General features: G+C 48.4%; 44 protein-coding genes and 1 other annotated feature (1 of these 45 cut by a window edge). Of the genes, 27 read left to right on the top strand and 17 right to left on the bottom strand.

Annotated elements, in window-relative coordinates; all coding sequences use genetic code 11:
* The 4 genes from BCT27_RS20180 to BCT27_RS20165 form a co-directional block, all read left to right on the top strand.
* Positions 1–113: the final stretch of a Gfo/Idh/MocA family protein gene (locus tag BCT27_RS20180; RefSeq protein WP_102396582.1), read on the top strand. It extends 1,057 nt beyond the left edge of the window; only the last 113 of its 1,170 coding nucleotides appear in the window; its start codon lies off the left edge, out of view; the stop codon is at positions 111–113.
* A gap of 256 nt (positions 114–369) precedes the next feature.
* Positions 370–741: a hypothetical protein gene (locus tag BCT27_RS20175; protein WP_102396581.1), complete on the top strand. Its 372-nt coding sequence runs from the start codon at positions 370–372 to the stop codon at positions 739–741.
* 41 nt (positions 742–782) lie between these two features.
* Entirely contained in the window at positions 783–980 is a 198-nt protein-coding gene (locus tag BCT27_RS20170) for a CPXCG motif-containing cysteine-rich protein (RefSeq protein ID WP_102396580.1), read from the top strand.
* Positions 981–1,028: 48 nt separating this feature from the next.
* On the top strand, positions 1,029–1,361 hold the full coding sequence (locus BCT27_RS20165) for a thioredoxin family protein (protein ID WP_102390927.1): 333 nt from the start codon (positions 1,029–1,031) through the stop codon (positions 1,359–1,361).
* A 144-nt stretch (positions 1,362–1,505) separates the two neighbouring features.
* Here BCT27_RS20165 and BCT27_RS20160 read toward each other — a convergent pair whose 3' ends face one another.
* On the bottom strand, positions 1,506–3,377 hold the full coding sequence (locus tag BCT27_RS20160) for an RCC1 domain-containing protein (protein ID WP_102396579.1): 1,872 nt from the start codon (positions 3,375–3,377) through the stop codon (positions 1,506–1,508).
* A 258-nt stretch (positions 3,378–3,635) separates the two neighbouring features.
* Between BCT27_RS20160 and BCT27_RS20155 the strand changes: the two genes are divergently transcribed.
* Positions 3,636–4,256, top strand: a complete 621-nt coding sequence (locus tag BCT27_RS20155) for a LysE family translocator (protein WP_026024896.1) — start codon at positions 3,636–3,638, stop codon at positions 4,254–4,256.
* Here the strand turns inward: BCT27_RS20155 and BCT27_RS20150 are convergent.
* From BCT27_RS20150 to cobA, 5 genes are all read right to left on the bottom strand, one after another.
* Entirely contained in the window at positions 4,253–6,052 is a 1,800-nt protein-coding gene (locus tag BCT27_RS20150) for a bifunctional protein-serine/threonine kinase/phosphatase (RefSeq protein WP_102396578.1), read from the bottom strand. The two genes, BCT27_RS20155 and BCT27_RS20150, sit on opposite strands and share 4 nt — an antisense overlap.
* Before the next feature lie 2 nt (positions 6,053–6,054).
* On the bottom strand, positions 6,055–7,530 hold the full coding sequence (locus tag BCT27_RS20145) for a NarK family nitrate/nitrite MFS transporter (RefSeq protein ID WP_102396854.1): 1,476 nt from the start codon (positions 7,528–7,530) through the stop codon (positions 6,055–6,057).
* A 266-nt stretch (positions 7,531–7,796) separates the two neighbouring features.
* Positions 7,797–8,135 carry a nitrite reductase small subunit NirD gene (gene nirD / locus BCT27_RS20140; RefSeq protein ID WP_102396577.1) on the bottom strand — a complete coding sequence of 113 codons (339 nt, stop codon included), beginning with the start codon at positions 8,133–8,135 and terminating at the stop codon, positions 7,797–7,799.
* Between the two features lie 10 nt (positions 8,136–8,145).
* Complete coding sequence (gene nirB, locus BCT27_RS20135; protein ID WP_102396576.1) at positions 8,146–10,737, bottom strand: nitrite reductase large subunit NirB; 2,592 nt, start codon at positions 10,735–10,737, stop codon at positions 8,146–8,148.
* Positions 10,738–10,747: 10 nt separating this feature from the next.
* Positions 10,748–11,665 carry a uroporphyrinogen-III C-methyltransferase gene (gene cobA, locus BCT27_RS20130; RefSeq protein WP_422386143.1) on the bottom strand — a complete coding sequence of 306 codons (918 nt, stop codon included), beginning with the start codon at positions 11,663–11,665 and terminating at the stop codon, positions 10,748–10,750.
* 498 nt (positions 11,666–12,163) lie between these two features.
* On the opposite strand from cobA, the gene BCT27_RS20125 reads away from it, so the two are divergent.
* Positions 12,164–14,884 (top strand): nitrate reductase, encoded by a 2,721-nt coding sequence (locus BCT27_RS20125; RefSeq protein WP_102396574.1) that lies wholly within the window; start codon positions 12,164–12,166, stop codon positions 14,882–14,884.
* A gap of 154 nt (positions 14,885–15,038) precedes the next feature.
* On the opposite strand, the gene topA is transcribed toward BCT27_RS20125, so the two are convergent.
* Positions 15,039–17,660 carry a type I DNA topoisomerase gene (gene topA, locus BCT27_RS20120; RefSeq protein ID WP_102317171.1) on the bottom strand — a complete coding sequence of 874 codons (2,622 nt, stop codon included), beginning with the start codon at positions 17,658–17,660 and terminating at the stop codon, positions 15,039–15,041.
* A 397-nt stretch (positions 17,661–18,057) separates the two neighbouring features.
* Here topA and BCT27_RS20115 point away from each other — a divergent pair, with 397 nt between their 5' ends.
* Complete coding sequence (locus BCT27_RS20115) at positions 18,058–18,303, top strand: YciN family protein (protein ID WP_181955903.1); 246 nt, start codon at positions 18,058–18,060, stop codon at positions 18,301–18,303.
* 66 nt (positions 18,304–18,369) lie between these two features.
* Here BCT27_RS20115 and BCT27_RS20110 read toward each other — a convergent pair whose 3' ends face one another.
* Complete coding sequence (locus BCT27_RS20110; protein ID WP_102390919.1) at positions 18,370–18,783, bottom strand: DUF805 domain-containing protein; 414 nt, start codon at positions 18,781–18,783, stop codon at positions 18,370–18,372.
* An 8-nt stretch (positions 18,784–18,791) separates the two neighbouring features.
* Positions 18,792–19,850, bottom strand: a complete 1,059-nt coding sequence (gene sohB / locus BCT27_RS20105) for a protease SohB (protein WP_102390918.1) — start codon at positions 19,848–19,850, stop codon at positions 18,792–18,794.
* A gap of 238 nt (positions 19,851–20,088) precedes the next feature.
* Here sohB and BCT27_RS20100 point away from each other — a divergent pair, with 238 nt between their 5' ends.
* On the top strand, positions 20,089–20,832 hold the full coding sequence (locus BCT27_RS20100) for a YciK family oxidoreductase (RefSeq protein WP_102396573.1): 744 nt from the start codon (positions 20,089–20,091) through the stop codon (positions 20,830–20,832).
* Between the two features lie 122 nt (positions 20,833–20,954).
* Here the strand turns inward: BCT27_RS20100 and rluB are convergent, their stop codons facing one another.
* The 3 genes from rluB to rnm form a co-directional block, all read right to left on the bottom strand.
* Complete coding sequence (gene rluB / locus BCT27_RS20095) at positions 20,955–22,034, bottom strand: 23S rRNA pseudouridine(2605) synthase RluB (protein WP_102391822.1); 1,080 nt, start codon at positions 22,032–22,034, stop codon at positions 20,955–20,957.
* A gap of 133 nt (positions 22,035–22,167) precedes the next feature.
* Positions 22,168–22,788: an L-threonylcarbamoyladenylate synthase gene (locus BCT27_RS20090; protein WP_017011377.1), complete on the bottom strand. Its 621-nt coding sequence runs from the start codon at positions 22,786–22,788 to the stop codon at positions 22,168–22,170.
* On the bottom strand, positions 22,785–23,660 hold the full coding sequence (gene rnm / locus BCT27_RS20085) for an RNase RNM (protein WP_102317177.1): 876 nt from the start codon (positions 23,658–23,660) through the stop codon (positions 22,785–22,787). The genes BCT27_RS20090 and rnm overlap by 4 nt, the downstream gene beginning before the upstream one ends.
* Positions 23,661–23,782: 122 nt before the next feature.
* Positions 23,783–23,877 (top strand) — a sequence feature (Trp leader region).
* Between the two features lie 71 nt (positions 23,878–23,948).
* Between rnm and aroF the strand changes: the two genes are divergently transcribed.
* The 11 genes from aroF to gspS2 all read left to right on the top strand — a co-directional run bounded on the left by aroF (position 23,949) and on the right by gspS2 (position 33,629).
* Positions 23,949–24,962 carry a 3-deoxy-7-phosphoheptulonate synthase gene (gene aroF, locus BCT27_RS20080; protein WP_102396572.1) on the top strand — a complete coding sequence of 338 codons (1,014 nt, stop codon included), beginning with the start codon at positions 23,949–23,951 and terminating at the stop codon, positions 24,960–24,962.
* Entirely contained in the window at positions 24,959–26,542 is a 1,584-nt protein-coding gene (locus BCT27_RS20075) for an anthranilate synthase component 1 (RefSeq protein WP_102317179.1), read from the top strand. The genes aroF and BCT27_RS20075 overlap by 4 nt, the downstream gene beginning before the upstream one ends.
* A complete protein-coding gene (locus BCT27_RS20070; RefSeq protein WP_102391819.1) occupies positions 26,539–27,138 on the top strand; it encodes an aminodeoxychorismate/anthranilate synthase component II in 600 nt (199 codons plus the stop codon). The genes BCT27_RS20075 and BCT27_RS20070 overlap by 4 nt, the downstream gene beginning before the upstream one ends.
* A 26-nt stretch (positions 27,139–27,164) precedes the next feature.
* Positions 27,165–28,166, top strand: a complete 1,002-nt coding sequence (trpD, locus tag BCT27_RS20065; protein WP_102396571.1) for an anthranilate phosphoribosyltransferase — start codon at positions 27,165–27,167, stop codon at positions 28,164–28,166.
* Positions 28,166–29,533 carry a bifunctional indole-3-glycerol-phosphate synthase TrpC/phosphoribosylanthranilate isomerase TrpF gene (gene trpCF / locus BCT27_RS20060; protein WP_102391817.1) on the top strand — a complete coding sequence of 456 codons (1,368 nt, stop codon included), beginning with the start codon at positions 28,166–28,168 and terminating at the stop codon, positions 29,531–29,533. The genes trpD and trpCF overlap by 1 nt, the downstream gene beginning before the upstream one ends.
* A gap of 9 nt (positions 29,534–29,542) precedes the next feature.
* Positions 29,543–30,733, top strand: a complete 1,191-nt coding sequence (gene trpB, locus BCT27_RS20055; protein ID WP_102317182.1) for a tryptophan synthase subunit beta — start codon at positions 29,543–29,545, stop codon at positions 30,731–30,733.
* A complete protein-coding gene (gene trpA, locus BCT27_RS20050; RefSeq protein ID WP_102317183.1) occupies positions 30,733–31,554 on the top strand; it encodes a tryptophan synthase subunit alpha in 822 nt (273 codons plus the stop codon). Before trpB ends, trpA begins: the two co-directional genes overlap by 1 nt.
* Positions 31,555–31,778: 224 nt before the next feature.
* Complete coding sequence (locus tag BCT27_RS20045) at positions 31,779–32,348, top strand: septation protein A (protein ID WP_102396570.1); 570 nt, start codon at positions 31,779–31,781, stop codon at positions 32,346–32,348.
* Positions 32,349–32,411: 63 nt separating this feature from the next.
* Positions 32,412–32,810, top strand: coding sequence for an acyl-CoA thioester hydrolase YciA (gene yciA, locus BCT27_RS20040; protein WP_102317185.1), 399 nt, complete (start codon positions 32,412–32,414; stop codon positions 32,808–32,810).
* A 90-nt stretch (positions 32,811–32,900) separates the two neighbouring features.
* The gene (locus BCT27_RS20035; protein ID WP_017011388.1) at positions 32,901–33,203 is read left to right on the top strand and encodes a YciI family protein; all 303 of its coding nucleotides are present in this window, start codon (positions 32,901–32,903) and stop codon (positions 33,201–33,203) included.
* A 30-nt stretch (positions 33,204–33,233) separates the two neighbouring features.
* The gene (gene gspS2, locus BCT27_RS20030) at positions 33,234–33,629 is read left to right on the top strand and encodes a type II secretion system pilot lipoprotein GspS-beta (RefSeq protein ID WP_102317186.1); all 396 of its coding nucleotides are present in this window, start codon (positions 33,234–33,236) and stop codon (positions 33,627–33,629) included.
* Positions 33,630–33,707: 78 nt separating this feature from the next.
* On the opposite strand, the gene BCT27_RS20025 is transcribed toward gspS2, so the two are convergent.
* The 5 genes from BCT27_RS20025 to BCT27_RS20005 form a co-directional block, all read right to left on the bottom strand.
* On the bottom strand, positions 33,708–33,956 hold the full coding sequence (locus BCT27_RS20025; RefSeq protein ID WP_102317187.1) for a hypothetical protein: 249 nt from the start codon (positions 33,954–33,956) through the stop codon (positions 33,708–33,710).
* A gap of 40 nt (positions 33,957–33,996) precedes the next feature.
* The gene (locus tag BCT27_RS20020; protein WP_102396569.1) at positions 33,997–34,947 is read right to left on the bottom strand and encodes a class I SAM-dependent methyltransferase; all 951 of its coding nucleotides are present in this window, start codon (positions 34,945–34,947) and stop codon (positions 33,997–33,999) included.
* Positions 34,944–35,159 (bottom strand): hypothetical protein, encoded by a 216-nt coding sequence (locus tag BCT27_RS20015; RefSeq protein ID WP_017011392.1) that lies wholly within the window; start codon positions 35,157–35,159, stop codon positions 34,944–34,946. Before BCT27_RS20015 ends, BCT27_RS20020 begins: the two co-directional genes overlap by 4 nt.
* 63 nt (positions 35,160–35,222) lie before the next feature.
* A complete protein-coding gene (locus BCT27_RS20010) occupies positions 35,223–35,903 on the bottom strand; it encodes a TIGR01621 family pseudouridine synthase (protein ID WP_102396568.1) in 681 nt (226 codons plus the stop codon).
* A 145-nt stretch (positions 35,904–36,048) separates the two neighbouring features.
* Complete coding sequence (locus BCT27_RS20005; protein WP_102317190.1) at positions 36,049–37,395, bottom strand: sodium-dependent transporter; 1,347 nt, start codon at positions 37,393–37,395, stop codon at positions 36,049–36,051.
* 445 nt (positions 37,396–37,840) lie between these two features.
* On the opposite strand from BCT27_RS20005, the gene cls reads away from it, so the two are divergent.
* The 8 genes from cls to BCT27_RS19965 all read left to right on the top strand — a co-directional run bounded on the left by cls (position 37,841) and on the right by BCT27_RS19965 (position 57,263).
* Positions 37,841–39,301, top strand: coding sequence for a cardiolipin synthase (gene cls, locus BCT27_RS20000; protein WP_102317191.1), 1,461 nt, complete (start codon positions 37,841–37,843; stop codon positions 39,299–39,301).
* A gap of 341 nt (positions 39,302–39,642) precedes the next feature.
* Positions 39,643–40,074 (top strand): MarR family winged helix-turn-helix transcriptional regulator, encoded by a 432-nt coding sequence (locus BCT27_RS19995; protein ID WP_102317192.1) that lies wholly within the window; start codon positions 39,643–39,645, stop codon positions 40,072–40,074.
* 283 nt (positions 40,075–40,357) lie between these two features.
* Positions 40,358–40,660 carry a hypothetical protein gene (locus tag BCT27_RS19990; RefSeq protein WP_102317193.1) on the top strand — a complete coding sequence of 101 codons (303 nt, stop codon included), beginning with the start codon at positions 40,358–40,360 and terminating at the stop codon, positions 40,658–40,660.
* A 275-nt stretch (positions 40,661–40,935) separates the two neighbouring features.
* Positions 40,936–41,862: a LysR family transcriptional regulator gene (locus tag BCT27_RS19985; protein ID WP_102317194.1), complete on the top strand. Its 927-nt coding sequence runs from the start codon at positions 40,936–40,938 to the stop codon at positions 41,860–41,862.
* Between the two features lie 136 nt (positions 41,863–41,998).
* The gene (locus tag BCT27_RS19980) at positions 41,999–42,550 is read left to right on the top strand and encodes a porin family protein (RefSeq protein WP_102396567.1); all 552 of its coding nucleotides are present in this window, start codon (positions 41,999–42,001) and stop codon (positions 42,548–42,550) included.
* Positions 42,551–42,575: 25 nt separating this feature from the next.
* On the top strand, positions 42,576–43,067 hold the full coding sequence (locus BCT27_RS19975; protein WP_102396566.1) for a hypothetical protein: 492 nt from the start codon (positions 42,576–42,578) through the stop codon (positions 43,065–43,067).
* 144 nt (positions 43,068–43,211) lie between these two features.
* Complete coding sequence (locus tag BCT27_RS19970) at positions 43,212–44,132, top strand: manganese-dependent inorganic pyrophosphatase (protein ID WP_102396565.1); 921 nt, start codon at positions 43,212–43,214, stop codon at positions 44,130–44,132.
* A 633-nt stretch (positions 44,133–44,765) separates the two neighbouring features.
* Entirely contained in the window at positions 44,766–57,263 is a 12,498-nt protein-coding gene (locus tag BCT27_RS19965; protein WP_102396564.1) for an immunoglobulin-like domain-containing protein, read from the top strand.
* Positions 57,264–57,671 lie beyond the last annotated feature (408 nt).

Here is a 57,671-nt window from a genome sequence, read left to right as displayed (position 1 = left end):
GCCTGTGGAACCCTACCGTGGAAGAAGGCGCGTATGGGATGGCATTTGTTTATGCTGCTGTGCGCTCGTCAGACAACGATGGAAAGTGGGAACCTCTGAAAGATCTCACCTAACAGCAAACGCTCAACGCCCCAACGTTTGCTATTGAAAAACGGTTTACGTTTGCGAGCAGATAACCTGTCGTCGGCCTGCTCGCCTTTTTATTGCGCCCAATATACCCTTCACTCTCCTTCTTCTCTTTCTTCACACACAATTTCCATTCGGCAAATACCTCGTCGCAAATAGATAAACTAAGCTTAGAAATCAGACAACAATGACAAGCCGAATAGCGATACATTGAGGGCAGGAAAGCATTCCATTGGAGGATTTATGAGTGATAAAAAAGTCGCCCTTTTCGGCTGGCACCCTGACGTTGTTAACTACGATAAATGGCCGGGCATGAGCGCAGAAAAATTGCTGGCGGCATTAGAAGGCGACCGCGATAACTTGGTATCACTCGGTTATGACGTTGTGCTGCACTTTATTCGTGATGGTGACACAGCGTTTGAGACGGCGACCAAAGCACTCGAAGGGCAAGGTTATGATTGCGTGCTAATTGGTGCCGGTGTGCGCCGTGACGATGATCATTTTCTCGTCTTCGAACGTCTGGTCAATGCTGCGCACATGGCAGCGCCAGACGCGGCCATTTGTTTCAACACCAATCCGAGCGACACAGCGGAAGCTATCAAGCGCTGGATTTAATGCTGGCCTTGTTCTTAGGGTGATAAAAAAGGAAAAGGTAAATGACCGAGCTGGATGAAAGAGCCATTGATTGTCCGTATTGCGGTGAGTCGATTCAGGTGCTTATCAACAGTGAAGACAGCGGACAGCAATACATTGAAGATTGCCAAGTCTGTTGTCGGCCGATTACCTTTTTCGTTCAACAAGAGAACGATGGCTCTCTTTATGTCTCAGTGCATGACGAAAACGATGCATTTTGAACACACTAACACGCTCTTAACCCAATACGCTTCAAGGAAGAATACACGATGAAAGCATCAACAATCGGGTTCAAACCTGATTATGACGAAGACGCGCCCACCATCGAGGATGTCACGCATCTAAAAGGTCTTGCAGTGATCGAATTTGGCGCACCTTGGTGTCCGCATTGCCAAGGCGCGCAAGACGCAATCAAAGAGGTACTTGAGCCTACCCCGATGCTTCATATCAAGGTGTTTGATGGCAAAGGTAAAGCGCTTGGGCGCCACTTTAAGGTGAAGCTCTGGCCAACAGTCATTTTGCTAAAAGACGGCGTAGAAGTGTCGCGTGTTGTTCGCCCAACAGAGACGCATGAAGTGCAAGCCATCATGGAAGAGGCTTGAATACGCGTCAGCCTGTATGTAGAAAAAAAGAAGGTGGCTAAGCCACCTTCTTTCGTTTCCCGTATCGAATGTTTGTCTCGATTTACTCGGGTGTCCGCTAGCCAACGGAATCGCTTATGATGCGTGTTGCTTCGCTCAATGCATTTACTTCAATTCAGCGCTCGCTGGCACAAGAGACAAGGCCACTGGTGTGTAACAAACACTGGTTGACGCCGCTTCACCGTAAGCGTCTGCGTTCACTTCAGCACAGTAATCTTCGACCACTCCGAGTTTACCGTCAGCCGCTGAACCCCACACCCATACCTTGCCGTTGTCATCAACCGCAAAATGGCTTGATGTATTTGAACTCAGCGACAGCACGTTTACCTCGCTCAACGTTTCATTCTTCACAGGCTGAACCGCAATTTGGCGCTCGATACCAAGATCATCCACCTCGTACCCATTGCCCATGTAGCCCGATCCCATGTCACCCCAAGAGTAAACATCGCCACCCAGTGTCAGCGCATGAGCGTTACGGCTACCACCCTGGAATTCAAAAATACGATCACCACCTAGGTTTTCAGGAAGCAAGTTTACAAGCACTTCTGGCGTTGGCAGTGACGTGATGTCTTCCACTTTGTAAAGCGTGCCTGCGCTGTTCGCCACGGGTGTACCTTGAGCGAGTGCACCATAGTCATTGCTGCCCCAGCCATACACTGTGCCTTCTGCATCCACCGCCAAGCCGTAATCTGCGCCGGTTTCTACTGCGATGATATTTTTCCCTTCCAGTATCTTCGCTGGCACGGAACGGTCTTCATTGACGGTGCCATCACCTAACTCGCCACCGCGGCCATTGTTACCCCATGAGTACACATCACCTTGCGCCGTCAGGGCAAAAACATGGTGGTCACGAATCGCAACAGACACAATAAATTCGTCCGCTGGAATGTCCACCAGCCCGAAGGTATTTTGGTCTGCATCTTTGTCGTCCACACGGCCTAGCTGCAAGTTACCGTTGTCACCCGCTGAATACACCTTGCCTGAGCGCGTAACAACATAGGCACTCGCGCTGCCGCTGGTCGCATACACCGCTAACTCGTCATCGGGCAATGTCACTTCCACTGGCGCATCGACGGTGTCTTCATGACCGAGACCTAATTGACCACGGTTGTTAGGGCCAAACACAAACAAGCGACCGTCTTCCGTCACCATGGTGCCATCAATTTGATCGGTAGAGATGGATTTGAACGTGACGCCATCCGTGTCAATCCACGCAGAGGTAGGGTTAGAAAGGCCGTAGAGACGCTGGTTCAACAAATCGACATAGCATTCGCCTTCCGCTTCTGTCAGGCCATCTCGTGGTTCCGTGACCAGTTCAGTGCCTTTTGGCAGATAAAGGTCGGATGCTCGGCCAAGCTTGGTGCGCATTTTCCCATCACAGTAGCGATTCGGATCCTCGCCATACGCGAAACCGCCATAGCTTTCGCCAAAGCTGAAAGGCTTACCTTCCGCGCTCAACCCGAGGGTGTGGTGGTTACCCGCCGCCATGGCAATGTGTGAGCCTGCTTGCTCCCATTTCACAAAGGCATACGCTTGAGCGTCACCGACATCACCCACAATGTTCTCGTACTGTTCATCTGAGAGCTTTTTGAAAGCGCGCTTCCGATTAGAGGAAATATCAGTATCGAGTGATAATCCGTTGTACATGTCGCCATCGCTGTCGAGTGCGATCAGCATTTTCACAAGGCGGATAGATTCTTGATTGCGCAAGTCATCTTCACGCACCAACGTGGCGAGTGAGACCGTTTCTTTTCCTTTCACTTTCTGAAATTTCACGCCATCAACGCTGAAACGCACTTTGTCACCAGCAAAGTAATAAAACGTGCCGTCTTCATCGGTGGTGCCTTTATAAAACGATGAGGCGTATTGCATTCCTTCAACGGGAATATCTAACTTTCCTTGTTTAAGCGCAGGGCACCCCGTCAGTATTGCCGCCGTCCCTATTACAACAAATGGCATCCATGTTCTACGATTCATCATTTCTCCAATACAATTATGCGTATGAGTTTGGTTTAGATTCTCATTTGTATTCAATGTAAAGGCAATATGCACAACTTCGATAAGACCACTAAATATGACGCGCAATCTTAATCAGTACTGTTGTCTCATTTGCTGACGCATAAAACACCTAACGTGGCTTTTCATTGCAAAGACAACGTGATGTTATGAAAGAAGTGTTGGTTGTTTTTCATACCGATAACAACGGCAAAATAATCTAGGAAGGATGGTGAAATGATGACGTTTGAAACTTGGCTCGCCTTTTTGTCGATCGCTTTTGTGACGGCGCTTTCACCAGGGCCCGCCATCTTATTGGTGATGACCCATACGCTTCGTTCCGGTTTGAAAAAAGCGTTGTTTACGATCGCAGGCAATGTGACAGGGCTTTTCTTAATGGCGTCGTTTTCAGTGTTAGGCCTCAGCGCATTAGTCCTCAGCTCCGCAACTGCATTTATGGCAATCAAAATACTCGGCGCGTGTTATCTCTTTTACCTAGGCATAAAAACATGGCGCAATGGGATGACCATTTCACTCGAGGATGCCCCTCAAACAGACAATACTCGAAGCTATTATCTGCAAGGCGTGCTGGTCGCCATCACCAACCCTAAAGCCATTATCTTCTCCACGGCCCTGTTCCCGCAGTTCATTGATATTAATACAGCTTTGCTTCCACAATTTTCTATCCTTGTCGTGACCTTAATGTGTTGCTCAATCACTTGCCTGTGCGGCTATGGCTACTGGGGCGTCAGAGCCTTTACGCGCTCAAAACGTCTCGCCAATTCGAAATGGTTGCCACGTACCTTTGGCGGCACATTCATGGGTGTGGGAGTCATGCTTGCGTTAACCGCGCAGCGCTAAGCCTGAACAAGTAGCGCTGTAAGCAACACCACCATCGAAAACAACACTACAGATAATCCTTTCCAAAAGCGCACGGGGTCTTTTTCGATCATCGCGCGCTGTTGGCTCACCTTTTCTAGCTCCCGATTAGGCGTCAGCAAATCTTGCTCAAACTCAGACAGCACGTCATAACGTGCAGATGGAATGGAATGGCACGCCTTTTTCAGCGCCGCATCGAACCAATCAGGCACATCAGGCCGAAACACCACCGCAGGGGTGTAAGTTTGTCGGTTTGATACTCGTGGATTTGACGCATTCACAGGTTTGTACGGTAAATGCCCCGTGAGCATTTCGTAGAAGGTCACACCGAGCGAAAATACGTCTGACGACAAGGTGGCCTTGTTGCCCTTCAAATACTCGGGCGCAGCATAATTCAAATCCCCAACGGGATAACTTTCTTCTATGTGCCCTGACAGCTCCTCTAAGCCTTGCGCTTGTGCTGTTCCGTAATCGATCAAGACCACGTTCATGTCTTTATCTACCATCAAGTTGTCAGGCTTGATATCACGATGCACTACGGCCATACGCTGTAAAACTCGCATCGAACGAATCGCGCCTTTGGCAAGCGTGCGGATTTGTGAAAGTGTTGGTGTTGGGTTATCCAGCATCCATTGTCTTAGCGTCATGCCATCCACGAAATCGCACACATGATAGAGAAAACGAGAGTGCCAAGTCTGCGGATGAATCTTCATCACGCCCCGCTTTCGTACTTGCTCGCCAATCCACCCTTCTCTAATGAATCCAGAAAGGTAAACCTCGTCGTCCGCGAAGTTCTGAGACGGCATTTTCAATACATATTGTTTGTCGTCCTTCATGCTTCTCGCCAAGTACAAATGGCTCCGGCTTCCACTGTAGATCACGCGTTTTATCTGAAAATGGTCTATCTGTTGTCCTTCAGACAACACGGGAGGGATCACCTGTTCCGCGCGGTATCTAAACGCCTCATCAAAAGCGGCTTTCGGCAACGCATCAATGGCAAGAAACAGGCAGGAGATATTGTCATCACTGCCCGCCGCCAACGCTTTGTCTACAAGCGCTGTCGCAACGGTTTCAAGGCTTTCTTCTTGGCTGCATACCTTGCCTTTCAGGAAGGTAAGTATGTCCTTTTCAGACAAGGCATCATGTATGCCGTCAGTGGTCATCAGTAATACATCACCGGCCTGCACCGCGGATAAGGTGTAATCGACTTCCAAATGGCTATCAATGCCAAGTGCACGCGTCAGGTGGTGCTGTGTTTTGCTGGTGTAGCGGCGATGATCTTGGGTTAACTGCGTCAGCGTTTTATCCCGAAGAAGATAAACCCGACAGTCACCCATGTGAAAGAGGTGTGCGGTGTTTGATTTAACGACAACGCCCGTAAACGCAGCGACCATGGCATTGGATTTCTCACCATCTTGTTTTGCGTGATGGAAAAGCCAATGGTTGATGGATTTAAGTACCGCCCCCGCAGACGACTTCACAGACCAGGTGTTCGGCGTATCCATGTAGTCATTGATGAATTCCGTCACACTGGTTTCGCTGGCCTTTTGGCTGACCTCGCTTGAGCTCACGCCATCAGCAATCGTCGCAACCACGCCCTTGTGTTTTAACTCACTCAGGTTGGTGGGGATTTTTACGGCAAAGGCATCCTGATTCGGGGGCTTTCGCCCCGCCACAGAGCACCCACCCGCACGAACGATGAGCCGAGAAGCAAGCTTCTCGGACTCTTTCGTGGCTTGAGACGCCATGTAAGGCGTCGACAAAACCTCGGGTTTCATAATTAGGCTTTCGCTACGTCAATCATGGTAATGGTGCCATCGTCATTCACTTCGGCAATTTGACCTGAAGGCTCTTCCATAAAGAGTAGCGTGATAAAACCAAGCACCGCGGTACCAGCAATGATTAAGAAGAAGGTGCTGTAATCCACCAGCGATAACACGGTGAGGTACACCACAGCACCGACGTTACCGTATGCGCCTGTCATGCCCGCAATTTGGCCTGTCATGCGGCGTTTAATCAGTGGCACAGCTGCAAACACCGCCCCTTCACCCGATTGCACGAAGAACGAACAGCCCATTGCTGCAACAACCGCCAACCAGACTGGCCAAGCGCCATCCACTTGTCCCATCACAAAGTAACCCACTGCCAATCCCGCCGTTAGGATAAGTAGTGTCGGTTTACGACCAAATTTGTCCGACAACCAACCGCCACCCGGGCGCGACATCAAGTTCATGAAGGCATATGCCGATGCCACCATACCTGCCACAACAGGGGTCAGTTCGAACGTGTCAGCAAAGAATAACGGCAACATCGAAACCACCGCCAACTCAGAACCAAAGGTCGCGAAGTAGAGTACGTTGAGCACTGCAACTTGCTTAAATTTGTACTGATGAATTTCAGGCACAGGTTCAACGAACACATGCTTGTTCACTTTCCACACTTGAGCTGCATCGAACGCATAAATCAGGGCAAGCACCGCATAAACAGCGGTTACCACTGAATCTGAGAACATACCAATGCCTGATGGCGACAGTTTCCACGCCAGTAACGCAAGCGCGCCGTACATGGGCACTTTCATCAAAAGTAGAAGAAAGAAATCACTCTTCGAGGTCACTTCCATTGCGCCGCCGTTTTTAGGCTTATAATAGGTCGCGCCCTTCGGCGTATCTGTCACGCTTCGGTAGAAAACAAAAGAAAACAACAGGCTCATCACGCCAGTGATCGCCATGGCATAACGCCAACCGTCTTCACCACCAAACATCACGGCAACCGTTGGAAGTGTGAATGCTGCCGCTGCGGAACCAAAGTTACCCCAACCGCCGTATATGCCTTCTGCCGTGCCCAACTCGTTATGTGGGAACCACTCAGACACCAAGCGAATGCCGATAACGAAACCTGCACCGATCAACCCGAGCGCAAAACGCGCAATGGCGGCTTGTACGAAATTGTCGGAGAGGGCGAACACGAAACAGGGAATGGAACAAATTGCGAGCAAGAGTGAATAAACAATGCGTGGCCCGTATTTGTCCGTGAGCATGCCAACCACGACCCGAGCGGGTATGGTGAAAGCGACGTTTAGAATAAGGAGTGTTTTAATTTCTGCGGTGGTTAATCCTAATGATTCCTTTACGGATTGCAGCAATGGAGCAAAGTTAAACCACACCACAAACGTAATAAAAAAGGCGAACCAACTTAAATGAAGTATTTTCATTTTCCCTGTAAAGGAGAATACGTTGAACTTCTCGCTACCTGACATCATTCCTGTCCTCGTTAATTAATAATCCTTTGAACTGCAACGTTTTAATTCTGCAGCTTTCATGTCTTTGGCTTTTCATTTTTCCCTTATTTTGGGCGCACTTGCCCCACCGTGGTTTGCGCTGAGAGCGTCAAAGCACGGGGTTTTAAAACAACTAGATAAGGAAAAGAAGACAGTGCGGTTACACCCTATTTCGCTGCGATGACGCACACTGTCTATTAACGCTCCATCGATGCCGCTTGCATTCACAGCGCGTGAGCATCGGTTTATTCGATATTCAGCGTACCTAATTGAACAGCACCTTCATGCTGTCGAACGGGATAGGTAATGACCGACACGGATTCGTCCTCAATGCACTCTCCACTGGTGAGGCAAAAGTGCTGTTTATACAGCGGAGAGGCAATCACGGTTTTTTCGCCAATTGACCCGAGAAGCCCGCGTGACAGCACGTTCGCTTTTCCAATCGGGTCAAAGTTATCGATGGCGAAGAGCGTGTCGGTTTTTCCGCAGAGAAAGATGGCGACTTGCTTGTCGTTGAACAGAGCACAAATACCCGTGTTCTCTACCAAATCTGTCTTATCGCAAATGGTTTGCCACTGATACATATCGCCTCTCCTACCCTTCAATCTCTACAACATCAATGCGTTTTTCTGGTTCTGCCGCGACCTTCGTCGGCTCTACAACTTGCACTGTAGGTGCGGGCACTCTCTGCCCACGCTCCGTGATGTATTTCAGCCCACTGTCGGCTTGGTCACTGTTAATGAAATGCTGGAAGCGTTTGAGCTTTTCTGGTGATTCAATGGTGGTTTTCCACTCACATTGGTACTGACCGAGGCTGGCTGCCATCTCTGCTTCCAACTCTTCACCAATGGCGAGCTTGTCTTCAATCACCACTTGCTTGAGATAGTCCAATCCACCGTCAAGGTTTTCCAGCCACACCGAGGTGCGCTGCAAACGGTCAGCGGTACGGATGTAGAACATCAAAACGCGGTCGATGTATTTGATCAGGGTTTCACGATCAAGGTCGGACGCGAACAAATCAGCATGACGCGGGCGCATGCCGCCGTTGCCACAGACATACAAGTTCCAGCCGTTTTCTGTTGCGATAATGCCAATGTCTTTCGATTGGGCTTCCGCACATTCGCGCGTACAGCCTGACACCGCAAATTTCAGTTTGTGGGGAGAGCGAAGCCCTTTGTAGCGATCTTCGATGTTGATAGCGAACCCCACGCTGTCATCCACGCCGTAGCGACACCATGTAGAACCCACACAAGATTTCACCGTTCGCACCGATTTCCCGTAGGCATGCCCGGTTTCAAACCCTGCATCAACGAGAATTTTCCAAATCTCTGGAAGCTCGTGAAGTTGAGCGCCGAACAAATCAATGCGCTGACCGCCCGTCACTTTGGTGTAGAGGTTGTAGTCTTTCGCGACTTGTCCCAGCACAATCAATTTGTCGGGGGTGATTTCGCCACCTGCAACACGCGGAACGACCGAATAGGTGCCGTCTTTTTGCATGTTACCGAGGTAAATGTCGTTGGTGTCTTGCAGTCCCATGTGCTCGTTTTTCAGCACATAATCGTTCCAGAAGGAGGCCAAGATCGACCCGACGCTCGGCTTACACACGTCACACCCCAGCCCCTTACCGTGGCTGTCCAACAATTCATCGAAGGTTTTAATTTTCTTGATGCGAACAATGTCCGCCAATTCTTGGCGCGTATATTCAAAGTGCTCACACAGGTTGTTATTTACCTCATGCCCAAGCGCGGCAAGCTCTGCATCCATCACTTGCTTGGTCAGCGCCGCACAGCCGCCACAACCCGTTGAGGCTTTGGTTTCAGCTTTCAGATCTGCCATGGTGGTGCAACCCGATGCCACTGCGGTTTTAATGCACCCTTTGGTCACGTCGTAACACGAACAAATCTGCGCTTCATCCGGCAACGTCGCTAACCCTGCCGATCCAGAATCACTGTCAGCCGCGTCATTAGACAGGAGCAACACCGACGGGAACTCTGGAAGAGGCAAGCCATTTAGCATGGTTTGTAATAGGTTCGGGTAGCTTTCAACATCCCCGACCAACACCGCACCCAGCAAGGTTTTCCCATCTTCTGAAACGATGATACGTTTGTAGACTTGCTCGATGCCATCCGAGAATGTGTAAGACTGTGCCCCCGGCGTTGATCCTTGCGCATCTCCGATACTGGCAACATCCACACCCAACAATTTGAGTTTGGTGCTCATGTCAGCCCCTTTGAACTCAGCCTCGGTGCCGCAAATTGATGCGACCGCGACTTTCGCCATTTGATAACCCGGCGCGACTAAGCCAAAGATCTTGCCTTCCCAAAGCGCACATTCACCAATGGCGTAAATGTCGCTATCGTTGGTTTGGCATTGATTGTTAATGACGATACCGCCACGCTCACCCAAGGTCAGGTCATGGGCTTTAGCGAGTTCGTCTTGAGGGCGGATACCCGCAGAGAACACCACCATGTCGGTCTCAAGTTCTGTGCCATCTGCAAAGGTAAGTTTGTAGCGACATGTATCGCCTTTCGTGATGCTTTGCGTGGCTTTTTCGGTGTGAACATTCACGCCTAATGCCGTAATTTTCTGTTTCAGCAGCTCGCCGCCACCTTCATCCAACTGCACCGCCATCAGACGTGGAGCAAACTCCACCACATGGGTTTCCAGCCCCATATTTTGAATGGCATTCGCCGCTTCCAAGCCCAACAAGCCACCGCCAATGACGACGCCAATTTTGCTGCTGTCGCCGGAAGCGCGAATGGCTTCTAAATCTTCGATGGTGCGATACACGTGGCAATGCGGCTGCTCGTTACCAGGAATGGGTGGGACAAACGGGTATGAGCCTGTGGCGAGCACCAAGCTGTCGTAAGCAATCTCGCGGCCTTGGTCTGTCACCACCAATTTATTCTCGCGCTGAATAGACACCACTTTCTCGTTCAAAAAATACGTGATGCCTTTCTCTTTGTATTCATTTTCACTGGTCAGCATAAGATCGTCAGCATCTTTGCCGCTAAAGAAGCTGCTGAGTTGAACGCGGTCATACGCTAAGCGCGGTTCTTCTGAAAAGGTCATGATCTCATACGGAGCATCGTCAAACTGAGCGTCGCTGTTTTTCTGGGACAGTTCGTCGATGAATCGATGCCCCACCATACCGTTACCAATAACGACAATACGTTTCTTTTCCATGCTCAAATCCTTATGCAGAAAGCTTTTCAAGTTGCTCTATGTCGAGATGTTCTGTGGTCTGCGTAATAAACCAATCCAATTCTTTTGCCAGCGAGACAACCTTGCCCACGACAATCAATGACGGCGACACCACCGCTTCGTGCTTGATGGCATCCTTGATCGTGGCAAGGTCACTGATAAATACGCGCTGGTCAGCGGTACACCCTTTTTCAATCACCGCGACAGGCGTTGTTAAAGACAAACCAGCTTGAGAGAGTTCTTCGCTGATGAGGGACAGCTTCGACAGCCCCATGTAGAACACCAAGGTATGATCCAATGCAGCGAGTGCTTGCCAGTTCACTGACAAATCTTTTTCGGCGTGCGCTGTCACCAAGGTACAGCCTTGTGATAAACCGCGGTGGGTAAGAGGAATGCCTGCATAGCTGGTGCAGCCGGAAGCGGCGGTGATCCCAGGAATGACTTCTACTTGAATGTCTTCCTGATGCAGGGTTTGCATTTCTTCGCCACCTCGACCAAACACAAAGGCGTCTCCTCCTTTTAATCGACAAACATCCTTCCCTCGCTGTGCCAGTTCAACCAACAATGCGTTGGTATCATTCTGAGGGACACTGTGTGCACCCTTGGCTTTGCCGACGTAGAAAATGTCTTTATCTGAAGGAATGAGCGAGAGAATCTCTGGGCTGACGAGTCGGTCATACACGACAACATCGGCCTGTTGAATGCAACGGAGTGCTTTAATGGTCAATAAATCTGGGTCACCTGGACCCGCACCAACCAGAAAGACAGTACCAACCTTGCGCTGGCTTTCTTCGGGTTTCGCTTTCTTGTTATTCACCCCATCAAAAACGCTTGATGAAATAGCGGCGACACGTGCTTGCCTTAATAACCCTTCACGACCTTCGACTATATAAGACTGTTTATTTGGCATAATTGAATATGTGCGATTTGCCATCCTGACCTCACCAGTACTTCCATGCGATAATTCACGTTAAAGAAATAAAAACGCTTCTATTTTCACGAATGCGTCTTTTATGAATTCATCGCTTTCTATTTTTTATCAATAGAGCAAGTAGAGTGCCAGCACAGCCAAACATGAGATTATATATTCATAACTACATGTTTTATATGTTATATTTATTTTATCAATCTCATCACAATCAATTAAAGCCGCTTTCAGTGATTCATTGAAGTGCACTTTTTACGTGCACCTTTTTATTGCATTGCACCAGAATGAACAGAAGCTATTAATAGTTTTCATTGTTCGCACCTTCTTGGCGCAGAGAGAAAAATTCAACCACATCATTCTTTTAACGTAAAAACCCCGAATTCATTCCAACTATGCCGCTATTATTTTTACCCATATTGAAAGTGGCGCGTTATTTGCTGTGTGTTACTCGCAAACAAATAAGAAATGAAACAGGGATAGGTGAGTGAAGTGACAAATATCCAAACCACATCAGAGAAAGACAAAAGCGAATGGATCAAGTCTACGTGTGCCTATTGTGGTGTCGGTTGCGGCATCGAAGCCAAGGTTAATGCATCCGGAAAACTCGACGTTAGAGGGGATGAATCCCACCCTGCTAACCTAGGCCGACTCTGCTCAAAAGGATTATCACTCGGTGACACCGTCACGACTGAAGGACGATTACTTACCCCTTCCATAGAGGGAGAAGCAACGACATGGAACACTGCGCTTAACCATGTTGCGACTTCTCTCAACGATATCATCGACGAACATGGCCCCGATGCCGTCGCATTCTATGTGTCCGGACAACTTCTGACCGAGGACTACTATGTCGTCAACAAGTTGATGAAAGGCTTCATTGGTTCAGCCAACATCGACACCAATTCTCGTCTCTGCATGGCCTCTGCTGTTGCTGGTCACAAACGCGCCTTTGGGGAAGATTGTGTACCCGGCACGTATGAAGATCTTGAGATTGCCGATCTCGTCGTTTTGGTGGGATCAAACCTCGCTTGGTGTCATCCCGTGCTGTATCAACGCTTAAAAGCCGCGAAAGAGGCACACGGAACCAAAGTTGTGGTCATCGATCCGCGTAGAACCAGTACCTGTGAAATCGCGGACTTGCACCTCCCACTGACGCCCGGCAGCGACATCGCGCTGTTTAATGGTTTGCTGGCCGATCTCGCCAAGCATGGACAACTGAATCAAAGTTACATTGCCAACCACACCACAGGGTTAGATGACGCACTTACACAAGCACAACGTTTTAATACAGTGACTGCTGTGGCTGGAGCGACCGGTTTGAAGCTGTCAGACATAGAGGCTTTTTACCGCCTGTTTCGCCAACATGTCAGAACCGTCACCATGTTCTCTCAAGGTGTAAATCAATCCACCAGCGGCACTGACAACGCCAACAGCATTTTGAATTGTCACATCGCCACTGGGCGCGTTGGACTCCCTGGCAGCACCCCCTTTTCCATCACGGGTCAACCCAATGCCATGGGTGGGCGCGAAGTTGGCGGGCTTGCCAACACGCTCGCAGCACACTTGGAATTTGGTAACGACACGCACGCGGCGTTGGTCAGTGATTTCTGGCAAACCGACAGATTGGCGACACAACAAGGCTTGAAAGCCATCGACATGTTCGACGCCATCGAAAGCGGGAAAATTAAAGCGTTGTGGGTGATGGCGACGAACCCTGCAGTCAGTCTGCCTGACAGTGATCGAATCGCGCAGATTTTGGAAAAATGCCCGCTGGTCATTGTGTCTGATTGTGTATCGACATCCGAAACCTTGGATTACGCCCACGTGAAACTGCCCGCGCAAGGGTGGAGTGAGAAATCCGGCACGGTCACCAATTCAGAACGCATGATTTCTCGTCAGCGTCGATTACTGCCGACACCAGGAGAAGGTAAACCCGATTGGTGGATCGTGAGTGAAGTAGGCAAAAGAATGGGGTTCCCCCAAGCCTTCGATTACCCGACGGAAGCGCACATTTTCCAAGAGTATGTCGCGATGACGATGATCGGGAACCAAGACGGTGATACGACAAAACGGAAGCTAAACCTCTCCGCGCTGAATGAATTATCCGTCGACGATTACAACGCGTTTCCGCCGACGCGCTGGCCCATCGTGAGCGATGACAACGCATCGGGGCGTCTTTTCACCCAAGGGGATTTTTCCACACCGGATGGAAAAGCGCGGTTTATTGCCGTTGAGCAAAAAGCGCCTGTAAGCCCAGTTACGCCACAATACAGCATGATCCTTAACTCAGGTCGAATTAGAGACCAATGGCACACTATGACGCGTACAGGGCTTTCTGCGGCACTGAATGCCCATACCATCGAACCCATTATCGAGATAAACCCGTTCGATGCGACAGACAGGGGCATCAAAGAAGGTCAGCTGGTTAATGTGATGAGCCATGTCGGCGAGCAGGTTTTTAAAGCCCACGTGACCAATCGCGTGATTCCGGGACAAAGCTTCGCGCCGATCCACTGGAACAAGATGAATTGCTCCGGTGGAAAGGTAACGGCGGTGATTCCCGCACACACCGACCCCATTTCGGGTCAACCCGAATTTAAAGCAACGCCGGTGTCTATCAAACCTTTGATGATGCAAAGCGCGGCCAGCTTGGTCACACAAAGACGCCTCACCAAGCAACAGCTCCATACTTTCGATGCAGACTACTGGGTACTTCAAGCCACCGAAGGGGGTTATATTTACCGCTTTCAATTCAAAGAGACGTGCAGATCGGTCCCCGCGAGACTCATGACATTGGCTGCATCTGAGAACGCAGCACTGATTCATGGCAATGCAGAGAATGGACGTCGTGTCGTGATATATCAGGGCAAAACACCACAGTTTGCGTTCTCGGCCTTCCCACTATGGCAAGAAAGTGAGCAACCCGACATATCACAGCTTCTCGCCAGCCAGTTTGATAGCCAAGACATTCATGCCTTTCTCTCAGGTTCACTGGCTGCGCGCTCGCCGATCGTTTGTGCCTGCAAACAGGTGACATTGGACACCATTGAAGTCGCCTTGATTGATGGCAATGCTGAAAGCGTTCAAGACGTCAGTAACCAAACCCTCGCAGGCACGGGTTGTGGTAGTTGCACTGCAGAAATAGGCAATATTGTCGATCGTGTCTGCGCACGAAAATTGGCACAACGAAAGGCAGGATAGAGCGAGAAGCGAGAAGCGAGAAGCGAGAAGCGAGAAGCGAGAAGCGAGAACAAGATAAGGTGATTCGTTGACCTTAACCTTACATAAATTGCATTTAATGATGAAACAAAAAAGGCAGCCGTTTGGCTGCCTTTTCAATGTTCACGCCGAAGAATTACTTCTTCTTGCGCTTATCCGTGATTTCCCACTTACCGTCGATAAGTAAACCAGTCCAACCGGATGGCTTGCCATCTTCTTCGGTACGTACATAGTTTTCTTTGCTCTTACGGCTAAAGCGAACAACCGCTTTACGACCATCAGGGTCTTGCGCGGGTGCATCTGCCAGATATTGGTATTTTTCTGGAATGCGGTCTTTAAAGCGAACCAGTTCTTCCACCAAAGGCGCACGGGTTTCACGCGATTTAGGGAAGTTACTCGCTGCCATGAACAGACCAGATGCACCGTCGCGAAGCACAAAGTACGCATCTGAGTTTTCACAAGGAAGCTCAGGGAAATGTACTGGGTCTTCTTTCGGTGGCGCAACTTCGCCATTCTTCAGGATCTTGCGCGTGTTCTTACAGGTTTCAGAGGTGCAATCCATGTACTTACCGAAACGGCCATTTTTCAGCACCATGTCAGAACCACACTTGTCACACTCAACCACAGGACCATCATAGCCTTTCAGCTTGAACTCGCCTTTCTCAACCGTATAACCATCACAACTTGGGTTGTTACCACAAACGTGCAGTTTACGATCTTGGTCAATCAGGTAAGCATCCATCGCCGTTTCGCACTTCGGACAACGTTTCTTCGCACGCAACGCGGCGGTTTCTACGTCTTCTTCCAATACGTTAACGATGCCTTCTTCGTCCATCAAATTGATGGTGGTTTTACAGCGCTCTTTCGGTGGCAATGCATAACCCGAACAGCCAAGGAATACGCCTGTTGATGCGGTACGGATACCCATCTTACGGCCACACGTCGGACAGTCGATGTCAGTGAGCACGATGCTGTTAGGCTTCATACCGCCTTCAATCTCGTCCAGCTCTGCTTTGCTCAGATCATCAGTAAACGCTTTGAAGAAGTTATTCAGTACGTTTTTCCAATCTTCACTGCCCATTGCGATTTTATCGAGGTTCCCCTCCATACGCGCAGTGAAGTCGTAATCCATCAGGTCAGCAAAACTGCCATCAAGACGACCCGTGACAATCTCGCCCATTTTCTCAGCGTAGAAACGACGCTGTTCCACACGCACATAACCACGATCTTGAATCGTAGAAATGATGGATGCGTAGGTTGATGGACGACCAATGCCACGCTTCTCAAGCTCTTTAACAAGCGCCGCTTCAGTAAAGCGAGCTGGTGGCTTGGTGAAGTGTTGCTTCGGATCGACGTTTTCGAGTGTTAGCGTCTCGCCCACATCAACATGCGGCAAGGTGGTATCTTCGTTCTTACCCATTGGGCGTTGAACGCGTGTCCAACCATCAAAACGTAGCGTGCGGCCCTTCGCTTTCAGCGTGAACTCGCCTGCTTTCACTGTGATAGTGCCTGAATCGTATTTTGCCGGTGTCATCTGACACGATACAAATTGACGCCAGATCAAGTCGTACAAACGATGCGCATCTGGGTCCATGCCCTGAAGATCATCCGATGTCACGTCAATGCTTGAAGGACGAATCGCTTCGTGCGCTTCTTGAGCATTGCCTTTCGAACCGTATTTAATCGGTGCTGACGGCAGATACTTATCTCCGTACTCGCTACCGATAAACTCACGCGCTGATTCAACCGCTTCTTGGCTCAAGTTGGTTGAGTCGGTACGCATGTAGGTGATGTAACCACCCTCGTACAGACGCTGTGCCAGCATCATGGTTTTTTTCACGCCAAAGCCCATACGGGTACTCGCCGCTTGTTGCAGCGTTGACGTAATAAAAGGTGCTGATGGCTTGCTTGATGTTGGGCGATCTTCGCGGTCAGACACTTTGTACGTTGCTTTCTTCAACGTATCAGTCGCTGACATCGCTTGCTCTTGGTTCAGCGGTTTAAACGCTTCGCCATTTTTCTGAGCAACCACCAAACGCAGAGCGTTTTGGCTCGCCGTTGTCGTGTCCGTGTGAATATCCCAATACTCTTGCGGGATAAACGCTTTAATCTCGTGCTCACGCTCAACAAGCAGCTTAACCGCTACCGATTGAACACGGCCCGCAGACAAACCACGTGCCACTTTTTTCCACAGCAGTGGTGAAACCATGAAACCAACAACACGATCCAGGAAGCGACGCGCTTGCTGAGCATTTACGCCATCGATGTTCAACTCGCCAGGCGATTCGAACGCTTGCTGGATTGCATTTTTGGTGATTTCGTTAAACACAACGCGTTTGAAGCGACTGTCATCGCCGCCAATGATTTCCCGCAAGTGCCAGGCAATCGCCTCACCCTCACGGTCCAAATCCGTTGCGAGATAGATAACGTCTGCTTTTTCAGCAAGCGCTTGCAGTTCAGAAACGACCTTTTCCTTACCCGGTAAGATCTGATAGTTCGCTTTCCAATCACGGTATGGGTCAACACCCATCTTGTTGATCAGCGAATTTTTGTCCTTCTCTTTTTTAATGCGTTCTTTTTCTTCTACGCTCAGCCCTTTGGTAGAGGTAGGTGCAGCTTTTTTACCGCTTTGTGAAGCGCCGGTAGGCAGATCGCGGACGTGACCAACACTCGATTTAACGATGAAGTCCTTGCCCAGATATTTATTTATCGTTTTTGCCTTTGCCGGGGACTCCACGATAACGAGAGATTTACCCATAGTGACCAATACGCCCTTGCGTTTAAAATTCAATCTATTAATTCAAATCACGTGCATTATGGTGGCACGCTGACGCTATTTACAATATTGAGCGACTAGATCTGAATATCAACCTGTTTCTTTCGAAATCCCCCCGATTGGTTGCTGCTTCCACAGTTGTTGTTCTTTTGTGAACAACTAATCGGACATATTGGGGGATTAGCGTAGTCTCACATCTGCAAGCGCGCTAATCATTACCATTGACGCATGCAGAAAGGCCATCTCGCAATTAATTTTTCTGGCTTAGCTCACAATAACATTGCGTTTGAGCGCATTTTCGCCAGCCAGAACCGTTTGCCTTCCACATATGCAATGGGATTATAATAGACGCTCATTTTTCATCATCATGCAGAAAAGTATGTCAGACAAGACTCCTATCTCCGCCACTGAGCTTCTCAACATCGCCAACGCGATGATCCGCGATCATGAGGCTTACATCGAAGGCATGAACACCGATTCCGTTGAGGAAAAAGCCGGTGTGATGGTATTCAAAGGCGAGTATTTCCTCGACAGCAATGGACTACCAACACCAAAAACAACCGCTGTTTTTAATATGTTTAAGTTTCTTGCACACCAGCTTTCGAAGCAATATACACTGGATTAACGCCTAATCAGTGAGAAAAATGCCACCTATCTAGGTGGCATTTTTACGCATTCAATCTAGTCGGAATTACCCTTCAAAGATTGCTGTATCTTTTTCTTTGTCTTCCCGAACAGAGTTACCACCCTGATCAGATTTGTCTCCACCGCGCCCTTTCGGGTCTGGACCAAACTGATTTGGGCCTGGCGTACCATCCAGAATACCGAGTTCGACCAAGGCAAAGATTGGACCGATCAGTGGTAAGAATGTCACTACAATCCACCACGGGTTCTTATTGCGGTCTTTCAAACGCTTAATGTTCAGTGCGAGCGAAGCATAAATCGCGAACAGTGTGATCACGATAGTCAACACGTCAAGTACCGCATTCCCGCCCTGATAGAACAAGGTAGGCACGACCGCGAACATCACTGGCAAACTGTATAACCAGTAGTCACGGCGTCTCATTCGGCCTTGGAACGAAAACAAAGCCCATTTCTGATTCATGTTGACTCCTAAACGATCGGACGCTGGCCGCGGCTAATCCACTTCAACAGTAGACGATCGGTCGCTTCTGCCGCTGAACCTGCGATTTTTTCTGCCAGCTTCTTACGTTGTACGTAACGAATACCTAAAACGTCTTTTTCTTTTACTGCAGTGACGAGGTAATCGTCGCTCGTGCCCACACTGTCAATCAGCCCCAATGGCAAGGCTTGATTACCAAACCAATGTTCGCCAGTAGCGACTTTTTCGAGATCCAACGAAGGACGGTGGTCTGCAATAAAGTCTTTAAAAAGAACGTGTGTCTCTTCTAACTCACTGACGAATTTTTCGCGCGCTTTGTCGGTGTTCTCACCAAACATAGTTAGCGTACGCTTAAATTCACCCGCAGTCAGTTGCTCAAATTCAATATCATGTTTTTTAAGCAATTTATTGAAGTTTGGCAGTTGTGCGATAACACCAATTGAACCAACAACCGCAAACGGCGCTGCAATGATTTTATCCGCCACACACGCCATCATATAGCCGCCACTCGCCGCCACTTTATCAACAGAGACGGTCAATGGAATGCCCGCTTGCTTAATGCGATCAAGTTGTGAAGATGCAAGGCCGTAGGCGTGAACCATGCCACCACCACTTTCAAGGCGAACCATCACTTCGTCGCCGTCTTTTGCGATAGCAAGAATGGCGGTGATTTCTTCACGCAATGCCGTCACTTCGCGGGCATCAATGCTGCCTTTGAAATCCACCACGAAGAGATGTGGTTTGCGACTTGATTCCAGCGAGGCGGAATCCGTCATTTTCTTCGCTTCTGCCTTGGCTTCTTTTGCTTTGGCTTTTTCGGCTTTTTTCTCTGCTTTATCACGGGCTTTGAGTGCAGCCTCGTCATAAATGTGTGATTCCATCGCGTGGATAAGATCGTTGTGCTTATCCGTCAGATTGGTGATTTCAAGTTCCCCTTTCTGACCTTGTTTGCCACCAGCACTTTTTACAATGATGAGAACAGCGATGACTGCGACAGCAAACGTCAGAACTTTGGCCAGAAACAGGCCGTAATCAAGCAAGAATTCCAAACTGTGTTCCTCTTTATCGTTATATCTCGCCATTCTACTACTATTCGAGCGGGAGATTCACGAGGGATGTGTATCAAAGTGCTGGTTTCGCCTCGCTTTCTTTGCAACAGCAGGTTGTTTCTTGTCTGCGAGCCAACTTACAATGCAAAGGTAAACGCCTTTCTCTAACGAGCATGCATGAAGCATGGGCAGCGAGATTAACAGGCAGGATTGCCGATAAGAAAAGGAATATTGTAACGTGGAGTATCAAGTAGCAGCCGATGCATTGAACGGTAGAGTGATTTTAGTTACCGGCGCGGGTGATGGTATTGGACGACAAGCCGCACTCAGTTACGCTCAACACGGTGCAACCGTCATCTTGCTTGGACGCACAGTGAAAAAGCTGGAAAGCGTGTACGATGAAATCGAAGCGGCAGGCGGTGCACAACCAGCAATCATCCCTCTCGATATGCTAGGCGCGACGCGTCAGCATTACATCGACATGGTCGACACCATTAAACAACAGTTTGGACGTCTTGATGGTGTGCTGCATAACGCAGGCTTACTGGGCGTATTGAGCCCGTTTGATCAAATTGAAGAAAAAGCCTTTGATGAAGTGATGCAAGTCAACGTCAAAGCAACCTTCCTGATGACACAGGCCGTCATGCCACTCGTACAGAAATCTGCAGACGCACGTATTGTGTTTACCTCTTCCACTGTAGGACATGCTGGCCGCGCATTCTGGGGCGCTTATGCCATGTCTAAATTCGCAACGGAAGGCATGATGCAAGTGCTGGCAGATGAATTGAGCAACACGTCAGTAAAGGTAAACGCCATTAACCCTGGTGGTACACGCACGCGTATGCGCGCATCTGCTTTCCCAGGTGAAGATGCGAAGACCCTGAAAACACCCGAAGATATTATGCCGCTTTACGTGTATTTGATGGCACCAGAAGGTGCAGAGGTGAACGGTCAATGTATCGATGCGCAGCCGAAGCGTTAGAAACTAGAAACTAGAAACTAGAAACTAGAAACTAGAAACTAGAAACTAGAAACTAGAAAAGCCTGTGTTTAGATAAAGAAAAAGCCAGCATCAGATGCTGGCTTTTTTTAACTTCTTAGCAATTAACGACCTTGGCGTTTATTGCTTTGAGGCTTACCGCCTTGAACTTTCTGACGTGAAGAAGACTGACCTGGACGATTCTGTCCTGGCTTGCCTGGACGTCCACCAGCACGTTGCGCTGGTTTGCCCGCGTCAGTGCGGCTTTGACCTGCTTTACCTTGACCACGACGTGGTGCAGGCTTGTCAGATGCCACTGATTGCTCACCACCACGACGTTGTGGACGTGGCTTGCGAGTGTCGGTGCTTTCAACGCGATCTTCGTGACGACGAACCGCGCGACGGATTTTCTGGCTACGTGCTTTACGTTTCTTCATTTCTGGCGTGATCATAGTTTCACGCTCAGGACGAAGTTCAACCATCTCGCGAAGATAGTTTACGTCATCCAGCTCAAGCTCCATCCAACCGCCACGTGGCAGTTCTTTGTTCAGATAGAGGTTGCCGTAACGCACACGTTTCAGACGGCTAACGGTAACACCTTGTGATTCCCACAGACGGCGCACTTCGCGGTTACGTCCTTCGGTGATCACAACATAGAAAGTATGGTTCATACCTTCACCGCCGGCGTAAACGATATCTTCGAAACGGGCATCGCCGTCTTCTAGCGTTACACCACGAACAAGATTTTTAATCATCTGCTCGTTCACTTCACCAAACACACGCACCATGTACTCGCGTTGTACTTGGCGGCTTGGGTGCATCAGGCGGTTTGCTAGCTCACCGTCAGTGGTGAACAGCATAAGACCCGATGTGTTCGCATCCAAACGACCAACAGCAACCCAACGGGCGCCGTTCATACGAGGAAGACGATCAAAAACGGTACGACGACCTTCAGGATCGCTACGTGTACACAGTTCGCCTTCAGGTTTGTTGTACGCCAATACGCGGCACACAACTTCAGAAGGTGCGGCTACTTGCACGCTATGGCCATCAACACGAATGTTAGTTGACGCGTCATCTAGGCGGTCACCCAGCTTCGCAACAATACCATTAACACTGACACGGCCAGCCTGAATCATGCTTTCGATCTCACGACGAGAACCAAGACCTGCGCGGGCTAGCACCTTCTGTAATTTTTCGCTCATTTACGTTTACCTTACTGTCGCCTTCACAGGCGTCGATGTCGGAAAGAAAAGGCCGTCAGACGTAAATCTGAGGCAACGGCGTATTATGCCTAAAAAAGCACAATGACGCCATGAGTTTTGTATGCATATAAGCTTACTGGAATGGGGTAGGATCGCCTGTACCATGACGGAGAATTTCGGCTTCTCCATCACTGAAATCAACGACTGTGGTCGGTTGTTCACCGAGGTAGCCACCATTTAGAATCACATCCACGGTGTGCTCTAACTGGTCACGAATCGCTTCAGGATCTGACTCGGTAAAGTCGTTACCCGGAAGAATCAGCGACGTCGACATCATCGGTTCGCCAAGCGCTTCCAACAAATCGAGCGCAATACGGTTATCAGGTACGCGAATACCAATGGTTTTACGCTTAGGGTTCATCAAACGACGAGGCACTTCCTTCGTCGCTTTCAAGATAAAGGTGTACGGCCCTGGTGTGTTGTTTTTGATCAAACGGTAGGCCGTGTTATCAACACGCGCATACACGGAGATTTCAGATAAATCTCTGCACAACAACGTAAAATTGTGCTTATCGTCTAAACGGCGAATACGACAGATTTTTTCTAGCGCAGATTTGTTTTCAAGCTGACAACCCAGTGCATAGCCTGAATCGGTTGGGTAAATGATAACGCCGCCGTTGCGAATAATGGCAACGGCTTGCGTGATCAAACGTGTTTGTGGATTTTCTGGGTGAACGTAAAAAAATTGGCTCACTTTTCCTCCTCTGGGCTTATCTCTGCCCTTTCAATGACTGGTAGTGTCCAACTTTCCCACACCCCTTCGCACCCCTTTGGCAGGTACAAATTACGCCCAAGCTCAAGCCATGGCGACGGATAGTGGAAGTCAGAACCTTGGGATACCAGCAATCCATAATGAATAGCATAGTCAGCAAGTTGTCGACGTTCGACTGGAGATTGTTGAGGCTGGACAATTTCCATCCCGTCTCCACCCGCTTCTTTAAATGCTTCTAACAAGCGTTTTAACCATTTCGCTGTCAGTTTATAGCGACCTGGGTGTGCAATCACTGCCTGCCCTCCCGCTTTGTGAATAACATCAACAGCTTCTGCGATCGTGCACCAATTTGGCGGCACATAACCGGGGTTGCCGCGCGTCAGGTATTTCTTAAACACGGCTTGCATGTTCTTCACATGGCCTTGTTCGACCATCCAGCGCGCAAAATGCGCGCGAGTCAGTGGCACATCCCCCGCTAAGGCTTTTGCACCTTCCAGTGCGCCTGGCATGCGGTGCTTTTCCAAACGCTCGGCGATTTGCTCTGCACGCACATCTCGACGTTCAGCTTGTTGCGCAATCAACGCATTCAGCTCTGGAGAATCAAGGTCAATGTTCAATCCAACAATGTGGATGTCTTTGTTTTGCCAAACGGTAGAAATTTCAATGCCATTGACGATATGCAAAGGAAGATCAGCCTCAAGCACCGCCTGCTTAGCAGGTTCAATGCCTGCGACAGTATCATGATCTGTGATCGCAAGAACTTGGACGCGAAAATCGACCGCGCGCTTTACAAGTTCTGCAGGGCTGAAGCGTCCGTCAGACGCCGTGGTGTGGCTGTGGAGATCAAATAGCATTAATTTTCTTCAATTCGTTGCTTGACATTACCACCATACACTAGTTAACTAGTACACGATTACGAACACAAATGGATAACGTCATCATGGTACAGCATAACCTCACTCGACAAACAGTAATGATTAACTGGTGGTGGCACTCCCTATAGCGGGCAGTGTGATGAGTTGTACCTAACGGAAAGACGTCACCAAGCCCGCAGATAGCGGGTTTTTTTATATCTACATTTTACCGCCCAGAACGTATTGAGCACCTTATCGAAGGTGGCGGCACCAAAAAGGATTTTTAACATGATCATCGTATTAAAACCCCATGCGACCGAACGACAAGCAAAAGTGATTCTGGGCAAAATAGAACAAGCGGGGCTGAAACCTTTGTTCATGCCAGGTGTTGAACGCATCGTTTTGGGTGCGTTGGGTGATGAGCGGGTATTGCAGAAACTCCATATAGAGAGCGACCCGTTAGTAGAAGAAGTTAAACCCATCTTATCCAAATACAAAATGGTCTCCCGTGAAGTACAAGCTCACAACACGGTTGTACGTATTGGTAATATGTCGATCGGCGGGGACAAATTTGCGGTTATTGCAGGCCCTTGCTCTGTTGAATCAGAACAACAATTGCTGTCTGTCGCCGATGTTGTAAAAAGCCATGGTGCCACTGCGCTTCGAGGCGGTGCATATAAACCTCGAACCAGTCCTTATGATTTTCAAGGCATGGGCGTTGAAGGACTGAAACTGCTTAAACAAGCCAGTGACGCAACAGGCATGCCAACCGTCTCAGAGGTGATGGAAGTCAGTCAGGTAGATTCACTTTGTGAATACATTGATTGCCTTCAAATTGGCGCGCGCAATATGCAAAACTACGGATTGTTAAAAGCAGTTGGCGAAACAGGCAAACCAGTCTTGTTAAAACGCGGACTTTCCGCCACTATCGAGGAGCTGTTGCTAGCGGCTGAATATATCTATGATGCTGGCAACCCGAACATTATCCTTTGTGAACGTGGTATCCGCACTTACGAGACTGCAACGCGTAATACGCTGGACTTAAATGCAGTCGCCTACATAAAGCAACGCAGCCACCTGCCAGTTGTCGTGGATCCAAGCCATGGGACGGGTGTGCGTGAATTGGTTATTCCTCTTTCACGTGCCGCCGCCGCAGTGGGGGCCGACGGTATTATCGTCGAAAGCCACCTAAACCCTGCGGAAGCACTGTCCGATGGTCATCAAGCGCTCACTGGAGACATGTTCGCGCAATTAATGCAGGAACTAAAACCATTTGTTGAAGCAGCAGGGAGAACGCTGTGAAAAACCACGCTTTAAAACAAGGCGAATTAGACGTACTGAGCTTGGATGTGCCGTACGTCGCCGCTCCGACTGAATTATATGCCGCAGTCTGTCAGGACCGCCCACACAGTCTACTTCTAGAATCTGCTGAGATTGATTCAAAGCAGGATCTAAAAAGTCTGATGCTGGTCGATGCTGCAGTCCGCATTGTTTGCCGCGGCCGCATTGTCGAACTCGAAGCAAAATCGGAAAACGGCAACAATGTATTGAATGCCATTGAAGCGCAAATTGACCATCAAGGTATCTCAATTTGCCGCGAACGCGATGGCGACATGCTGACACTTCATTTTTCGGAAGAAGACCGAACACTCGATGAAGATGCGCGCTTGCGTCAGCCTTCACCGTTTGATGCACTTCGCCTTATTCAACATGCTTTCAAGCTTGAAGGACAACCCGACGAAGCACTCATGATCGGTGGCCTTTTTGCCTACGATCTGGTGGCGCAATTTGAGCCCCTTCCCGAAGCAGAAGAAAGCAATCGCTGCCCTGACTTCCTTTTCTATGTTGCTGAAACGCTATTGGTCATTGACCACCAGCGCCGCCAAGCAAAATTGCAAGGCACCCTCTTTGGAGGTGACGACACCACACAAACCTACTTTGATTTGAGTCGTCGGCTTCAAGCCATCAAAGAGAGCTGTTTGAACCCGACAGCAATGCCGATCGCACAGCAGGTCGAAGATAATGGTATCGATGTCTCTATCAGTGACGAGGATTTCTGTCAGGCCGTCGACACGCTCAAAGAATATGTCGTTAGAGGTGACGTGTTTCAGGTGGTGCCTAGCCGCCGATTCACACTGCCTTGCCCTTCCCCACTGAATGCGTATTTGAAACTCAAACAAGGTAACCCTAGCCCGTACATGTTCTACATGCATGACAGCGAATTCACCCTGTTTGGCGCATCACCAGAAAGTGCACTGAAATACAGCAAAGACACCAACCAAGTGGAAATTTACCCGATTGCAGGCACACGCCCTCGCGGTAAGAATCCAAACGGTTCAATCAACTTGGACCTAGACGGCCGTATCGAACTTGAGCTGCGCAACGACACCAAAGAAAAAGCCGAGCACATGATGCTGGTTGATTTGGCGCGAAATGACGTGGCTCGTATCAGCGAACCGGGCACGCGTTATGTGTCAGACCTTCTTCAAGTTGACCGCTACAGCCACGTCATGCACTTGGTGTCTCGTGTTGTTGGCCAACTGCGTAACGATCTCGATGCGCTGCACGCGTATCAAGCGTGCATGAACATGGGCACCTTAACGGGCGCACCAAAAATCCGTGCCATGCAGCTCATTCGTCAATTCGAAAAACGTCGTCGTGGAAGTTATGGCGGTGCAGTTGGCTACCTCACAGGCCATGGCGATATGGATACTTGTATCGTGATCCGCTCTGCGTACGTTGAAGATGGTGTTGCACAAGTGCAAGCAGGCGCCGGCGTGGTATTCGACTCTGTGCCTCAAGCTGAAGCCGATGAAACACGCGGAAAAGCACAGGCGGTGCTAACGGCAATTCGAGCAGCACACTCAGGAGGTGCACAATGAGCCAAGCCATGAATGCACACATCGTGCTGATCGATAACTTCGATTCTTTTACTTACAACTTGGTCGACCAATTTCGCTCATTGGGCTATCCGGTGAAGATTTATCGTAACAGCTTGTCAGCAGACCAAATCGAGCAAGCAGTCAGCGAACTGACAAACCCAGTTGTAGTGCTATCCCCAGGCCCAGGCGCGCCGTCAGAAGCAGGCTGTATGCCAGCACTGATTCAAAAACTGAAAGGCAAAGTGCCAATGATTGGCATTTGTCTCGGCCAGCAAGCCATCACAGAAGCTTATGGCGGTGTGGTTGCTGGCGCAGGTGAAATCGTTCACGGAAAAGCGTCGCAAATGACCCACAACGCTCATGCCGTGTTTGGCAACATTGAAAGCCCTCTCACCATTGCGCGTTACCACTCGTTGGTCGCCACCAAGGTGCCAGATTCGCTTGACGTGATTGCAGATGTGGAAGGCTTAGTCATGGCCGTTGTGAACGACGCAGATCGCGTGGTCGGCTTCCAATTCCACCCAGAGTCAATTTTGACAACGAAGGGCGCAGACCTTCTGACCAACACAATCAACTGGGCGACACAGCCGCGCTGATGGACGACAAGACAAGGAGAGTAAACATGGACGCAATTATTAATAAGCTTTACGAACAAGCATCTCTGTCTCGTGAAGAAAGCCATCAGCTGTTCGACACCATTATCAAAGGTGAAATGGACCCTATCCTGTTGGCCGCGACATTAACGTCGCTAAAAATTAAAGGCGAAACACCAGAAGAAATCGCGGGCGCGGCATCTGCACTAACGGCAAACGCAAACCCGTTCCCTTCACCAGATTATGATTTCGCTGACATTGTTGGCACCGGTGGTGATGGTTCGAACTCTATCAATATTTCCACGACAGCGGCCTTTGTAGCAGCAGCCTGTGGTGTGAAAGTCGCCAAGCACGGTAACCGTGGCGTATCGAGCAAATCCGGTTCTTCCGACTTGCTGGCTGCATTCGGCATTGACCTTGCCATGAGCCCAGAGACAGCACGTGGCGCGTTAGACGACTTAGGCGTATGTTTCTTGTTTGCCCCGCAATACCACAGCGGTGTTCGCCACGCGATGCCTGTTCGTCAAACCATGAAAACACGCACCATCTTTAATTTGTTAGGCCCATTGATTAACCCTGCAAAACCAACACTCGAACTGATGGGTGTGTATGACAAAGCCCTTGTAAGGCCAATTGCAGAAACCATTAAAACCCTTGGCCTAAAGCGTGCCGCCGTTGTTCACGGTAGCGGACTTGATGAAGTCGCGATTCACGGTGAAACCACCGTGGCTGAAATTAAAGATGGCGTGATCACCGAATACACTCTGACACCAGAAGATTTTGGCGTTAATACCCACCCTCTCAAATCCATTGAAGGGGGCACGCCAGAAGAAAACCGAGAAATCATTACACAAATCCTTCAAGGCAAAGGGACAGAAGCTCAGCAAAGCGCGGTTGCCGTTAACGTTGCACTTCTACTTCGCCTGTTCGGTCATGAAGATCTGAAAGCCAACACACAAAGAGCGCTGGATGTGATGAGCAGCGGAAAACCCTTCGAACTCGTTCAGCAACTTGCGTCACGGAGCAACTAATGGAAACGGTACTAGCAAAAATTGTTGCGGATAAACGCATTTGGATTGAGGCGCGTAAGACGGCACAGCCGCTAGCGAGCTTCATCAACGAAGTCGTCCCAAGTGATCGCAGCTTTTACGATGCGCTTTCAGGCAAGCCCGCCAAGTTTATCTTGGAGTGCAAAAAGGCCTCACCATCAAAAGGTCTGATCCGCGATGACTTCGACTTGGATTACATCGCCAGCGTATACGGCAACCATGCCGCAGCGATTTCTGTCCTAACAGATGAAAAATACTTCCAAGGCAACTTTGACTTTCTGCCACAAGTCCGCGGTCAAGTGCCTTGCCCAGTGCTGTGTAAAGATTTCATGGTGGACACTTATCAAGTCTACCTCGCGCGTTTCCATCAAGCCGATGCCATTTTGTTAATGCTGTCTGTGCTGAACGACGACGAATACCAAGAGCTATCTGCGTTGGCGCATGAACTCAATCTCGGAGTACTGACGGAAGTCAGTAACGAAGAAGAGCTGGAACGTGCCATCGCGCTAAAAGCGAAAGTGGTTGGCATCAACAACCGCAACTTGCGCGATCTAAGCATCGACCTTAACCGTACAAAAGAACTCGCGCCGCGCTTGTCTGAAGATACGATCGTGATTTCAGAATCAGGTATCTATACCCATCAACAAGTGCGTGAACTTGCGCCATATGCCAACGGCTTCTTGATTGGCAGCTCATTAATGTCTGAAGACGATGTTGAACGTGCGGTACGTCGAGTGCTTTACGGCGACAACAAAGTCTGCGGCCTTACACGCGCAGAAGACGCAAAAGCCGCTTATGACGCCCTCGCCAATTACGGTGGCCTGATTTTCGTTGAAAAATCACCGCGCTTTGTGGATATAGAAGCCGCTCGAAAAGTGATGGCAGGCGCACCGCTTGCTTACGTCGGCGTGTTCCAAAACCATGAATTATCAGAGGTCGCTAAGACAGCAAACGCATTATCACTGTCAGCGGTTCAACTTCATGGCAATGAAGACGGTGACTACGTGAAAGCGCTGCGTGAAGCCTTGCCAAGCAACACGCAAATATGGAAAGCCCACGGCGTGAGCGATACCGCGCCTGCGCTTGAAGCCAACGCCGACAGAAACCTATTCGACAGCCGCGTGGGCACACAAAGCGGCGGAACAGGCAAAGCGTTTGATTGGTCCCTCATTCCAGAGGATCGAAAAGACACCGTGATGATCGCAGGTGGCCTTTCGCAAGAAAACGCAAAAGACGCAGCACAACTGGGCTGCGCAGGACTCGATTTCAACTCTGGCGTCGAAAGTGCGCCGGGTATCAAAGATAAACAAAAATTGGACGCTGCATTCTCAGCGCTTAGAGATTACTAAAGGACGGTTATGACTAAGTTGAATGCCTATTTCGGCGAATTTGGTGGTCAGTACGTACCACAAATCTTGGTCCCAGCACTGGACCAGCTAGAACAAGCGTTTATTGATGCGCAAAGTGACCCAGAATTTCAGAAGGAATTTATTGGCCTTCTGGAAGAATATGCAGGTCGCCCAACCGCATTGACGCTAACGCGAAACCTAACCAAAGGCACCAAGACCAAGCTGTACCTAAAGCGTGAAGACTTACTTCACGGTGGTGCGCACAAAACCAATCAGGTGTTGGGTCAGGCATTGCTCGCGAAACGCATGGGCAAGAAAGAGATCATCGCTGAAACAGGCGCGGGTCAGCACGGTGTGGCAACTGCACTTGCATGTGCACTCCTTGATTTGAAATGCCGCGTTTACATGGGCGCAAAAGACGTAGAACGTCAGAGCCCAAATGTGTTCCGCATGAAATTAATGGGTGCAGAAGTGATTCCTGTTCATTCAGGCTCTTCAACCCTGAAAGATGCCTGTAACGAAGCGCTACGCGACTGGTCTGCAAGCTATGACGACGCGCATTACCTTCTCGGCACGGCAGCGGGTCCTCACCCCTTCCCGACCATCGTGCGTGAGTTCCAAAAAATGATTGGTGAAGAAACCAAACAACAAATTTTGGAACGCGAAGGTCGCTTGCCTGACAGCGTGATCGCCTGCGTCGGCGGTGGATCAAACGCGATTGGTATGTTTGCTGATTTCATCGAAGAAACTGACGTGGGTCTTATTGGTGTTGAACCAGCGGGCTTAGGCTTGGACACAGACCAACACGGCGCACCACTTAAACACGGCAAGCTGGGTATTTTCTTCGGGATGAAATCACCGTTGATGCAAGACCCAAATGGTCAGGTTGAAGAATCCTATTCAGTCTCTGCAGGTCTCGACTTCCCATCTGTTGGCCCTCAGCACGCACACTTAAATTCCATTGGCCGTGCCGAATACGTCGCCATCACCGATGATGAAGCGCTAGATGCCTTCCAAGAGTTGGCGCGCAGTGAAGGTATCATCCCGGCACTGGAATCTGCTCATGCCTTGGCATACGCCCTAAAAATGGCGCGTGAGAACCCAGAGAAAGAACAATTGTTAGTGGTTAATTTGTCAGGTCGTGGAGACAAGGACATCTTCACTGTGCACGACATTTTGAAAGAAAAAGGAGTGATGTAATGGCTGCGACCTTGTCTCACCGCTATGAAGCGATGTTTGAAAACCTCGATGCCAAAGGTGAAGGTGCCTTCGTTCCTTTCGTGACCATTGGCGATCCTAACCCCGAGCAATCACTAAAGATCATCGAAACCCTTGTGGCAAATGGTGCAGACGCACTGGAGCTGGGTATTCCTTTTTCTGACCCATTGGCTGATGGCCCGACAATCCAAGGTGCGGCAATCCGCGCATTGGATTCAGGTACCACACCAGACAACTGCTTTGACATTCTGCGCCAAGTGCGTGAAAACCACCCTGAGATCCCTATGGGTCTGTTGATGTACGCCAACTTGGTATTCGCGAACGGTATCGACAACTTTTACGCGAAATGCGCAAATGCAGGTGTAGATTCAGTACTGATAGCCGATGTCCCAGCGGGCGAATCCAAAGAGTTCCGCGATTCAGCTGCAAAGCATGGGGTTCACGCAATCTTCATTGCACCACCGAATGCCAATGAAGACACTTTGAAAACCATTTCAGAGCTTGGCGGCGGTTACACGTACTTGCTATCACGTGCAGGCGTAACAGGTGCAGAAACCAAAGCGGGTCAGCCGATTGATCATTTGTTGAAGAAACTCAGCGATTACGGTGCGCCTCGTCCACTTCTCGGTTTCGGTATTTCCGAGCCGTCACAAGTGAAAGAAGCTATCACGGCAGGTGCAGCGGGTGCCATTTCAGGCTCTGCCGTTGTCAAAATCATTGAACGCAATGTCGATGATGAACCAACCATGCTCAAAGAACTCGGTGAGTTCGTGGTCAACCTAAAGGCTGCCACCAAGAAATAATCGAGATTTATGAGACAAAGACAGGTCGGCAATTGCCGGCCTTTTTTGTATTTACTCTCTTTCCATTGGCTCTTGCGATCGTACAAAGAATATCCAACAACGTTTATCCAACATATCCCACGGCAATTCATCCGGTTAATCACGTTTTAACTCTGATCATTATTCGGTAAACTCGAACGCTGAATCGCTCCTACCCTGATGGGTAAACAAGGATAAGTACCTGAATGAAACAGCTCCTCGACTTTATTCCATTGGTCATTTTCTTTGCTCTCTACAAAATGCAGGACATTTACGTCGCCACCGGAGCACTTATCGTTGCCACCATCATCCAAGTGATCGTGACGTGGGTGTTATACAAGAAAGTCGAAAAAATGCAGATAGTCACAGCCGCACTGGTTACAGTGTTTGGTGGGATGACGCTTTTTTTCCAAGATGACAATTTCATCAAATGGAAAGTGACCATTGTTTATGCGCTTTTCGCGGGCGGCCTCATTGTTTCGCAAATCATGGGCAAGCCACTGATTAAAGGCATGCTCGGTAAAGAAATCGTCTTGCCCGATGCCGTGTGGCGAAACGTCAACAATGCGTGGGTTTTGTTCTTTGCTGTGCTCGCGGTCGTCAATATCTATGTGGCGTATCAGCTACCCCTTGATGTATGGGTGAATTTCAAAGTGTTCGGCTTACTCGGTCTAACGCTGGCTTACACCTTGGTCACTGGCGTTTATATTTACAAGCACATGCCGAAAGAAGAAGACTTGCCAGACGAATCGAAGAAAGAAACCGATTCAGAATAATTACTTAGCCCAATGGGAGAAATTTTATCTCACATTGGTTTTTCATTTCCCGGAAGTAGTACCATGTCGGAAACGAACAATTGCCCTCGCGGCCAACTTTTATTGCGCACCCTCGCCATGCCTGCAGACACCAATGCAAACGGTGATATTTTCGGCGGCTGGATCATGTCTCAACTCGATTTAGCGGGTGCCATTTTGGCAAAAGAAATTTCTCACGGACGTGTTGTGACTGTCTCCGTTGAAGAAATTGTCTTTAAAACACCGGTAAAGGTCGGTGATGTTGTGTGTTGTTATGGCGAATGCATTCGCATTGGACGCACTTCAATGAGCGTTTCACTGGAAGTTTGGGTGAAACCTGTCGCTGCGGACGGCGTTGGCCAACGCCACAAAGTTTGCGAAGCAACGTTTAACTATGTGGCGATTGATGCCAACGGACGACCAAGACCGATAAATAAGTCATAAATCATACATTTCAATAAGCGATTTTGGTTACGCTCGCATACACTTGGCGAGATACTGTGAACCAAAAGATAACCGAGAGAGAAAACACGGATGTGGTACGTCATTTTTTCACAAGATGTAGAGAATAGTTTGCCTTTGCGTATGCAGGTACGTGAGCAACACTTAGCTAGACTTCGCGAACTTGACGCCGAAGGCCGTCTGCTAGTAGCAGGCCCCAATCCGGCGATTGATTCCGAAGATCCTGGTGAAGCAGGATTTACTGGCTCCACGGTTATTGCGAAATTTGACAGTCTCGCTGATGCAAAGGCTTGGGCCGATGCCGACCCGTACATCGAAGCGGGTGTTTATAAAGATGTCATCATCAAACCGTTTAAGAAAGTGTTGCCCGCCTAATTTGGCAACGGATATGCAAAGGATTTTTTAATGCGACTAGTATCATCCACTGGACGAATTGCACTTGCTGGCCTCCTAGCAATGCTTCTTTCGGCATGTTCCAGTACGTCTGATCAAGAAATTGCTGAAACCTTCGCTGCGCAACGCGCAGACATGCTTGGCAAGATAATGCCCGTTGAGGGTCCTGGCTATAATATCGTTCGCGCGAAAGCAGACGGCAGTAATATTGAACTGACATTGCTTTACTCTGGAAGCGGCGATGTAGCACCTACTGTGCTAGCGGATAACTTGAAGAACACTTACTGTTCGGACAATGAAATCGCATCGCTGATGGAAAAAGGCGTGAGCTACAAACTTCTGTTCCGAGATAGCCGCGGTCGTGAGATTTTAGAGCGCTTCGTCACCTACCAAGATTGTGTTGAGTAACACGCCTGTGTAGAACGTAAAAAGGCCCGGATGGGCCTTTTTTGATCGTGTTATCTAGAAGCAACTATCAACAGCAATTTATACGGTAAAGCCATGAATAAATGCCAAGACTTTCTCTTCTGGCATTTCGCAGGGTTTCAGCATCCACGTCCCATTAGCCATATACATATTGGCACTGATGAAATCGGTGCTAGACAGCGATTCTGCGTACACTTTGACGGACTTCCCTGAGCTATACCGCCTTATCGACATTCCCCAACGTTCTCCTTGATACAAAACGTCGTAATGGCCCGCGTCGAATTGGCTGATGCGGAGAAAGGCATCCATGACTTACCTCCAAGTAGATTCACAAAAATATGCGCCTTACTTACCTTGCGCTGTGGCGAAAATGCATCACTTTCAACGCACTGTCTGCATCAATATCTTCAAACTCTGGTGGATTATCTAAGCGAGAAACAAACTCAAATGCGGGTGCGCATTCAACCATTTGTTCCGTCAGAAAACTTGGCTGAATATCAGGTGAATTCACACACGCCAGTACATCACCGCCTTCCACGACCAACTCAGGCAAACGGCGCAAGATTTTCGCGTAGTCTTTCGTCAGAACGAAACTGCCTTTCTGGAATGACGGAGGATCAATGATCACCAAATCATAAGGGCCATACTTTTTGACCTTACCCCATGATTTAAATAACTCATGCCCCAAAAATGCCACTTGATTGAGATTATGCTGATTCAACTGATGATTTTCACGACCGCGAGAAAGGGACGATCTCGCCATGTCCAAGTTAACCACTTGGTCGGCCTTACCTTCAATGGCTGCCACTGAAAAACCGCACGTGTAGGCAAACAGGTTAAGCACTCGCTTATGTTTAGCGTTGTTTTGCACCCATTCTCGACCTAAGCGCATATCGAGGAACAAGCCATTGTTCTGGCGCTTACCCAGATCCAATTTATAAGTTAAGCCATTCTCAATCACATTGATTTGTTGAGGCTGCTCGCCCACAAAGGTTTCTGTTTCTGCACCTTCGCGGTCACGATGTTGAACAACGATGGTGTTACCACCAACCTCTTTCCAAACATCACCGTGCTGAAAATCGGTGATACCTTGTTTTAACGCCTCATAGAATGCGGCTTCATCTTCCTTAAAGATCGCAATCTGGAGCACACCGCTACCGAGCCAGTCAGCTGTGATTTGTTCAAGCCCTTCATAACAACGGCCACGACCATGAAAAACACGGCGCACTTCATTGCCACAAGCAGGTAAACGCTCAGAAATAACGGTAAAAAACGTCGACAAGGCGTCGGGATTCATCATTTTTCAAATCCTTCATTGTTTTCAACAATGACATTATCAGGGTTTGCGATTGCGACCCCTTCGACGGGCGCACCGCCCAGCTGAAGGTTGGTGAAATCACTGTTTCTTTTAATCCTCCCTCTCGCCGATTTCTTTAAGCGTTGGCGACGAAGATTGGCTAGGCTCCAGAAACGATGTGCATTGGTTTGTGTCTTTTTACGAACTAGCGGCATGGAATGCTCCAACAGTCTCGTTCCATCCATGGGGTACGAAAGAGTAATTTGAAATATGCGTCACTACGCTTTGGATTTTTGATGAGGCAATGTCGGCCAAGCCAGCGAAGAGGGAGATTGCCATTCTTCTGGAATCTCTGCCCACTGTTCACCAGTGCGAGGAGGCTGAATAAATTGGTATTGCTCACCCGCATGTGAAAATGACAAGGCATAGGCGTGAAGGTAGCCACGGTCGGCCTCTAAGCCACCATAAGTGTTATCACCTAAAATTGCCGAACCAACGCTCTTTAAAGCAACGCGAATTTGGTGGGTTTTACCCGTGAATGGCTTACAAAGAAAAGCACGGCGCCCTTCACCCACAGAGGTAGAAAAAAACTGCGTTACCGCTGGGTTTTCTCGACTTGGTAGGAGCTTCCACATTGATCGACGACTTTTCGCCATATCGCCAATGATTGTGCCCTGCTTTTTCGTCGGTTTTTTCGCGGCAATTGCCAGATAAAACTTACCCACTTCTCGTTTAGCAAAAAGCGATGAAAGCGCCGACGCTGCAGCCTGATGACGACCGAGTAATAGAAGACCCGAGGTCATCTTGTCTAAGCGGTGGATCAAATACAGCTGTTTATCACCCGTTAGCCGCGCAACGCAGGCAAGCAATGGTTGAGCGTTATCATCTTTATGTACGCTGATACCAGGGTGTTTATCAATCACCAGGAAGTCTTCGTTTTGAAAGACCAGATCGAACATAGCTGAACCTTGAATAATCGAAACTGCGGAGAGTGTAATGGCAGAACTGGCGCGAATAAAGCACGGAAGAAGGTTAAACGCTAAAAACGAAAAATCCCCAGCTCAATGGCCGAGGATTTTGTCTCGCATCATAAGTAGCGAGTGTTTATTTCAGCACCGGCCATAAAAACACAAGCGCCATCAGAATAGGACATACAACACGAACGTACGTTGGCCAGATTTTCCAGAACAGGCTGTCTTTTAACTCAGGGTTACCTTGGCTCAACTCTTCCAACACTTGGTTGCGCTTCCAGATCCACCCTGCAATCAATGCCATGATAAGACCTAGGATTGGCTGCATGTACTCGGTGGTGACACTAATCACCAAACCAAACATAGAGCCGAAGTTAAGGATAATTAGGGTTGAGAACAGCGCAATCGCACCGCCAATCCACCAAACAACGGTTTTACGATCTTTGTTCAGCTCTTCTGACGCGCAAGAGACTGGCACTTCGAGCATTGAGATAGACGATGTCAGTGCAGCAATAACCATAAGAGCAAAGAACGCAATGCCAATGATTAAACCTGCACCACCCATGGTATCAAACATGGCTGGCAGCACACTGAACACCAGCGTATCGCCATCAAGTAATGCACCCGCTTCATTGTAGATTTCTACGCCATTGTTTTGCGCAACGAACATGGCTGGCAAAATCAACAGACCCGCGACAAACGCAACCCCCGTATCAAGAAGCGCAACTTGGGCTGCCGTCTTTGGAATATCAGCATCTTTACGTAAATAAGAGCCGTATACCATCATGGTGCACACACCAATAGAGAGTGAGAAGAAGGCCTGACCCATTGCACTCACCATTAGATCCGGAGAGAAGTGCGACATATCTGGAACAAGGTACATCTTCAACCCTTCCATTGCGCCGTCTTGGAACAAGGTGTAAGCCACCATTGAGATGAACAAAATGAACAGCACAGGCATCAAACGGCTAGACCATTTCTCGATACCGTCGGTCACACCGCTTCGCACAACGAAGATGGTCAACAACATGAAAACAATCATCAACACGATATTACGAGCCGTACCAAAGCCTTCTAGCCATGCGGCCGCGTTTTCAAAACCCATAACACTGAGCACGGGGCCTATCAAAAAGCCAAAGAACCAACCGGCTACGATGGCATAGAAGCTCAAAATACCGCTAACACCCAACATGCCCGCGATACCGACAGAAGAGGCGAGTAACTTTTGCTTCGGTGCAATCGAAATAAGAGAACGAATAGGGTTAGATGCACCAAAACGACCAATGGTCAGTTCTGCAACCAATAATGGGTAAGCAAGAACAAACACCATGATCAAGTAAGTGATAAGAAAGACAGCACCACCATTGCTTGCTGCTTGTGTTGGAAACCCCCAAATATTACCCAAGCCAACCGCAGAACCTGCTGCGGCAAGAATGAAACCTAAACGCGAAGAAAACTGGGCTCGATGACCACTTGCCATATGTACTCTCTACTACAAATGTAATTGTGATTGTTATTATCGTTATACCCAAGGGACCGGACGTAGCTCCCTAAAATTGGGCGCCTCAGCCTGATGAGGTATATCCAGCTTCTACTACCAATCCTTGGCACTCCTCCGCCGGAGGTGTAAATATTTTCTTACAGGAGCAGTTAAGCCTGTTTTATTAACAGGCATGGCAAGTAAACCAGTTTAAGAATAAAATTTGAAGCGAATGCGCTATATTTTTCGACCAAGTAGCATATTTAACCATATCCAAACCTCATATCATTACTTTCCAGCAATCAAATCCACACGCACTTTTAACAACTCATCACATTCTGCAAAGATAGCTAGTCAATCAACCTCAAGATCGAGAACACTAATCCGTCTATTCAGTGCATAATGTCCTTAACTCTCGTTACCCAATTGGGCTGAATCGTTTGATATGGAAAAGATTTATCAAATCCTCGTCTGGGCAAGTGTTTTCTTTTATTGGCTTCTGATTGCCTCTGTCACCATTCGTGTTGTCTTAAAACGACGTGCCCTTGGCGTATCCATTGCTTGGCTTATGATCATCTACATTGTTCCGATTGTGGGGGTGATCTTGTACTTGTTGGTTGGCGAACTAAACCTCGGTAAGAAACGGGCTGAACGATCCCGTGCAATGTACCAGCCCTATCGCGATTGGATGGAATCTCTCGGCGGATGCGATGCACACCGACCCCAACACCAGAGCTTTCTATCTCGACCCGTTCATGACTTATGCCTGAAACGCGCTGGCATCCCTGCTTTGGCGGGAAACCTTCTCTCATTACAAAGCGAAACCGCAGATATTTTGCGTTCAATTGCCACTGACGTTCAAAAAGCCGAGCACTCGGTCAATATGGTTTTTTATATATGGCAACCCGGCGGACACGCAGATGATGTAGCTAAAGCGGTCTGCGAAGCAGCAGAGCGCGGCGTTACTGTGCGAATCATGTTGGACTCCGCAGGCAGCAAAGCCTTCTTTAAAAGCCACTGGCCTGATGCTATGCGAAAAGCCGGTGTTGAACTCATCGAAGCACTCGCGGTAAGCCCACTGCGTATGTTCCTTCGCAGGCTAGACATTCGGCAACACCGCAAAATTGTGGTGGTAGACAATAAGGTGGGTTATACAGGCTCAATGAACATGGTCGACCCACGTTTCTTTAAACAGGATTCAGGGGTAGGTCAGTGGATTGACATCATGGTGCAAGCAGAAGGGCCTTCTGTGCCGATCCTAAACAGTATCTTCGCTTGGGATTGGGAAGTTGAAACAGGCTTGCGCTACTTACCTAACTTGCCCGAGTGCAGTTTGATTGAGCAACACGTCCACGCCAACCACGCAGTTCAAATTGCGCCATCCGGCCCAGGCATGCCTGACGGTATTATTCAGCAGATACTGATGATATCGATTCACCAAGCAAAAAAGAGCGTAACGATAACAACACCCTACCTTGTTCCCAGTGAATCCTTGTTGGGCGCGCTTCAAACAACAGCGCAACGTGGCGTGACGGTGAATATCATCATTCCTGCGAAAAACGACAGCTTAATGGTGGATTGGGCGAGTCGTTCCTTTTTTACCGATTTATTGCAAGCGGGTGTAAATATTTATCGATTCAATGGCGGTCTGTTACACACCAAGTCCGTCATGATTGATGAAGCGTTCTGCTTGATCGGAACCGTTAACCTCGATATGCGAAGCCTATGGCTCAATTTCGAACTCACACTGTGCGTGGATGACCCTGATTTCTGTCGAGACCTCATCACACTTCAACAAACTTATATGGCGCACTCAACGACAGTGTCTCTTCAAGAATGGCGTAACCGTTCCATATTCAACCGACCTGTAGAGCAATTTTTCTACATGTTTAGCCCACTTTTATAATTTAGCAGTCAACCATGTTGACTACTTTGCAATCAATGTAACTGCATTAATAATTACTTACATTTTTAGATGTGAGTAATTATATTTTTACAAGTTTACATCCGAATAATAAACATCCATTTTTTATTAAATGATTTTTCTATATTTTGTGTATTTATGTCAAAGCACACCATATTGAACAAATAAACATCAAATTAAATATACCTAAAAGTAATAGAGCAAAATTTGTTATCAATAGGCCTAAAATCTTTCATGCTGTAAATGTATAGGTCATTAGACTTTCTTTACATTCTGGATGTAAGATCTCACTCACTCAGTACAACAAAATTAAAATAAATATAATGGTGGATATTCAATCGGAGTTTGGCGCACTGTGTCGTTTGGTTTCGCTGAAAGCGTCTAAGCGTTTTCATGACAAACTAGAAGAGCAAGGCATCAACGTTAGTCCAGAGCAGGCGATTACCATCAATGCAGTGGCTAGTGCAGGTGAGTTACGTCAAGGCGAGTTAATGAGCTTAAGCTATTTAGCGAGCGAAAAATCTAAAGTCAGTCGTGTCGTACAAGGGTTGGTTGTCGATGGTCTTATTGATCGACGTGACGATGTACATGATCGACGCTCTAAAATTCTAACCTTGACCGAAAAAGGACAAGCGTTAGCAGATAAATTGCTTCAAGCTGAACAGTTTAATGGCGACCTCGTTTCGTCACTCCTTTCTCAGCAAGAAAGCACCCTTCTGCAATCGACATTGAAGAAAGTGGTTAGCGCTCTTTGAGTCTTTCAAAAAAGCCCAGTTCGCACTGGGCTTTTTTATATCTATATCTATTCTAATGCAGTTCAAAGTCCCGTCCTTCTTAGCTTGCAGCCATAAACGCTCACCTTCTTCAGCGTAAAAAATCGTTTATAAACCGTACCTTGTGCTTAAAAAAACTTTTATTTATGCATCATAACCTTGTCATCATTTGCCGAGAAAAGTCGATCATTCCCACCACCATTATGCGCTCGGTTGACTACACTTCAATTTCGCAATCAAGAGTGGCGAATTCAGGGGAAATCACATGCTGGCGAGACATCGAAATTACCTATTGAAAGATACCAAACAACTCCACGCTCACATCGAGGTAAACCCAGTCGGTTTACTCGAAGTCGAGATACTTGAAAAGCACCAATGTCATTCTGCTGAATTTGAGCAATTGAAGTTTGAACGTAGCGGAAGAGTGACGAAGTTGGTCGGCAAGCACACGTCAAATGGTAAGCCTGTTCACTGGCAGCTCCCTCTTGCTAACGACGATGCCAGAGAACTTGAAAACCTCATAGAAGAAGCAGCCGAAGAGCTAGAAATACTCATGAGGGACCTATAACAAAAAATTTTAATGAGCCTAACGCATAAATAGGAATCCACTGTTATCCATTATGCCTTTCAGCGCTGTCGATTCAGCGCTTTTCTTTTTGTCTAATATTTTATATAAGTCAGTATTCCTGCATTTAAAAACAAGGCAGTATTTCAATACACTTTTTCGCGGTCCTCACCGCAAGAAACCATTAAAAATCACATCATTTCCCCTCTTCGTATCTGGTTTATCTTTCCGGCCTTCTGCATAATATGAAAATATTTTTTTAATGGAATGTAACTAAAATGGCGAAGGATCTGTTTAATACTCTCGATCTTAACTTGCTGCGAACCTTCCTTGTTCTCTTTCAAGAAAAGAACACGCGTAAAGCCGCTGAGCGTTTGTTTGTTACACAACCTGCCGTTAGCCAAAACTTGAAAAAGCTTCGCCACCATTTTAACGATGAACTCTTCATTAAAGTGCAAACAGGCTTAGAGACAACACCAGAAGCAGAACGTATTGCCTCTGCCATCCTCCCTCATATTGATGCTCTCTATGCTGCACTTGGAAGTTTGGAAGAATTTGACCCTAAAACCATAAGAAGAAAAATTCGCTTAGCGCTTGGGCCTCAGGTATTAACATGCATTTCTGGGGCTTTGGTTATTGAACTCAAAAAACGTGCGCCTTACATTGAGCTCGACCTCGTTCAGTGGACAGCGTCCACGCTTGAAGACATCAGTAACGGTGATGTTTTACTTGGCATTAACTATCAATATCCGTATGTGGCAAAACACATAAAGCAAGAACAGTTAACCGTCGTTACTGGTTGCTGTGCTGTGAGAAATGACCATCCAATCAGTGATGATGCAGCCACACCAGAGACATTCTCAAAATACGAGATCGCATCACTACTGATCCCAGGTTGGAGTGAGGACTTACCAATAGCAGCCAAAGAGTTGAAAGAACTGGGCCTCCCAAGCCCCGTTGGGTTTCGTTCCGCTTTTCCTATGGCTATTGTGGATGTGATTCAACGTACCGACATGTACTACCCCACCACAGATTTATTCCCCTTCGACACCTACTCAAATATTCGCCGTGTCGATGTTCGATCAGACAGTATCGAATTTAACTACCCGATTTTAAGCTACACCCACCAACGCAATAAAAACGATGCACTCGTCGCTTGGCTCAATGAATTGTTAACATCATTGACCTCCTCATCATTGCAATAAGCGTTGCTTATCAGCGTCATTAGTACACGCACTTAGCCTCTGCCTGCTATACGTCGTATCTTTCCCTTGCCGTTTGGAGAAGGCACTTACGACGTTTCATAGCATGGACGCTCTCCTTTAACATTGAGAGCAAATAATGAAAAAAACACTCGCAGTAGGCACCGCATTTATTCTTTCCTTTTCTGCCGCTTCTATCGCTGATGACTTTAGCGGTCATCGCGTTGGCATTGGTTATGCCAAAAGTGATGCGGTTTTTGATGGTCAATCCGTCGATTGGGGAAAAGGGTTTAAGCTTGAGTACGGCTATGACTTTAACCGTATCGTTGGTGTTAATACTTCCTACTCACGCACCAGCGACGAAGAGAACTTCTTTGGCATTGCGTCTTCAGAAGTGAAAAGCAACACCTTCAAAATTGACGCTGACATTGGTTACACCTTCGATTTGGATGGGGCTCGCGTAAAACCTTATGGCGTTATCGGCCTAGGTTGGAACAAAGACCAGATCAAAGAGCACATCAATGGCCAAGAAATCTTTAACAACACGTACAAAGATTCGTCTCTGTATCTCGGAGCAGGAGTTCGCGCAAGTTTAGACATGGGTCTTTACGCCGATATTCGCTTTGACTTCCCAACATATGATGACGTTGACACTGACCAATTCTCGTTTTCTGTCGGCTACAAATTCTAGTCCTATGTTTTAGGGAAAAGATCTCATGATAAAAAAATCACTTTGCACAATGGCTCTGTTGGCAAGCTTTTCTGCAGCAGCAGATATTCATTTTTCTCCTGACCTAAAATTGGGTATGCAATGGGGCATTGGTGCGCAGTTAGGACTGCAAGATGTAATGGGGTTTGAAGCTGTCTATGGCAGCTTTGGCATCTCCGACTCTCATTGGTATTCCGACAAAGAATCTGTGAAGCACTATCGAGTTGGCGTTCAATATGAAGAGAAAAAGTATCAAGCATATTCAGTGCAAATGGAGGCTGGCGTTGCTGAGTACAAAGGGAGCCGTAACTATTACGGAAGAGACAGAGAGGATCTCAAAGCTTACGGGCCGAGCGTTGCAGCAGCACTGGTGTTTGACTACAACTTACCGATAAAAGTGAGATATGGGCTTGAGTTGAATTATTTTAGGCATCAAGAGACCTACTTACCAAGTGGCCTCGCCCCTCAGATTAACGCAGGCATAATTATTCCGCTGTAACTGAAGATATTGGATTTAAGGCGTACTCTCAGAGCAACTGCTACATAAATTGTTACCGGATCTGCGGCCACGCGCCAATGTACATTTAAAGTCACTCTGGTAAAATGCGCCAAAATTCAAATGTGAGCATCACGAGAGCCAACTATGCCAATGTATGTAGTGGGACATAAGATCCCTGATTCAGATTCAATCTGCGGTGCAATTGCACTTGCATACCTTAAAAACCAAATCGAAGAGCCTGCAGTCGCGACTCGCCTGGGTGAGCTATCTCCAGAGACAGCGTTCATCCTTGATCGCTTTGGATTCGATGCACCTGAGCTAAAACTTAGCTACGCCGGTGAAGAAGTTTACATCGTTGACCACTCTGAACTTACTCAAGCGCCTGATGACATCGCTCAAGCAACGATCGTGGGCATTGTTGATCACCACAAATTGGGTGATCTAACCACATCAACACCGCTAGAGTGTTGGATCCGCCCTGTCGGCTGTTCAAACACCGTAATCAAAATGATGTACGATTTCTGTGGCGTTGCTATTCCTAAAGACATTGCGGGCATCATGTTGTGTGCAATTCTTAGCGACACTGTTATCTTCAAATCGCCAACGTGCACCACTGCTGACATTCGCTGTGTTGAAGATCTGGCAGAAATCGCTGGCATCGAAGATTACAAAGCATTGGGCATGGACATGTTCAACGTGAAATCTTCTGTTGCTGGCACACCAGCACGTGATCTTGTTATGCGTGATTTTAAAGACTTCAACATGAACGGTAACCTGGTTGGTATCGGCCAACTTGAAGTTGTTGACCTGGCTGTTTTTGATGACATCAAAGAAGAGCTAGAAGCTGACATCGCTGCGCTAAAAGAAGAAGGCAAACGTCACTCTGTCATGCTTCTTCTTACCGACATCATGAAAGAAGGTTCAGAGCTGCTGGTTGTATCTGATGACGTAGCCATTATTGAACGCGCATACGGTCAAAGCACAGAAAACGGCCGCGTATGGCTTGATGGTGTATTGAGCCGCAAGAAGCAGGTTGTTCCACCGCTTCAAGACGCATTTGCATAACTGATTGCAACGAACACATAAAAGGGGCGGATCAATCCGCCCCTTTTCATTTCCCATTGCAGCATTTTAGTGCGTAAAAGAACCTCTCGTTAAACAGCCTAAAACTAAAAGCACCCGTTCGTTTCTCCAACACATTTTCTCAATAACGCTATGAGACATGTCACATATAGCGACACCGTCTAATCTCTCATTTTTCCGCTGTAGCCATCAAACCACACCGTCCATTCTATAACAGAGCCTCTCCACGCCTAAAGTGCCTTAGTAAATAGACAAATCCAACAAGAATCATGCTGGATTATCGTTGACATTCAGCTCATAAATGAAACAACTAGAATATCAGCCAATCCAGCCATTTAGCTAGGCAGATTTCTCCATTAGGATGTCCACACTCGTAGGCTAACCGCATAAATTCTGTACCTTTCTGCAGTTATTGATGCAATTTGTCTGTTTAAAACCAAGCTTCCAGTTTTTCAACTAATGTAAATTTAAATAACGGAAATTCTCATAATGTAAACAATTGATGTCATTTAGTGCGAAGACTGCAAAGATTTTTAGCACTACTTTCCATTAGATTTTGTATTGTTAACAAACTAAATAAATAAAATTATAAAAAATCGAACCATAGGAGCAGGTATGCCAGATTCGGTTATAGGACAATTGGCAGGGAAGGCCTTTATCATCGAGCCAGATGGCACGATAATAATTGCAGCCGAAGACTCAGTTTTACGCGATGGAGATATCTTCATCTCTGCACTGTTTGGACATAGCGACAAGAGCCAAAAAGCCGTTGTAATAGACATACATCAGGACCGTGTTCTTCTTCAGGAGCAGGAATCGCTCACAGAACTCATGATACCTGACAACCTTGATGTGTTGGATATTCTTACCGCGCTGGAAGAAGGCCAAGATCCAACGCAACTCGAAGGCGTTGAGGCTGCTGCTGGCAATGCTGCGGGCAATGCTGCCGACAGTTCATCGATTGCGGCCCAAGCCATTATTGAATCTGGGAGCACCTCCCATGTTTATGCTTACGCAGGCTTTACCACCCAAACTCCTACTGATTTTGGACTGACGCTTCAGCAGCTAGAGTCCATTGACCGAGTTTTCATTGCCGAAACGGAAGATCCTATCGCCTCACTGACCGGTGATAACACCATCGAAGAAGGCACGTCTGCGTCCTATACCATCTCTATCTCAAACGCTGTCGACACTGATACGCGTGTCAGCGTTGTCATTAGCCATAAAACATCCGAATCAGGCGATATCACCCCAATAACCCGTGAAGTCATCATTCCCGCTGGCCAAACATCAGCGACCTTTTCTATTGATACGATTGATGATGTTTTTGATGAAACCGCGGATAGTGACACCTTTACCGTGTCGATTTCTGACATTAAAACCGGCGATGCAGAGCAAAACATTGCCATACCTCCGTCCATCGAAACCAACATTTTGGACGAAGACGCTCTCAACCAATCACAAAACAGTGACGCTCCAAGCCTAACCTTATCTGGCAGTGAAACAGTCATCGAAGGCGATTCTGCGTCCTACACGCTTACGTTGTCACATGCGCCAACATCCGACGTCACCATCACCGTCGTTATTTCTCGTTCAACAGCAGAAGGCGACGATGTTTCAGAGAGCACTCGCGAAATAACCATACCGGCAGGCGGCAATTCGGCGACGTTTAGCATCGACACCATGGATGATGTGTTTGATGAATCGAATGACGATGACGTGTTTAGTGTTACGGTATCAAATGTTGAAGGCGGTGGGTTTGAGCGATTACCCTCTCTGCCAAATTCTGTCGATACCATCATCAATGATGGCGATGCGAGTGCACCAACCTTAACATTAACAGGCGACTCCTCAGTCAATGAGGGAGAGTCGGCGAGCTATACCATCACACTGTCGGAACCGCCTTCGACGGATATGACAATCACTGTCACCGTAGGGCATAGAACCTCAGAAAATGGCGATATCCCCCCTGTTACGCGCAATATTCTTATCCCCGCAGGCTCAGTATCGACAACGTTCAGCGTCGACACCGACAACGATGTTTATGACGAAAGTAATGATGGAGATGTCTTCTCAGTAACAGTGAATGGCGTCTCAGGCGGTGGCTTTGAACAAAAGCCCGAACTCCCACCCTCTTTCGACACCACATTGAATGATGGTACTGCCGACGCACCTACACTGACCCTTACGGGGGATTCAAATGTCACGGAAGGTGGCAATGCGAATTACACATTAACCCTGTCTCATGCCCCATCGTCTGATTTCACTGTCACAATCGTTGTTGGACACCAAACGTCTGAGAACGGCGACATCACACCAGAAACACGCGACGTAGTCATCGCCGCAGGTACTACATCCACAACCTTTATCGTTGCGACTGCCGATGATGTTTTTGACGAAACCAACGACGTTGATGTTTTTGATGTCTCAGTAGGTAATACGTCCGGCGGAGGATTTGAACAACAACCGACCGCCCCAACAAGCATCGCAACAACCATTGACGAAGATACAGATTCTTCGGATAAGCCAACCCTGACACTCACTGGCGACAATGAAGTGACTGAGGGTGAAGAAGCGTCATACACGCTGACCATTTCAGAAGCGCCGACTTCTGATCTCACTGTCACTGTCGTTGTGGGTCATAAAACTTCCGAAGACGGCGATGTCACGCCAGTCACCCGCAGTGTTGTCATTGCCGCAGGCACAACGTCTACCGACTTTACTGTCGCGACGCTGGACGATTCGATCCTGGAAACCACTGACGATGACGTGTTTGAAGTGTCCGTCACTGGGACGGCTGGCGGTGGATTCGAAGTACTCCCGGACAATCCAGCGGCGGTTGAAACCACGATCAATGAAGACACCACGTCAACCGACAAACCAACACTGACGTTAACAGGCGATTCGGAAGTTGTTGAAGGCGCAGAAGCGTCTTACACATTAACTATTTCAGAAGTACCAACCACAGATCTAACCGTGAATGTCGTTGTCGGGCACAAGACTTCCGAAGACGGCGATGTCACGCCTGTCACTCGCGATGTGGTGGTTGCAGCAGGCACAACCTCAACAGATTTCACCGTTGCGACATTGGACGATTCCATTCTGGAAACCACTGACGATGACGTATTCGAAGTCTCAGTGACAGGCACCTCTGGCGGTGGCTTTGAAGTGCTGCCGGATAATCCGTCTGCAGTTGAAACGACGATCAATGAAGACACAACGTCTACCGACAAACCAACCCTGACGTTAACGGGTGATGCGGAAGTTATTGAAGGTGCGGAAGCGTCGTATACGTTGTCGATCAGCGAAGCGCCGACTTCTGATCTCACTGTCACTGTCGTGGTGGGTCATAAGACTTCCGAAGATGGTGATGTTACCCCTATTACTCGCAGTGTCGTCATTGCAGCGGGCACAACCTCCACCGACTTCACCGTCACTACCTTGGACGATTCGATCCTTGAAACCAGCGACGATGATGCCTTTGAAGTGTCGGTAACAGGTTCTACGGGCGGCGGCTTTGAAGTACTGCCAGACAACCCAGCGGCAGTTGAAACCACGATCAACGAAGACACGACTTCAACCGACAAGCCAACGCTCACCCTTACAGGCGATGCGGAAGTCACCGAAGGCGAAGAAGCGTTTTACACGCTCACCATTTCAGAAGTACCAACCACAGATCTAACCGTGACTGTCGTTGTGGGTCATAAAACTTCCGAAGACGGCGATGTCACCCCTATTACCCGAAGTGTCGTGATTGCAGCAGGCACAACGTCTACCGACTTTACCGTTGCGACCTTGGATGATTCGATCCTTGAAACGAACGATGACGATGTGTTTGAAGTGTCAGTCACTGGCACTTCTGGTGGTGGCTTTGAAGTCCTTCCAGATAACCCAGCAGCCGTTGAAACCACGATCAACGAAGATACGACATCGACCGATAAGCCAACGCTAACGTTAACAGGCGATACGGAAGTTACTGAAGGCAAAGAAGCGTCTTACACGCTCACCATTTCAGAAGCACCAACGACAGATTTGACTGTCACTGTCGTGGTTGGACACAAGACTTCAGAAGACGGCGATGTCACCCCTGTGACCCGCAGTGTCGTGATTGCAGCAGGCACGACGTCAACTGACTTCACCGTTGCGACCTTGGATGATTCGATCCTTGAAACCAATGACGATGATGTCTTTGAAGTGTCCGTCACTGGCACGGCTGGCGGTGGCTTTGAAGTCTTGCCGGATAACCCAGCCGCGGTTGAAACCACGATCAACGAAGACACGACCTCGACCGACAAGCCAACCCTGACGTTAACTGGCGACAATGAAATGACTGAGGGCGAAGAAGCGTCATACACACTGACCATTTCAGAAGCGCCGACATCTGATTTAACTGTTACCGTCGTTGTGGGTCATAAAACCTCAGAAGATGGCGATGTCACACCAGTCACCCGAAATGTCGTCATTGCAGCAGGCACAACCTCTACCGACTTTACCGTTGCGACCTTGGATGACTCCATCTTGGAAACCAACGACGACGATGTGTTCGAAGTCTCGGTAACGGGCACTTCTGGCGGTGGCTTTGAAGTCTTGCCGGATAATCCGTCTGCAGTTGAAACCACGATCAATGAAGACACAACGTCTACCGACAAACCAACCCTGACGTTAACGGGTGATGCGGAAGTTACTGAAGGCGAAGAAGCCAGCTACACCCTGACCATTTCAGAAGCGCCGACTTCTGATCTCACTGTCACTGTCGTGGTTGGACACAAAACCTCAGAAGACGGCGATGTCACGCCTGTCACCCGCAGTGTTGTCATTGCAGCAGGCACAACCTCGACCGACTTTACAGTAGCAACCTTGGATGACTCCATCCTTGAAACCAATGACGATGATGTCTTTGAAGTGTCGGTCACTGGTACGGCTGGAGGCGGCTTTGAAGTGCTGCCGGATAATCCAGCCGCGGTTGAAACCACGATCAATGAAGACACCACGTCTACTGACAAACCAACCCTGACGTTAACGGGTGATGCGGAAGTCACTGAAGGCGAAGAAGCGTCTTACACGTTATCTATCAGCGAAGCCCCAACAACAGATTTGACTGTCACTGTCATTGTCGGGCACAAGACATCAGAAGATGGCGATGTCACGCCAGTCACTCGCAGCGTTGTCATTGCCGCGGGTACAACGTCGACTGATTTCACCGTTGCAACTTTGGATGATTCGATCCTTGAAACCAGCGACGATGATGTCTTTGAAGTGTCGGTAACAGGTTCTACGGGCGGCGGCTTTGAAGTCCTGCCGGATAATCCGTCTGCAGTTGAAACGACGATCAACGAAGACACGACTTCAACCGACAAACCAACCCTGACGTTAACGGGCGATAGCGAAGTTACCGAAGGTGAAGATGCGTCGTACACGCTGACCATTTCAGAAGCACCAACCACAGATCTAACCGTGACTGTCGTTGTCGGGCACAAGACTTCCGAAGACGGCGATGTCACACCCGTCACTCGCAGCGTTGTCATTGCCGCGGGTACAACGTCTACCGATTTCACTGTCGCGACACTTGATGATTCGATCCTTGAAACCACTGACGATGACGTATTCGAAGTCTCAGTGACAGGCACCTCTGGTGGTGGCTTTGAAGTCCTTCCAGATAATCCAGCATCGGTCGAAACCACGATCAATGAAGACACCACATCGACCGATAAGCCAACGCTGACACTTGCGGGTGATAGCGAAGTCACCGAAGGCGAAGAAGCCAGTTACACGCTGACCATCAGCGAAGCACCAACGGTTGATCTAACCGTGACTGTCGTTGTGGGCCATAAAACCTCAGAAGACGGCGATGTCACCCCTATTACCCGAAGTGTGGTGATTGCTGCGGGTACAACGTCGACTGATTTCACCGTCGCAACCTTAGATGATTCGATCCTTGAAACCAATGACGATGACGTATTTGAAGTGTCCGTCACTGGCACGTCTGGCGGCGGCTTTGAAGTCCTGCCAGATAACCCAGCATCGGTTGAAACCACGATCAACGAAGATACGACATCGACCGATAAGCCAACGCTAACGTTAACAGGCGATGCGGAAGTTACTGAAGGCGAAGAAGCTAGCTACACGCTCACTATTTCAGAAGCACCAACCACAGATCTAACCGTGACTGTCGTTGTCGGGCACAAGACTTCCGAAGACGGTGATGTCACACCAATCACCCGCAGTGTCGTCATTGCAGCAGGTACAACGTCTACCGACTTCACCGTCGCAACCTTGGATGATTCCATCCTTGAAACCAATGACGAAGATGTCTTTGAAGTGTCTGTGACTGGCACATCTGGCGGTGGATTCGAAGTCTTGCCAGACAATCCAGCCGCGGTTGAAACCACGATCAACGAAGATACGACCTCGACCGACAAGCCAACCCTGACGTTAACGGGCGATAGTGAAGTTACCGAAGGTGAAGATGCGTCGTACACACTGATCATTTCAGAAGCACCAACGGTTGATTTAACCGTGACCGTTGTTGTGGGTCATAAAACTTCCGAAGACGGCGATGTCACGCCTGTCACCCGAAATGTGGTGATTGTTGCGGGTACAACGTCGACTGATTTCACCGTCGCAACCTTAGATGATTCGATCCTTGAAACCAATGACGATGACGCATTTGAAGTGTCCGTCACTGGCACTTCTGGTGGTGGCTTTGAAGTCCTTCCAGATAATCCAGCAGCCGTTGAAACGACGATCAACGAAGATACGACATCGACGGATAAACCGACCCTGACGTTAACGGGTGATGCAGACGTTACCGAAGGCGAAGAAGCGTCGTACACGTTATCTATCAACGAAGCCCCAACAACAGATTTAACCGTCACCGTTGTTGTCGGGCATAAAACCTCAGAAGACGGCGATGTCACCCCTGTTACTCGCAGTGTCGTCATTGCAGCAGGTACAACCTCTACCAACTTTACTGTCGCGACGCTGGATGACTCCATTCTGGAAACCACTGACGATGATGTCTTTGAAGTGTCGGTAACAGGTTCTACGGGCGGTGGCTTTGAAGTACTGCCAGATAACCCAGCCGCGGTCGAAACCACGATCAATGAAGACACCACGTCTACTGACAAACCAACCCTGACGTTAACGGGTGATGAGGAAGTTACTGAAGGCGAAGAAGCCAGCTACACGCTGACCATCAGCGAAGCACCAACGGTTGATCTAACCGTGACTGTCGTAGTTGGACACAAGACCTCCGAAGACGGTGATGTCACACCAGTCACCCGAAATGTGGTGATTGCAGCAGGTACAACGTCTACCGACTTTACTGTCGCGACACTTGATGATTCGATCCTCGAAACCAATGACGACGATGTGTTTGAAGTGTCAGTCACTGGGACGGCTGGCGGTGGCTTTGAAGTGCTGCCAGACAACCCGTCTGCAGTTGAAACAATCATCAACGAAGACACCACGTCGACCGACAAGCCAACCCTGACGCTCACAGGCGATGCGGAAGTTACCGAAGGCAAAGAAGCGTCTTACACGCTGACCATTTCAGAAGCGCCGACTTCTGATCTCACTGTCACTGTCGTTGTGGGTCATAAAACCTCAGAAGATGGCGATGTCACCCCTGTTACCCGAAATGTGGTGATTGCCGCGGGTACTACGTCGACTGATTTCACCGTAGAGACCTTGGATGACTCCATTCTTGAAACCAATGACGAAGATGTCTTTGAAGTGTCTGTGACTGGCACATCTGGCGGCGGATTCGAAGTCTTGCCAGACAACCCAGCAGCGGTCGAAACCACGATCAACGAAGACACGACTTCAACCGACAAACCAACGCTCACCCTTACAGGCGATGCGGAAGTCACCGAAGGCGAAGAAGCCAGTTACACCCTGACCATCAACGAAGCGCCAACGGTTGATTTAACCGTGACCGTTGTTGTCGGTCATAAGACTTCCGAAGACGGCGATGTCACACCAGTTACTCGCAGCGTTGTCATTGCCGCGGGTACAACGTCGACTGATTTCACCGTTGAGACCTTGGATGATTCGATTCTTGAAACCAACGACGATGATGTCTTTGAGGTGTCGGTAACGGGCACATCTGGCGGTGGCTTTGAAGTCTTGCCAGACAACCCAGCGGCGGTTGAAACCACGATCAATGAAGACACAACCTCGACCGATAAACCTACGCTGACACTTACGGGTGATAGCGAAGTCACCGAAGGCGAAGAAGCGTCTTACACGCTGACTATTTCAGAAGCGCCGACTTCTGATCTCACTGTCACTGTCGTGGTTGGACACAAGACCTCCGAAGACGGCGATGTCACGCCAGTAACTCGCAGCGTTGTCATTGCCGCGGGTACAACGTCTACCGACTTTACTGTCGCGACACTTGATGATTCGATCCTCGAAACCAATGACGATGATGTGTTTGAAGTATCAGTCACTGGCACAGCTGGCGGTGGATTCGAAGTGTTGCCGGATAATCCGTCTGCAGTTGAAACCACGATCAACGAAGATACGACATCGACCGATAAGCCAACGCTAACGTTAACAGGCGATACGGAAGTTACTGAAGGCGAAGAAGCCAGCTACACGCTGACCATCAGCGAAGCCCCTACTTCTGACCTAACTGTGACGGTCGTTGTCGGTCATAAGACCTCAGAAGACGGCGATGTCATCCCTGTGACGCGCGATGTGGTGATTTCTGCAGGTACGACTTCCACCGATTTCACTGTCGCAACCTTGGATGACTCCATCCTTGAAACCAATGACGACGATGTCTTTGAAGTGTCTGTGACTGGCACATCTGGCGGTGGATTCGAAGTCTTGCCAGACAACCCAGCGGCGGTTGAAACCACGATTAACGACGGCGATGTTGATGCGCCAACCCTTACGCTGACAGGAGATAGCAGCGTTGAGGAAGGAAGCTCAGCAAGCTATACCGTTTCTATATCTGAAGCGCCAACTTCCGACATGACAATATCCATTGTTGTCGGGCATATATCATCCGAAAATGGTGATGTAACACCTGAGACACGTAATGTCACCATTCTGGCGGGAACAACCGCAGCAACGTTCGAGGTGTCGACAAGTAACGACTTGATTGATGAATCCGCTGATGCCGACGTCTTCAGCGTGTCTGTTGATGGTATTTCGGGTGGCGGATTTGAGAAACAACCTGAAGCACCTGCTGCGGTTCAAACCACCATTAATGATGGTACTGCCGATGCACCAAGCTTGACGCTTACTGGTGACAGCTCTGTCGATGAGGGAGAAACCGCAAGCTACACCCTCACTGTTTCAACAGCGCCAGTGTCAGACATGAATATCACCGTGGTCATTGGTCATAAAACGTCAGAATCTGGCGACGTCACTCCAATCACAAGAACCGTCACGATAGCTGCTGGCACAACGTCGCAAAGCTTCACTGTTGCGACTACCGAAGACACATTGAATGAATCAGCGGATAACGATGTCTTTACGGTGTCAGTATCAAACGTGTCTGGTGGTGGGTTTGAAGCACAACCTGCGCTACCTGACAGCATCGAAACCACCATCGATGATGACGACATTTCATCCTTGATCGAGGATGTCGGCCCACAATCTGTATCCGGTGTGTTGCAGGTTATTGATGACAGTGACAATGCGCTTACTTTTGCCAACACAACCGTTGTTGGGGAATATGGTTCTCTAACACTGGTTGATGGCGATTGGACCTACACTCTCTATCAAAATGCTCAATCGCTAAACGACGGTCAAGAAGTGAATGAAAACATCACCTTGACCGCAACAGATGGTACACAGCAGGTTATTTCTATCGCAGTGACAGGCACACAAGATGCTGCTGTCGTGACGGGGAATTTCACAGGCAGTGTGGATGCCGATGGATTCAGCATCAATTCAGATGAAACGAACAATGTTCATGCCGACAGCGGGGCCGTGACAAGTACGACAAACGCGGCATGGACAACAACGTCCACCACAATCAATGGTGTGCCATACGTTATCGCGACACAATGGGGAGCAGGCACAGTTTCTACCTTCCTATCACGCGTGAATGATGATGGAACACTCACTGAAACTGATCGCATCACATACAACCCAAATGACGGTACCGTTGTGACATCATCAGGCGGCGATATCACCGCTGATCTGACTGCACTCGGTATCGAAGCAAGATCACTTGGCAATGGATTAACGCAATCCAACGCATCAAATATTGACGGCCAGCCAACGCTATTTGTGACATCGCAAAATAGTTCCTCTCTCACCGCTTGGAATATTTCGGATACTGGGACGCTCTCCATCAATGGCGGGATCACAGATATCAATTCAGATGATAACCAAAGTTTTATAAGAGAAAACGTCACGTTCGAAGGGGCAGATGGCACAGACTACATCTATGTGACACGACCAGGAACCGACGGCATTTCCAAGCTCACTTATGATGCACAAACGGGTGAGATGGTTAATACCAACGAGTTTATCTTTGGCGGAGAGTCTGTCTCTTCCATCGATGTCTTCACCAATGACAATTACGACAGCTTCCTCGCTGCTGCCTCCAATGACGCGGTAAGAATTTTTTCTATTGACCAAAGTACAGGGGCATTAACTCTCGTCGATACGGCAACAGTCGCACAGGGTACGAGCAACAGTGTGAATTTCTATCACACCAGTGATGGACGAACCTACGCCATCTACGCCAATAATTCGAGTAACCAAGCGACCATCTTTGAGGTGAGTAGCACCGGCGAACTCACTCAAACCGATACCGTCAATGGCGCAGGACATTACTTTGCTTCTGCCGGTTACATCGATGGCGAACCTGTCTATGTGATGCCAAATGCAACCCAAGGTGTTGACCTCTACACCATTGGCCAAGATGGGAAATTAGTCTTCCAAACTAACGTGGCAGATATCGAAAACGATTGGACACCACCTGTTATCGTCCAAACCGAGGATGGCAGTTATTATCTGGTGGACAGTGATGGCGAAGATAATGGCATTGTCAGCACCACCAAGCTGACCTTCGGCAATAGCGAAAGCAGTAACACTGACGATTCTAGTGTCACAGTGTCAGGTATTATCGGCATTTCGGACATTGATTCGAACGACAACCCTAGCTTCGAAAACACCACAATTCAGGGCACTTACGGTTCATTGACTCTGATAGATGGGACATGGACATACACGCTGGATAAGGATAAATCTGCAAACATCCCAGATGATGAAACGACACAGGACATCTTCACGCTAACGGCAACGGATGGAACAGTGCAAAGTATCGTCATCGATGTGACAGGTCATCAGCCAGCCATTGATTTGAGTCTGCAAGGCGAAAACACAGGAAGCATTATTGTTGATCTGTCACCACAAGCGGCATCACCAGGCTTTGTTGAAGACAGTTCTACAGGTGATGTTGCGTTCACGCTGGATGCTTACACGGCAGACCTTGTCGATGACGCAGATCTTTCGGATTCTCTCGAAACACGTATCCAAATCACCTCATTGCCTAATGATGGTGTGCTGTATTATTTCAATGACAGCGGCACTAAGATTGCGGTTGCGTTAAATCAAATCCTGCCAGATGACACCGCTTTTGTGTTTGAACCTGACCGCTCATCTGTCACATTTGCCGCAAGCGATATCACAAGCTCTACTCAAACAACCATCGTAAAAGACGGGATCACCGTCTCTGGCGGCACATTCTCAGGCTCTAAACCGGACTCAAGCAGCACGATTACACCCGCCAATATCGCGTGGGAATTCCAAGCTGGCGAAAGTGGCATTGGTGTTGGTGATGATAGAGAGCTCACATCCACCCTCAATGAAGTCATGGTGATCGAATTTACTGGTAGTTCGGATATCACGAGCAGCAACATCGTGGTGAGTAGCGCTTACGGTAACTTTTCAGACACCCGTCCAGCAAATGGACAAGCGCATGCCATCGTTTATCGTGATGGACAAATCGTTGGTGAATATGACTACCCTAACTTGTGGGAAGCATCTGGCGGCGACGGTATCGCCACCATTAACATCGCGGACCCTGACGGGTTTGATGAAATACGCTTCTATGTCACTGCAACTGTGAATTCAAACCTAAACGTCACCAGCATTTCTGCAGAAGGCGTGAACACCACCGAAACTGAATTCAGCTATAAAGCGATAAATTCACTCAACAATGAAAGCGAAACGGCAACGGTTACATTGGGAGAAACCATCAACGACCAAGTGTCTGTTACCACACCATCTAAGGCGACAGGCTCACTGTCTGTTGTGGGAGCTAGTGGCCTTGCAGCAGTATTTGCCAATACGACAGAAACTGGCCTGTATGGAGAGATAGTGCTTGTCGACGGAATGTGGACCTACACGGTTGACCCTACGCGCCTTGATGCTATTCCTGATAACCAGAGCGTCCAAGATGTCATTACCTTGACCGCAACAGACGGCACAACAACAGATGTCACGATTGTGATTGGAGAGTCAGAAGGTGCCATCACCAATTTCTATACTTCCATCGCTGATGACAGCCTGTCAGACATCATCAACATGAACAATGTCACTTTCCTTGGCAGTGCAAATGACGACCTCATTCAAGGTGATGATGACGAAGATGCCATCCTTGCGAGAGAGGGTAACGACCGCATTTTTGGTGGTGATGGGAACGACACCATTGATTTAGGGTTCGGTGATGACTTTGTCTCTGGCGGACGTGGAAACGACATTCTGGCCGGAGGCGAAGGCGAAGATACATTTGCGTATTTCAGTGGAGATGAAGGCACTGGCTCAGCCCCTGCCGTTGACCATATTAGCGACTTTAATACACAAGAAGACACGCTGAACCTGACCGACCTTCTTCAGGGTGAGACAACAAGCACCGTCGATCAATATCTCAATATTGTTGATGACAGCCAAGGGCACGCCATTTTGAATATATCAAAAAATGGTGATGGCGTGGTAAATCAACAAGTTGTGTTTGATAACTTAAGCGTTGATGACATGGCGTCTGCATATCAAATTGACACCAGTAACATGACAGCAGCTCAAATAAGCACTTCCGTCATTGACGCAATGCTTATGCAATCAAAATTGGTAATTGATTAAATCACCTCAACGACAACTCGTTACTTTTATAAATTAACCCCAAATATTTAGACGCTTAGCGTTTAGATTTTGGGGGGATTTATTATCAACACGCAACAATAGATACCCCCTTCATCAAGCAGAAAAATAAAACACTGCAATCACCTTACGAACTTATCGCCTCAAAATATTCACTCACCAACAAACTAGGCACGTAATAAAAAACAACCAGATATTTCATTACAATTACGCCTCACTAGTGAGACTCACAGGACGCACTGTCTAGATATCCTTCAAAACACTACGGATTTAATATGGATCTGATTGAATATTACCACTGCGCGATATTTACAGTGTTCAAACATAATTAGTCGTTAGTCTCAATTGTTAGATGGATAAAATCATGTTGTGCGAGAATGGGCGATATTT

The sequence above is a fragment of the Enterovibrio norvegicus genome, assembly GCF_002876705.1.
GTDB classification, from domain to species: Bacteria; Pseudomonadota; Gammaproteobacteria; order Enterobacterales; family Vibrionaceae; genus Enterovibrio; species Enterovibrio norvegicus_B.
This window is presented reverse-complemented; position numbering and strand designations above follow the sequence as displayed.

Bases quoted from the DNA above. Each gene is read 5' to 3' on its own strand.
- BCT27_RS20175 (WP_102396581.1), top strand. From the start codon at position 370: ATGAGTGATAAAAAAGTCGCCCTTTTCGGCTGGCACCCTGACGTTGTT.
- BCT27_RS20170 (WP_102396580.1), top strand. From the start codon at position 783: ATGACCGAGCTGGATGAAAGAGCCATTGATTGTCCGTATTGCGGTGAG.
- BCT27_RS20165 (WP_102390927.1), top strand. From the start codon at position 1,029: ATGAAAGCATCAACAATCGGGTTCAAACCTGATTATGACGAAGACGCG.
- BCT27_RS20160 (WP_102396579.1), bottom strand. From the start codon at position 3,377: ATGAATCGTAGAACATGGATGCCATTTGTTGTAATAGGGACGGCGGCA.
- BCT27_RS20155 (WP_026024896.1), top strand. From the start codon at position 3,636: ATGACGTTTGAAACTTGGCTCGCCTTTTTGTCGATCGCTTTTGTGACG.
- BCT27_RS20150 (WP_102396578.1), bottom strand. From the start codon at position 6,052: ATGAAACCCGAGGTTTTGTCGACGCCTTACATGGCGTCTCAAGCCACG.
- BCT27_RS20145 (WP_102396854.1), bottom strand. From the start codon at position 7,530: ATGTCAGGTAGCGAGAAGTTCAACGTATTCTCCTTTACAGGGAAAATG.
- nirD (WP_102396577.1), bottom strand. From the start codon at position 8,135: ATGTATCAGTGGCAAACCATTTGCGATAAGACAGATTTGGTAGAGAAC.
- nirB (WP_102396576.1), bottom strand. From the start codon at position 10,737: ATGGAAAAGAAACGTATTGTCGTTATTGGTAACGGTATGGTGGGGCAT.
- cobA (WP_422386143.1), bottom strand. From the start codon at position 11,665: ATGCCAAATAAACAGTCTTATATAGTCGAAGGTCGTGAAGGGTTATTA.
- topA (WP_102317171.1), bottom strand. From the start codon at position 17,660: ATGGGTAAATCTCTCGTTATCGTGGAGTCCCCGGCAAAGGCAAAAACG.
- BCT27_RS20115 (WP_181955903.1), top strand. From the start codon at position 18,058: ATGTCAGACAAGACTCCTATCTCCGCCACTGAGCTTCTCAACATCGCC.
- BCT27_RS20110 (WP_102390919.1), bottom strand. From the start codon at position 18,783: ATGAATCAGAAATGGGCTTTGTTTTCGTTCCAAGGCCGAATGAGACGC.
- rluB (WP_102391822.1), bottom strand. From the start codon at position 22,034: ATGAGCGAAAAATTACAGAAGGTGCTAGCCCGCGCAGGTCTTGGTTCT.
- rnm (WP_102317177.1), bottom strand. From the start codon at position 23,660: ATGCTATTTGATCTCCACAGCCACACCACGGCGTCTGACGGACGCTTC.
- aroF (WP_102396572.1), top strand. From the start codon at position 23,949: ATGATCATCGTATTAAAACCCCATGCGACCGAACGACAAGCAAAAGTG.
- BCT27_RS20070 (WP_102391819.1), top strand. From the start codon at position 26,539: ATGAGCCAAGCCATGAATGCACACATCGTGCTGATCGATAACTTCGAT.
- trpD (WP_102396571.1), top strand. From the start codon at position 27,165: ATGGACGCAATTATTAATAAGCTTTACGAACAAGCATCTCTGTCTCGT.
- trpCF (WP_102391817.1), top strand. From the start codon at position 28,166: ATGGAAACGGTACTAGCAAAAATTGTTGCGGATAAACGCATTTGGATT.
- trpB (WP_102317182.1), top strand. From the start codon at position 29,543: ATGACTAAGTTGAATGCCTATTTCGGCGAATTTGGTGGTCAGTACGTA.
- trpA (WP_102317183.1), top strand. From the start codon at position 30,733: ATGGCTGCGACCTTGTCTCACCGCTATGAAGCGATGTTTGAAAACCTC.
- BCT27_RS20045 (WP_102396570.1), top strand. From the start codon at position 31,779: ATGAAACAGCTCCTCGACTTTATTCCATTGGTCATTTTCTTTGCTCTC.
- yciA (WP_102317185.1), top strand. From the start codon at position 32,412: ATGTCGGAAACGAACAATTGCCCTCGCGGCCAACTTTTATTGCGCACC.
- BCT27_RS20035 (WP_017011388.1), top strand. From the start codon at position 32,901: ATGTGGTACGTCATTTTTTCACAAGATGTAGAGAATAGTTTGCCTTTG.
- gspS2 (WP_102317186.1), top strand. From the start codon at position 33,234: ATGCGACTAGTATCATCCACTGGACGAATTGCACTTGCTGGCCTCCTA.
- BCT27_RS20025 (WP_102317187.1), bottom strand. From the start codon at position 33,956: ATGGATGCCTTTCTCCGCATCAGCCAATTCGACGCGGGCCATTACGAC.
- BCT27_RS20020 (WP_102396569.1), bottom strand. From the start codon at position 34,947: ATGATGAATCCCGACGCCTTGTCGACGTTTTTTACCGTTATTTCTGAG.
- BCT27_RS20015 (WP_017011392.1), bottom strand. From the start codon at position 35,159: ATGCCGCTAGTTCGTAAAAAGACACAAACCAATGCACATCGTTTCTGG.
- BCT27_RS20010 (WP_102396568.1), bottom strand. From the start codon at position 35,903: ATGTTCGATCTGGTCTTTCAAAACGAAGACTTCCTGGTGATTGATAAA.
- BCT27_RS20005 (WP_102317190.1), bottom strand. From the start codon at position 37,395: ATGGCAAGTGGTCATCGAGCCCAGTTTTCTTCGCGTTTAGGTTTCATT.
- cls (WP_102317191.1), top strand. From the start codon at position 37,841: ATGGAAAAGATTTATCAAATCCTCGTCTGGGCAAGTGTTTTCTTTTAT.
- BCT27_RS19995 (WP_102317192.1), top strand. From the start codon at position 39,643: ATGGTGGATATTCAATCGGAGTTTGGCGCACTGTGTCGTTTGGTTTCG.
- BCT27_RS19990 (WP_102317193.1), top strand. From the start codon at position 40,358: ATGCTGGCGAGACATCGAAATTACCTATTGAAAGATACCAAACAACTC.
- BCT27_RS19985 (WP_102317194.1), top strand. From the start codon at position 40,936: ATGGCGAAGGATCTGTTTAATACTCTCGATCTTAACTTGCTGCGAACC.
- BCT27_RS19980 (WP_102396567.1), top strand. From the start codon at position 41,999: ATGAAAAAAACACTCGCAGTAGGCACCGCATTTATTCTTTCCTTTTCT.
- BCT27_RS19975 (WP_102396566.1), top strand. From the start codon at position 42,576: ATGATAAAAAAATCACTTTGCACAATGGCTCTGTTGGCAAGCTTTTCT.
- BCT27_RS19970 (WP_102396565.1), top strand. From the start codon at position 43,212: ATGCCAATGTATGTAGTGGGACATAAGATCCCTGATTCAGATTCAATC.
- BCT27_RS19965 (WP_102396564.1), top strand. From the start codon at position 44,766: ATGCCAGATTCGGTTATAGGACAATTGGCAGGGAAGGCCTTTATCATC.